Genomic DNA, 50,594 nt, shown 5'->3' with positions numbered 1-50,594 from the left:
GCGAAGAGGTGCCCCGAGTAGACGTCCTCCCCCCACGCCGTGCGCACCAGCGCCATGAGGCCGTCAATCGACTTGCGCATGTCCACCGGCTCCACCGCCAGCACCACGCGCACCGACGCAGGCAGGGCGAACACGGCTTACCGCCCCAGCGCCGCGACGAGCCGGGCCACGTAGCCGACGTCGGTACCGACGGCGAATCGCACCCGCGCTCCGCCCGCGGCCACCACCTCCAGCACGGACTCGGCCGCCTCCGGGGCGCTCGCCACCTGCACCGGCAACAGCCGCACGGCTTCCGCTCGCGATGGCGCGGCCCGACGTGCCCGGTACACCCACGACTGCAACGTGCTCAGCCGCACGCCCCGCGCCAACGCGAACTCCCGCTGCGTCTGCCCGCTCGCGTCAAAGGCCTCCGCGATGCGCGCCCACTCCGGTTTCTCCACCTGCTTCGCCATGCCCGGAAGCGTCCGCCGCGCGCCGCTACCCCGGCAATCCCTCACGGCACGTCGTTGGCCGGACGGTTACCGCGAGACGAAGGCGAAGAGGTGCCCCGAGTAGACGTCCTCGCCCCACGCGCCGCGCACCAGGGCCATGAGGCCATCAATCGACTTGCGCATGTCCACCGGCTCCACCGCCAGCACCACGCGCACCGACGCAGGCAGGGCGAACACGGCTTACCGCCCCAGCGCCGCGACGAGCCGGGCCACGTAGCCGACGTCGGTACCGACGGCGAATCGCACCCGCGCTCCGCCCGCGGCCACCACCTCCAGCACGGACTCGGCCGCCTCCGGGGCGCTCGCCACCTGCACCGGCAACAGCCGCACGGCTTCCGCTCGCGATGGCGCGGCCCGACGTGCCCGGTACACCCACGACTGCAACGTGCTCAGCCGCACGCCCCGCGCCAACGCGAACTCCCGCTGCGTCTGCCCGCTCGCGTCAAAGGCCTCCGCGATGCGCGCCCACTCCGGTTTCTCCACCTGCTTCGCCATGCCCCGAAGCGTCCGCTGCGCGCCGCTACCCCGGCAATCCCTCACCGCACGTCGTTGGCCGGACGGTTACGAGCAATCCCCTCATTTGAAGTTTCTCCTCGGAGAACCCGTGAGCGGCCGAGCAGGCGGGCTCAGAGAGAGAAATGAGAATGAGGGGATGCTTCAGGGACTGGGCTGGAGGGACGACTGCAACGTGCTCAGCCTCAGGCCCCGCGCCAACTCGGACTCCCGTTGCGTCTGCCCACAGGCCTCGAAGTCCTCCGCGATGCGCGCCCACTCCGGATTCTCCGCCTGCTTCGACATAACCAGCAGCGTCCACCGCGCCCAGCTACGTCGACAACCCCTCACGGCACGTCGTTGGCCGGACGGTTACGTCCTGCGGGCGTCAGGCGCCCACCTGCTCCACGTGCGGAAGCGCGTCACTGCCCATGGTGGAAGCTGCGGGACAGACGTGGCGGTGGACGTCTGCATGAAGTGTCGGGGTGTAGCCCTGGAAGCGGAGAAGTTGGCCTGGCGCCAGAAGGCCGCAGAGCCGGCAACTCGCCATGAGCCGCTGCCAGTCGCCGTCGACTTCGAGTACGACAGCCGGCGAAGCCTGAGCCTGTTGCCCAATGTGCGCATTGGCGACGAACCGGCCTGAGTGACCTACCTCCGGAGGATAGGCGTGCATTACGGGTTCATCTGGGAGGATCGGCTGCTCTGTTGACGCCAACCCTCACCCAAACTCTCATTTGGCATCGGCGACATACCCCAAAAACTCCTTATGCGGCGTGCGCACCACATCCCAGCGGCCTTTCATCCCTGACGGTCTCTCACGCGCCGCCACTACAGACAAAACAAGCCTTCGCTTCGCACGGGAGATACCAACAAAAAAAGCAGAACGCTCCTCAACCAGCTTCCCCCAAAACGTCTCCTTCTCAACCCCCAACATGACAACAGAATCAAACTCCAATCCTTTCGATTTATGAATAGTCATCAGGCGCACATTGCCATCTTCTGAAAACCGCGACAGAGCCACGACAACCCCTTGCCCAGCACGCAGCAATTCGCCGATACGCTGAAATGCATTCAAAGTCACCTCATCCAGCCAGCCACCATGTTCGTAGTCTGCCGAAAGAGACCTAAGCACCTGAACACCAACCGACTGCAGAAATCCTGTTGCCAATTCCCTCAGCACATCAGCATCCACTAACTGCAGCGAATTCTGCCGAAAACGTTGGCGAGAATCATCAATAAACAGACGCCAACGCAAGCGCGTTCCATACGCCTCAACTTCGTCTGCATCGACATCCAAAAGCACTTCCATAAGCCTGCGATACGCGTCTGGCTCGTACTCACCCACAACCACCAACAGAAAATCAACAATCAACCTTGCCACGGGCTCAGTTGACAGGTCCTGCAACGAAACTTCGTTGCGATAGGAAATCCCGAGCCGATCAAGCGCAAGCATCAGCCGTGCAGCGTAGTGCTCCACCTGCCTGGAAACGAGGACAGCGATGTCAGAAGGAGCAATATTCTCATTACTGATCCACTTCTGAATCGTGGCCGCCAACGCATCTGCCTCTTTCTGACAATCCGAATAAGAAAGCACCTCAACAGAGCCAGCATCCTGTGCAATCTGTTCATCCGGAACTGCGGCGGCAGGGTCCATCACCTTGACCATGGCATTTTGCATGCGCCTCAATCGCGGCTGAGAACGGAAATTTTGATACAAATTCAAAGAAATGGCCGAAAAATCCGAAGCAAATCTTTGAAAAACTCCGTCCAACGCGCCTGCCCAAGCCATAATGGACTGCTTGACGTCACCAACGGCCGTAACATTGACGTGCGTCCCCTTGAAGGCAGCACAAATTAACTCATACTGAAACCCTGTGCAATCCTGAAACTCATCTAAAAACACATGGCTGTATGTTTGGCGCACAGCATTTCGGGCCATTGGGCTTTTTCGCAAGATATCAATCGCCAACGGAACCATATCCAGAAAACCTATCTGCCGCCGATGGACGCGAGGATCTCCCACGGTGTAGTCAGCATCCAGAGCATCATCTCCCGTAAGGACAGGACGGAAGCGATCTATTAGCCTTTTGGCAAACCCATGAAACGTATAGCTATCAAGCCTTGACGCCAACTCCGGTCCACAGCGACGTCGGACTCGCTCTTTTAGGTTCTTGCTAGCATCAACTTTAAAAGAAATCGCTAGGATACGTTGTGGGTAGCGGCACGTGCCAGTACGCAACAAAAACCCAGCACGCTGCGCCAACATCTCGGTCTTACCAGCTCCAGGCCCTGCGGTAAGAACCAAACTCCGTTCAATTTCAATAGCAGCAGCAAGAGCATTTGGCTCAAGCGCAAGTCCCTCAGATGGCTGCCACTGACTCGGCTTGATCATTCTGACAACTCCGCCAGCTTTGATTTAACTAGTGCGACCAAGCTCGCAATCTCCCTTGGCATGCCAATCCGAATCTCTTCATTATTGAGGCGAGCCATGGCAGAAATGTGAGCTACCGGCTTACTGCCCAGCTTAAACCGGCTATGGTACGCAGAAAAATACAACTGTTGCTCAGCTGTATATTGTCCCACATCGCCATGACTTTTCCCAAGCACTGCCGAAACGAGTTTGGCGTCGGGAGCCTGCAGTTCTTCCTTCCCAACGCCATACGCCGCCGGAAACTGCTTAATCATTGAGAAATCCAAGTCAAGCGGCGACGAGAAATAGACACCACGCGTTTCAAGAAAAGCCAAGGCTTTCCCGGCTCGCTCTGACTTCATCAACTGGTCGTCGCCATTCCACTTCGGCAATCCCTCAATCAACTCCAGTGTCAATCCTGCTTCCGTTCCAAGTTTATGCATTTGCTGCAACGCGTATTTTACGCGCCCCCAGCCCCCCTGGTGCCGAGCAAGGTCCAGGTCCAAAATCGTCACATACGGAATCTGCAAATCATGAAGTAGGCGCCAGAAATGATTCACATGCCGTCCCCCCAACGGCACTATAGAAATTGATGAGTCATCCTCGAAAAGCCCATCAGCTTGAAGCGCTCTAGGCAAGACAATCTCTTCACTGTCCCCCTCCCCCAGAACAACAAGGCGCGAGAAATACAACTCAGGAAATGACTGAATTGCCTCCCTCACAAACTTAAAAGCCTCATCTGCAGCGTCGGGCATCACGATTTGCCGGACGACCGTAACTCGATCATCGCCAAGGCGGAGGTGCCGAATATTCTCAGGCAAAACGCGCTTCAGCAACGATGGAGAATGCGTCGTAATTACGGCCTGCGCATCCCGATTCTTAGAAAACTCACCCAGCGAATTTATTACTCGCCCCAAATAATGAGGCGACAAACTATTCTCCGGCTCCTCCATTGCAACCAGCGAAAAGACCGCTGGCCTCAACTTCCCAACATCGAAATCAGAATTCTCCCCCTCAAGCACTTTTTGACCAATAGCCTGCATCGACAGCACAAGCGAAATATAGAGAATGGACTGCTGGCCATCGCTAAGCCGCGAATAATCTACAAGCAGTTCGCCGTGGCCAGGCGTGAAGCCCACGGTAAGATGTCTCAGCAGGCTTTCGAGTTCATTGCGAGCAAAAGAAAGACGTGGATCCGCATAATAGTCCCCCTTATGAAGACGCCCCCAGTGCGACGACAATTGGGCACCTATCCCAGCAATCGCAGCATGACCCGTTAGGCTTTCGCTTATCGACTTCGTGAGCTGCCCAATCTTCTCGCGTTCGATTTTCCAGTCCGCAGCACGCAAGGCACGCCCAAGGAGCGAACTGGAAGCATAGGAAATGTGATCTGTTGGATCTCTGCGCGCAGGCAGATAGTGAACCTGGATTGTATTGCGTTCGTGCTTTTGAACAGGCGCAGTCTTAACTGGATCGCCTTGCTCATTAGCCTCCAGAACATACTCAAACGACTCTTCGATATCACCATACTCATCCAACTTAGCTGTCAACCTCATTCGTACACATGGGACTCCATCCGCAGTCTCCAGTCGCATGTGAGCAAAATTCCCCGGGACAGCCAAATGTCGAGACTTTTCATCTTGAAGCTCAGCGAACTCAAACTGCGCCTCAATCCACAGAGTGCGCGGATATTCAAGCTCACCTTTTTCCAGCTGCTCCGCAGACACATGGAAATCCGTCTGTCGTATGCGCCTAAGCGACGACTCAAAGCTGAATAACCTTGCCAATGACTGCAGCACCGCAGTCTTCCCCGATCCATTTGGACCTATGACAAATGTCAACGACTCAAACGAAATGCTTGTTGGATTGAAACCGAAAGACTGGAAATTACATATCTTGAGCGATACGAGTTTCATGACCCCTCCGAACAGACGAATCTTCATGCGAAGTAGGCATGAGGATTCCATCTCTATTGCACATCAAGGCCATCTTCTTGTCTAGGCAGGCGGAGAGGTCCTGCTAGACCCAAGCCTGAGTCTTAAAGGATTTGGGAGCCTAATCGCCGATTGAACCATGGAGCCACCTCATGGGTTCGGCACCGGCTCAATCAATGTGACGACGACGCTTACCGATGCCAATCACCCGTGGGCTTCAAGCTGTTCTCCATCCGCGAGGAGTCGTTCTACTCACGGCTGGGGCTGCGCAATGGAGACGTGCTCCAGCGCATCAACGGCCTGGACCTGGACAGCCCCGACAAGGCGCTGGAGGCCTTCACCACACTCCGAGACGCCCGGCGCATCGAGCTGCAAATCGAGCGCGGCGGAGCACCAGTCCGGAAGACCTTCGACGTCCAGTAGGCCCCTTACGCCTGCGCCGCCGCCAGCTTCTCCTGCGCGGCCTCCCACCGGGCATAGAGGTCCTCCAGCTCCTCCTTGCCCGTGCGGTGCGCGTCCATCAGCGGCTTCGCCCGGGCGAAGTCGTTGTAGAGCACCGGGTCCGCCAGCTGCGTCTCGCGCTCCTTCTGTTCGGCCTCCACCTTCGCGATGCGCTCCTCCAGCTTCGCGATCTCCTTCTTGATGGGGCCCTCCACCACGGAGCGCCGCTGGCGGGCCTCCGCCTCCAGGCGCTTGCGGTCCTTCTCCGACACCGGGCCCGCCGCCCCCGCCGCCGCGCCCTTCCCGCTCGGCGCGCTCGTGTCCGCGCCCTCGGCCGCCAGGCGCACCTGCTCCTGGTGGTAGAGGTACTCGTCCAGGTTGCCCGCGTGCGACGTGAGCTTGCCGTCCGCCACCTCCCAGACGTGCGTGCACAGGTTGTTGATGAAGCTGCGGTTGTGGCTCACGAACAGGAGCGTGCCGCCGTACAGCTTCAGCGCTTCAATCAGCATCTCCGACGAGTCCAGGTCCAGGTGGTTCGTCGGCTCGTCCATCAGCAGGAAGTTGGACGGAATCAGGAGCAGCTTCGCCAGCGCCACGCGCGCCCGCTCGCCACCGCTCAGCACGCCAATGGGCTTGTCCACGTCGTCGCCGCTGAAGAGGAACGCGCCCAGCACGCCGCGCACGTAGCTCTCCGGCTTGTCCGCCGCCAGGGGCCGCACCTCTTCAATGATGGTGTTGCGGCGGTCCAGCTTGTCCGCGTGGTGCTGCGCGTAGTAGCCCACCACCACGTTGTGCCCCAGCGTCACCTTGCCGCTGTCCGGCGCCAGCTCCCCCGCCACCATCTTGAGCAGCGTCGTCTTGCCCGCGCCGTTCGCGCCCACCACGGCGATGCGCTGGCCCCGCTCCAGCCGCGCGTTCAGCCCGTCGTAGACGGTGAGCGGGCCGTAGCGCTTGGTGATGTCCTCCATCAACACCACGTCGCGGCCTGAGCGATCCACTTCCGGGAAGCGGAACTTCATCGTCTGGCGCTCTTCCAGGACCTGGACCTTCTCCAGCTTGGCCAGCATCTTCGCGCGGCTCTGCGCCTGCTTCGCCTTGGTGGCCTTCGCGCCGAACCGGTCGATGAAGCCCTGCAGCTCCGCGCGGCGCTGCTCCACCTTCTCCGCCCGCGCCTGCAGGAGCACCATCTCCTCGGCGCGCTGGCGCTTGTAGTCCTCGTAGTTGCCGGCGTACTCGCGCACGCCCTCCATCTCCAGCGACACCACCCGGTTGATCTGCCGGTTGAGGAAGTCGCGGTCGTGGGAGATGAGCACCATCGCCTTATTGGAGCGGCGCAGGAACCCGTCGAACCACGCGAGCGTGGGCACGTCCAGGTGGTTCGTGGGCTCGTCCAACAGCAGCAGGTCCGGGTCCTGGAGGAGCAGGCCCGCGAGCGCCGCGCGCATGCGCCAGCCTCCAGACAGCGCCTGGGTGGGCTTGGACAGGTCCGCGTCCTTGAAGCCCAGGCCCTTGAGGATGCGCTCGGCGTGGTGGCGGCCGTAGCGGTTCTCGAAGTCGTCCAGCTCCGCGTGGAGGTCCGCCAGCGTCTGGGCCAGCTCCAGCTGCTCCTCCTCGTCCGTGCTGGCCGCGAGCGCCGCCTCCGTGTCCTTCAGGCGCGACTCCAGCGAGTCCCGGCCGGGGACGGTGCTCATCACCGCCTCCACGACGGTGCCCTCCGGCAGGCCGGCAATCTCCTGGGGCAGGTACCCCGCCCGGGCCCGGCGGCTGTACTGGACGGTGCCCCCGTCCGGCTGGCTCGCCCCGGCGATGATCTTCATGAGGGACGACTTGCCCGTCCCGTTGGCCCCCACCAGCCCCACCCGGTCCCTGGGACCGAGGGTGAAATTGTCCTCGTCGAAGAGGACCTTCTTTCCGTAGGCGAGGCTGATGTCCTGGGCGATGACGAGGCTCATGGCGGAGGGGGGAGATAACAGCCGGCAGGGCCTTCGGGAACGGTTCTGATGCCTGCCTGACTGCCCAGGGAGCACATCTCCCCGGTTGGGCGGAAGGCGGGGCTTGCCTATACTCCCGGCACCCATGGCCGCTCCCTGCCCCCACTGCGGTAGTACCGAAGGTCAAGATCACCTGTGCGCGGCGCAGAGCCTCCAGCTCCTGGGCCAGGTGCTGGACGGCCGCTACAAGATTGAGAGCGTCCTGGGCCAGGGCGGCATGGGCATGGTGTTCCGGGCCACGCAGACGTCCGTGCAGCGCCCGGTGGCCGTGAAGACGCTCAACCCGTCGCTCGCCGCGGCGCCCCAGTTCTTCGAGCGCTTCCGCCGCGAGGCGGAGATCGCCAGCCGCCTGCGCCACCCGAACGTCATCACCATCTTCGACTTCGGCCGGGCGGCGGACGGCACCTGCTACTACGTGATGGAGCTCCTCAAGGGGGAGAGCCTCAAGGAGCTGGTGAAGCGCGAAGGGCCCATGACGCTGCGCCGCGCGGTGAACCTGCTGGAGCAGGCCACGCTGGGGCTGGCGCATGCGCACGAGGAGGGTTGCGTCCACCGCGACCTGAAGCCGCACAACATCATGGTCCAGGCGCTCGACGGGAAGGACTTCGTCAAGGTGCTGGACTTCGGTCTGGTGAAGGCGCTGGAGCAGGACGAGGAGGAGCAGCTGACCTCCACGGGCCAGGTGCTGGGCACTCCGCAGTACATGCCGCCCGAGCAGGCCGGCGGCGAGTCCGTGGACCAGCGCTCCGACCTCTACTCGATGGCGGGCGTGCTCTACTTCTGCCTCACGGGCAGCTCGCCCTACGGCGCGAACACGGTGCGCAAGGCGCTGACGGCGTCGCTGACGCAGCCCGTGCCCCCGGTGAACAGCAAGCGCCAGGGCGCGCCGGTGCCTGCGGAGCTGGATGCCTTCTTCACCAAGGCGCTCGCGCCGGAGAAGGAGGACCGGTACCAGAACGCGCAGGAGTTCATCGACGCGCTCTTGGACGCGGTGGAGGGCCTGTCCCCGGAGGAACTGGACGCGCACCCCACGGGCGGCACGCCCGGCGCCGAGCGGGGCACGGGCAGCCGCAGCCGCGCGGGTTCGGGAAGCCGTGCGGGTTCAGGGAGCCGGCTGGGTTCCGGCAGCCGCGCGGGCCGTGCGCCGGCCACGGGCAAGACGGGTTCACGTGTGGGCATGGCCCCTCCTCGGGGCGGCACGCCGGCGGGAGCGCAGGCGGCGGCTCCGCGGGCGACGTCCAACGGGAACAGCCCGGCGCCGATGGCCGCGAGCAGGCCGCGTCCCCCTGCCCCTCGCCACGTGGAGCCGGAAGCGGAGCTTCCGCCGCCGCCCAAGGGCATGTCCGGGGGCGTGAAGGCGGCGCTCATCGGCGTGCCGCTGCTGCTCATTGGCGCGGGCGTGGCGGTGGTGATGGCACGCGGGGGTGGCGAGATGGCTCCGCCGCCGCAGGCTCCCGTGGGGATGACGTCTCCGAAGGCACCTGTGGATGCGCCGCCCGCACGGGTGCAGGAGCCGGCGACGCCTCCTCCGGCGGCCTTGCCGCAGGACGTGACGGTGGAGTTCACCTCCTCGCCGTCCGGCGCGGCCATCTTCGATGGTGATGCGCAGATCGGCACCACGCCCACCAAGCTACTCATGCCGCGCTCCAAGGTCACCGAGCTGCGCTTCAAGCTCTCCGGGCATCAGGACCAGGAGAAGACCCTGGACTACAGCCGGCTCGCGGACACGGCGGAGCAGCGCGTGAACGTGCGGTTGGAGCCGGTGCGCGCTGCGCCGACGCCCCGGCCCACGAAGCCCGCGAAGTCCGGCGGCAACGACCCGGGCATCGGCGTGTTCGAGTAGGCAGCGGGTTTGAATTCCGCCGCCTCCATCCCGAGAAGCCCAGCAATCTCAACGGGTTGCTGGGTTTTTCTTTGTCCTCGTTTTCTTCAATCCCCCGCCTGCCTCCACAACGAACTTCCGGCTCAGGCAGATCGAGTGCGCAGCCGGCCTTCGTAATCACGCTTGCCGAGCGGTACACCGCGCGAGCGGAGGATGTCGTAGGCAGTGACGGCGTGGAAATGGAAGTTCGGCAGGGAGAACGAGAGGATGAACGTCTCCGCAGTGAAGGCGAGTCTCCTCGGCCCGATCTGAAGGTCCAGGTCCTTGCCCGCGCACTGGTCGACCTCGTCGGGCGTGAACGCCTCCAGCGCCACTTCCGCTTTGCCCATCATCGCCTGCAGGTCGGCGAAAGGGACCGGTCCGACCAAGGCCGGCGGGGCGAACACACCGGTCTTGAGGGCTTCCACTCCCCACACGGAATGGTGCCATGTGGCTTCGACCTGAAAGTGGAAGGGCGCCATGTCGTCGAAAAGGCGCGCCTTCACGAAGTCGTCGGGATCAACACCTGTCTCGGCGCAGTGCCTGGCCGCACGGTCGAGAAAGCCAGCGACGGCCCTCACGGTCTGCAGGAAGGTGGGCACGCTGAGGTCGTAGAGTGATGTCGCCATCGGCTTTCCCTCACTTTCTGGCGCTAGCGTTTCCGCCTTTTCAGGATGCGCCCGAACGACCACGACAGCAAGAACCGGGGGGACGCCCCCGGCGCCGTTCAAGCTCGACGGCAAGGGCTACACTGGGCAGTTAGAGGCCGCGAAGAAGGTCCTCCGCGCCGGCCAGGGAGCACCGTGAACATGCGCCTGCATCGAGTCCTGCCGCTCGCGCTCGTCCTTCTCCAGGTAGCCTTCCTCACCGCCTGCCAGCCGCCCCTGGACGTGACGCTCGCGTCCAGCCATGAGCGCCTCCCCAGCCCCGCCTTCGTCGTCGACGAGCCCTCCCAGGACGGAGGCCCGCCGCGGTACGACGTCATCCGCGTGGTAACCGAAGAGGGGAAAACGGTGTGGCACGTGCGCGCTGTCTCCTTCGGCGGGACGCGCGGACGTCGCATCGTCTACGGCGAGGTGCCGGACGGCTTCGAGATGGTCGAGCCCGCCCAGCAGCTTCAGTCGGGACGGCTCTACAGCATTGGCGTCTCGGGCGAGGCCTCCGGCGCGCTGCCCTTCGTCACCGGGCAGGACGGCAGCGTGCGACCGGAGAAGGAGTAGCGCACAGAGCGCCCCGCGCGTCTCCCCCAACGGGGCGCACACAGCCGCGCGACTTTGACTTGCCACCTTCCCCGCTCATGGGTTGCATGTGGCACGCCGCCATCAAGAGTGACTGGCAGGGCCGCTTCCTGCTCATGCCCGCGGAGGCCGGCGGCACCGCTACCCGCTATTCGACGCCTTCCACGAGACGTTCCCGGAGGTGGAGCGCACCGCCTCCAACTTCGCGGAGTTCCTGGAGCGGGCGCTGCGCTCTCCGCGCTCATCAATCGCGTACGACGCGCCCGGCAAAACCGCGCCTTTCTTCGCGGCTTTGCGGCTTTGCGCGCGATGCCTTTCACCTTCTCAGCGGAGCGCGCGCCTGGACCTGATCGAGTAATATTGGCACCAAATGAAAGGTGCGCCATGTCTCTGAATGCCTACGATTCATCTGCTGGCCTGTTCATTCGCGGGCTGGCCAACTTGAAAACGTTATTGACGAAGGCCGAAGCCCATATCGCCGCCAACGGCAGCGGTGAAGCCGCTCTGCTGGACGCGCAACTCGCCACAGAAGGTCGCGTGCGCGGCGTTGCAGGTCATCCGAATGACGTGCACATGTACACGCTCGCGGCCCAAGTCCACTGGGCTGCAGAGGGAGCCAGGTTGGCGGTGGCGCACCTGCTGGGTGCGCCATCGGTGCCGGCCGCAAGCGATGAAAAGAGCTTTGCGGATCTGTACCAACGCCTTGATGCGACGATCGCATCTCTCCGAGAGATCGCGCCGAGCGACCTCGAAGCTGGCCTCGAGCGAGCGATCGTGATCAAGAACCGCGGTGGCTCAATGAGCTTCAGCGGCAGCCAGTTTCTGATCGAATTCGCGATTCCCCACTTCTTCTATCACATGACCACCGCCTACGGCATCTTGCGCAACCAAGGCGTGCACCTCACCATGGGAGACTTTTTGGGCGGCAAGGGGTGAACGGTATCTGTTCGGGCTGCTGTGTTACCCCTGTTGGGCCGCATGTGCCCCCAGTGTGCCCCTCCGGCCGCTCCTCACTCACGGCTAATCCTCGACAGGGCGCTCGGGTGTCACCTTCCACAGCTGCCCCGAGTCATTGCAGCCTGCCTTGGCGAGGATGGGGATGTTGTTGGCCCTGCTGTCATTGACGATATCCAGCGACAGCGCGTCGCCCTGCGCCTGGGTCGTCAGCCTGTAGATGCCGTTGGGCTCCGGATTCAGCTTCCATCGCTGCTCCGGAACATCCGCCGATTTGACGAGGAGGGGGCGATTGCCGGCGGTGTTGGCAAGGGACATGCTGGTCCCACGCCACTGGGTCGTCAGACGGTAGAAGCCGTTGGCCTCCGGAGTCAGCTTCCAGAGCTGCCCCGTGTACCTGCCCGTCTTGGCGAGGATGGGGGTGTTGTTGGCCTTGCCGTCCCCGATGATGTCCAGCGACATCCCATCGCCCTGCCACAGGGTCGTCAACCGGTAGTAGCAGCGGGCATCGAAGGGGGCGGACACCGGCGGCGGAGTGGGCGTTGCAGGCAGGGTGGGTGTCGTGGTCGAGGGCAGCTGCCACAGCTGATGGAGCAACGCGAGCATGCCCGGGTCGTGCCTGGCCAGCTCTTCACGTGTGAAGGGATAGAAGTCGTTGCGGCCGAAGAGCGCCTCCGAGGTCTCCGCGAAGTACTCCCCCACGTCTGTCATGGCATAGGCACGCTCGAACGTGTTGGACCGCTCGGGTCCCCACCAGCGCTCCACGCAGTCGAAGCTCTTGCTTGCCATCGCGCGCTCATAGGCAGCCGCGAGGCCGGCGTGCTCCCAGCCGAGCACCTGGTCGTGATAGGCATGGCTGAGTTCGTGGAGCACGAATAGGGGCATCCGCCTGGTTTCCTTCTCGAAGATGAGGACGTTCGAGAACTCGATGCTCTTCCGCATCGCCGGGTTGCGCCCACTCTGGAGCAGCAAGGCATCGCCAGCATGGTACCAAGCCACCTGCGGCTCGTTGGGATAGGGCGGCGACAGCCACAGCGTCACCTTGCGAAGCTGAGCCACAGGGCCCGCGGGGATGATCCGGACGACCTCCTTGAGCTGCGCCGCCAGGAGCACCAGGGCCTTGTCCGTCAGGGGCTTGTTCGCCCCTGCCAGCAGGCGTTCATCAATGCGAACCGTCCAGCCCTCGATGGCCCGGGTCTGGTAGGTGGGAACGGGGCTGGCCGCTGAGGCGACGCAAGCGAATGCCAGGGCGGCCAGGAGGAGCCCTTTGGGAGAGTGCATGCCTCATCATACTCTCCGTGTGGCAGGCAGTGCCCACCCTCTACGCTGCGATGGAAGCGTGGCGGGCCTGTCATCCCCACCCGCACGGTCCTGTACGGCATGGGCACGCTGTTGAATCCTAACAGTGCGAAGGACTCCTGCCTGGGGGGAGCATGTCGAGCCATTTCGGGTTCATTGATCACCGTGACGGTGCGAACATCCGGACGCTCCCAGCGGAGGCGAAGGGGTCCGAATGCCTGACGCGTCAGCCCCTGCCCCCAGGCGCCCGCGTCTCCGTCATCCGTGACCGTGCCCAGACATCCGGATGGTCCTACGTGGCAACACGTGTGGAAGGGTATTTGCTGAAGGGCTACGTGCAGGGCCTGCGCATCACCACTCAGCTGCCAGAACCGGCAGCAACCCTCTACGCAATCCGTCCCGGGGATTGTCTGGAGCGCATCGCCGCGCACATCTACAGACAGGGAATCGCCCCAGGAAAGGATTTGCGTTTCTATGAAAATGTCATCCACCATGTGAACGCGCAGTGCGGGCGCAAGGGTGTCCGGCGCGACGGCGGCGATGTGAAGCTCATGGCGGGAGAGCGCATCTGGCTGGTCAGCCTGGCGTTCGCGGACCAGCTCCAGGGCCTCGTCCCCAGTGGCTCCATCACGGGCGGGGCGCTCGCCCGGGCACGGAAGGCCGCGCGGCACCTGGAGGATGTCATCGCGTCCGTGGAGGAGGCGCCCAAGCACTTCCGCGCGGTTGCCGGGCAGTATCGCGATGCCATCCTCGAACACCTGCCGGAGATCATCGGCATCGTTCTGGCATTCATCGGCGCGGAGTTCCTGTCCACCCTTCTGGCAGCGTCACCGACAGGGGTGGGGCAGCTCGCGGCGGCCATCATCCAATTGGCGCTGGCGGTTTTCGGCGTCCAGGGCCTCGTCGAGGCAACGGGCGAAGCCCTGACGCACGCGAAGCAGTGGCTGGTCCAGGCGTGGCAGGCCCATGGGAACCCAGAGAAGATCGCGGAGGCCAGCAAGTCCTTCTTGCGAATGTTGATCAGCATCGCCATGGCCGCGCTGGCGTTCATGGGCGCGAAGTCCAACCTGCAACGGGGGCTCAAGCTGGCTGAGAGCGTGAAAATCACCCTCCCCCGTGTTGTCATGATGGAGACGGCCGGCGCTGGTGGCTCGGCCGTGGCGGTCCCCATCTTCCAGCCGGGTGCCATCACCGCGGCGCCCACTACCCTGCCATTGAATCCCTGGGGCTGGGGCACGCCCCTGATGTCCCAAGCGGCCAAGGGCGGCTCGGCCTCCAAGCCGCCCCTGACGGACCGGGTGCTGGGGGACGCCGAGTTGGAGAAGCTGCTGGAGAAGCTTCCCAATTGGGACAAGCTCAAGCAGTTCGTCGGGCGTCAGATTCCGAAGGAAGGGACTCCCGCGTTCGACGCCTTCAAGAAGGAACTCCAGGAGGCGGGTTATCGCCTGGAGAAGCTGAGCGACGGGCCGCAGCCGTACCGCCTCCGCCGGCCGAATGGGCAGTCCCTGGGCAACGAGTACGCGGCGCTCACGGTGACCGAGGACGGGCTCATCGTGCTCAAGTCCAGCAAGGCACCGTCACGCATCAGCATCTTCACGCGCTACCGGAAGAACTACCTGGACTGGGTGAAGCAGACCCATGACGAGGCGGCGCGGGCCGCGGCGGAGGCGCGCATCTCCCAAGGCCACCCCCTGCATCACCTCATCCCGGACGCGGAGGCACAGACGAACCAGTTGGTCCGCGAGGCCATGAAGCGTGTCGAGGGGTATACGATTGACCGGGGTTCGAACATCCTCGACATGCCTCCGGGAGCAAACCCGGAATGGGGCTATATCCACTCGGGCAGCCACCCCTCGTACAGCAACCTTGTCAGGAGCATGCTCAATCGTGAACTGGCGAAGCTCATCAAGCTGGGTCCTCCCTCTCGATGGACCCCCAAAGCCATTGACGACGCCATCCGCAAGGTCGAAGACGAACTGCGCCACGCCATCGAATCCAAGGTTCTGGAGGCTCCGGTCATCAAGAAGGTCTACGATGGAGACGTGCTTGTCGGCCAGAAGCTCGCCAGGGTGGAGCTCCCGCTCTCCTCGGAGTCGAACACCGCATGATTCATGAACTGCTGCCGGACGTTACTCACATCACGGAGGATGGGGTCCATGATGCCGAGATCATCGAGTTCGACGGCTTCGAGTACGTGACGTTCCATGAGCCCTCCATCGACTACCAGCGAGAGCAAGGGGCGCCCGAGGTCGTCGAGTTCGTGGGCAACCTGGAGAACGCTGCCTGGCTTGACCATCTGGTCACCACGCCTCTGGGCCTGCTGCTGGTGTCCAAGCGCATGGTGCGCGTGCTCGAATCCGTGGGGCCCTTCCGCCACCGCGCCATTCCCACGGTCATCTACTCGAAGCGCATCAAGCACCTCGTGCGCGACCGCTTCACACGGCAACGGACCTGGTACCCGGTGACGGACCCCACGATGAAGAACGAGGACTTCGTCATCCTCCAGTTGCTGGAAGAAACCCCTTGTCTGGACCGTGAGCGCACCCTCGTGAAGGGAGTGCCATTTCATCAATCCGGTGAATCCGTCCTGGGTCAGGACGAAGCCCTGCCCCTGGTACTCCGCGAGCCGACAGGGGGCTTCCCGCCCGTCTTCTGTGTCCCGGAGCTGACCTTCTACTGCTTCACCGAGGAAGCCCGGCAGGCCTGCGAGGCCGCTGAACTGAAGGGCCTGTGGTGGCGCCCTCAACGCTGACCTCCGTGCCCATTGCGAGGGCACCGGAGGCCCGGCCCTTGACGACACGATGGCCCCCGAAGCCGAAGCGCGGATGGTGTCCCAGTTCGGCACCTGCTCTCACGCGGAGAAACAGGCAAAGTCACCGCCAGTGCAAAGGTTTGCATGTGGCGCTGAACGCTACAATCAAGCAGGCCCTGTGACGTGAATCGACACATCTCCCTTCACGAATCACAATCGCCATGTCCGCGCCTCACTCTGGAATCCCTGGGAACGCTGGACTCCGCGATGACTGGCATGAAGCCTGCTTTGCTTCGTGCCTGCGTCATTGCGACGTAAAACCAACCTCTACCCAGGAAGACAAATGCACATGCGGATCATCGTGGGACTTCTGGCCGGCGGACTGATGCTCGGTTGTGGCGGCGTCGATTCGGAAGCAACGACAGGCGACGAGCGCACGGTCCAGGCACAGGCCGCCATGGCCGACGAGTTCGAGGTGAAGGCCGACGGAGAGGGCGGCGTGTCCTGCAACTCAGAGCAACGGAAGATCGCGGAGGCCCACATGGTCAAGAATCACAGCAGCTTCGCGAAGATGGACAGTTGTGAAATCGTGGCCATCAACTACAAGCTCTACATCCGCTACACCTACTACTTCTGAAGCCTGTCGTTTCGCGATGCATTGGTCCGGCCTGCTTACCCGGCGGGCCGGGCCCTCCATGCTGTGACGGGTGCGGAGTGTGCCAGCCTGCGCGCGAAGGGCAGACCGTGCGCATGCAGCCACTGGCGTGTCGCGTCCCGCAGCCCGGCCTGATCGAGCAGCTCCCCCACGGTGTGCCGTGACAGGTCCTCCAGGACGGCGTGGAGCTCGGCCTTCACCCCCTCGCGCACTTCGGGACGCGCGAGGTTGTGGGCAATCACCTGGGGCGCCATCGAGTCGAGCTGCTCGTGGGGAACCCGGTTCAGCGCCTCCGCGGCGTCGGCCTCTGTCTTCTCCAGGGTGGACAGGAAGACCTTCTTGCGCTGAGCCCCCAGGGACCGGGCGGTCTCTTCGCTGGCGAGCCGCTCGGCGATCCGCCGCTGCACCAGGGCCATGGAGCCGTCGATGACCTCGCGCACGCGGTCCTGCAAGCTGCCGCCCAGGCCTCCCAGGATTCCCTTGCTCGCCGAGGCCGCCGCTCGCGCACCCCAGCTCAGCGCATCCCGCAGCCCGCCGCCACCCACCCCGGGAGCACCCGCGATGACCTTGCTCACCAGGGACGACAAGGTCTCCTGGAGCGTGGTGCGCACGGTCTCCCGCACCTGCTCGGACGCCACCATCTCGTCGATGGCCTTGCGAGGCAGGTGCACCGGCTGGCCCAGGAGCGCCGTCAGGGACGCGGTGGCCTCTGCGGGGAGCCACGCGCCCAGCCGGGTGCGGCTCTTCGCCGCGCGCGCGAGCAGGCGCGTGCGCATGGGGACCACCAACCGTGCGTGCCAGTCCATCACCCGCGCGGGCGTCAACGCGAGGTCGACCGCGGCGAGGACCCGGTCGGGGTCCACCCAGTCCGAGACGCGGGAGGCACAGAGCGCGTCGAAGGTCAGGTCCAGCAGTTCCAGGAGCGCGGCGTCGTCGAGTTCGGACATCGGAGCGTTCCTACTACGGACCGGAGCCGGAAGAGCGGGGTTCACGGCCTCCCATGGCGCCCCGTGGACACATCCGAGCCCCGCATTCGTGATGGGGCCTTCCCTAGAAGTTGGCCTGGAAGCAGAGGAAGTTGCCGCCCGTGAAGTAGAAGCCGCCTGAAACGGTGGTGCTTGCCGCCTCGACGCAGAGGCTCACGACGAACTCCGCACGCTCCCGGTTCTCGCCCGACACGGTGTAGGTGTTTCCCGGGAACAGGGTCGATTGGCCGTCCCGCGTGGACCCATCCACCATCACCCGGAAGAAGCCACCCAGCTCCGACTTGAGGATCGGGAAGGGCCTGCTGGCATACGCGGAGAGGGCGACATCCACGCGCTTGGGGGTCGCGCTCCCGCAGAGCGCCGCGTCGGTCCTGACGCTCACCTAGCGAGCGTCGTAGAGGATGGGGCCGGTGGTGCCCAGCCGGTCCTTGTTCGGGAAGTTCTCGTAGTTGAGGCAGGTGGGTTCCCAGAGCGCCGCGCACACGTTCGAGCTGCAGAAGTGCGTGCCGTAGTCGCAGTTCGACTGCCCCGCTCCCGTGCAGGGGGCCCCGCTGTCACCGCGCACCTTGCACTGCCCCGTGGTGGTATCGCAGCGCAGCCCCTCGGTGCATTCCGCATCCGCCGTGCACTTCGGCGTGCAAACGGCATCCTGGATCGAGCACACCCGGTCGAAGGTGCTGCGCCCTTCGTTGCACAGCACATCCGTGGAGCACTTGCAGACCCGCTGCGAATCGGTGGGGCTCAGCACGTCGCAGATCTTCGCCGAGTCCGGACAGTCCGCGGCACTCATGCAGGTCTGGACACAGACCTCCGCCGTGGGATGGCAGAGCTCCGAAGCAAGACAGTCCGCGGAGGTCGTGCACCGCAAGGTCCGGGGCACGCACGCACCGGTCGCGTGCTCGCACCGCTGCTCCAGGTCACAGTCCGCATCCTGCGTGCATGTGCCCGCATCGGCGCCCCCGTCAGTGCCCGCATTGGCGCCGGCGTCAGTGCCCGCGTCGAAGCCTCCGTCAGTGCCCGCGTCGACGCCTTCGCCAGCGCCCGCATCGAGGCCCCCGTCAGTGCCCGCGTCGACAACGACGTTCACGCCGCCATCCGCGTCACTGTCGATATCGCGAGTAGAGCAGCCCCCCATCACCACGCTGATGACAACGAACATCCAAAGCTTCAAGCCGCTTTCCCCCTGGGCCATGTGCATGGCGATTGTATCCGAGGACGGTGCCCCCTTCTCCTGTTCCTACGGCCTGGCTGCGCCAGCAGGTCCGTGCCGTGTTTGCGGAGCTCCTGGCCGCCCATTCCTGACCGGGCAAAAAGCAGCCCCTGGGGACAGTCGTCCCCAGGGGCCGCTCGTTCCGGAGGCGAGCGCGTTGACTACGGGCTGAGGGAGAAGCTTCCCGACCAGGCGCCGTAGGACAACGTGGTGATGCCGTTGCGCGTGGTGCCCGTGTAGCTGGACTGCCCTGGCTGGATGGTGACGGACACGTTGCCACCCGAAGCCGGAATCACCCCCGCGTGCACCGCGGCCGCGCAGGCGTTCGAGTCATCGGTGTAGAGGTCCGTCCCCCACACCGTGCCGCCGCTCACCGGACCGCAGCTGCACCGGATGCTCGTGCCGTTCTGGCCGCGATAGGACGTGAAGCTGTAGCTGGAGCAGGTGTTCAGCGGAGGCGTCGTGCCGCTGACGGAGAAGCTCCCCGACCAGGCGCCGTAGGAGTACGTGGTGACGCCGTTGCGCGTGGTGCCCGCGTAGCTGGACTGCCCCGGCTGGATGGTGACCACCACCGTCCCACCCGCCGTGCCGATCGCGCCGGCATGCACCGCGGCCACGCAGACGTTCGAGTCGTCGGTGTAGAGGTCCGTCCCCCACACGGCGCCGCCGCCCACCGCGCCGCAGCCGCAGCGGATCTGCGTCCCGTTCTGCCCGCGATAGGAGGTGATGTTGTAGTTCGAGCAGCTCTGGACCGCACCGCCCGAATAGAGGGCCGACAGCGCGGTGATGTCCGAGCCGGTCCACTCCCCCGTCTCGGTCGACCGGAAGCACGAGTTCATGACCGAGCCGCCCACGGTGGCCGTGGTGGGCGTGTTGGGGATGTGGATGGCCCCCACGCCCGCCTCGCCCTCGTCGCCACCGATGCCGCAGCTGATGCTGCGGTTGTAGTAGTCCGAGTGACGGAAGCCGATGGCGTGACCCAGCTCGTGGGTGATGACGTGCTCGTTCACGTCCGCGCTGTAGCTGTCCAGGCCAGTGCCAATATAGAAGACGCCATAGGGCATCCCGTTCGACGGGAAGCCCGCCTGGCCGCCAGTGCCGGTCGTGGTCTCCGCGGAGATGTTCGCCGTACAGCCCGTGGTCGGTCCGCGAGCGAAGGTGAGCCGCAGCCCCTGCTCGTTGTAGTTGGCGATGGCCAGGTCCAGGCCCTGGCTCAGGTTGGAATAGCTGTTGAACGCGGCGGTGGGGTTGACGCAGATCTTCGTCACGCCCGTGCCGACCTGGTTCGTCGTGCGGTACTGCTCGGCACTCCCCTCCTCCAGGGGCTGGAGCAGCTCGCGGGACGCCTCGAGGGTCACGTGAGCGTCGCGGCCCACGTACACGTTTCCGTCGAAGACCTGGATGTCATTGGCCGGAAAGCCGGCCTCGATCAGGTTGGAGATGATCTCCCGGTTCTCCACTTCCGGGTCGCCTCCGCAACCGGCAATGGAGACACCAACGAGCAGCGCCATGGAAAGTCTACGCATGCAAACCTCCTGTTCGAGGAAAGGACAGCGCGCGACCGCGCGTCCCCATCCATGCATGCTCCAAAGCCAATCCAATAACCGCAAAACGCGTAAATGCAAACTGCACGACATTTGCGGCTGGACGCGCCATGAGTGCTCCGCGAACGTCAGGCCGGCCTCCAGCCGCTCACTCCCTACAAACCATGCCCCTCCACCGTCCTCGCTCCGTCCTCGCCGGATTGCTGCTGCTCGCCCTCATGGCCTGTAGCGCTCAGCCCGTCGGCTCCGTCCAACTCGCCGGCTCCGTCCAGCAAGCCCTCTCCCTGAGTGATGTCAGCCGCGTCCAGGTGACCCCATCACCGCCAACCAGACCACCGCCGTGTTCCTCAGCCTCCAGGAGCTTCCGGCCCTCGCGCCCTATGACAATGAAGCGCCCGTCATTGACTCACTGACCGCCTCCAGCAATGCGCTTCAGCCAGGCGCCTCCCTCGCGCTGTCCGCCACGGTTCATGACCCCAACCCCGGAGACACGCTCACCCTGGCCTGGACCACCTCCGGTGGCACCTTCTCAAACACCACCTCCGCGGCCTCCTCGTGGACGGCGCCTGCCTTCCCCGGCGTGCAGACCCTCACCCTCACCGTGACGGACTCCCAGGGCTCCGCTGTCTCCGTCTCCCTCTCCGTCAACGTCGTCCCGGACCTCGTCACCGGCGACGCCACCCTCGACATCTCCTTCAACCGCTGGCCTGTCGTCACCAGGGTCTCCGCTTCCCTCAACCGCCTCGACGCGGGACAGTCCACCGCCGTCACCGCGCTTGCGTCCGATGCGGATGCGGATGCCCTCTCCTACCAGTGGACCGCTTCCTGTCCCGGCACCTGGGCGGATGCGACGTCCAGCACCGCCTCGTTCATCCCCTCCTCCAGGCCGGCCGGCGCATGCAACAACTGCCGCCTCACCGTCGCGGTGCAAGACGGCCGGGGTGGACAGACCACGGGCTCGCTCAACCTCTGTGTCGCCGACACCGCTCCCGTGCGCTTTGCTCCGACTTTCACGAGCTTCTACCAGTCCGCCACGTCCACCTCGCCTGAGCAGACGGTGGCCTTTGACGTCACCGCCCTGGACCCGCAGGCCAGCCCCCTGACCTTTGCCTGGACCGCCAGCACAGGCGCACTGGCCACGGCGCAGGACACCGCCAACACCAGCCATGTCGTGTGGACGGCGCCTGCCTTCACGGCAGCGGGCATCCTCCCCACCATCACCGTCGTCGTGACCAATGCCCACGGCCTCTCGGCCTCGAAGTCCTTCACTGTCTCGGGGCTGCCGGCAGCCATCGACCCCACCAGCGCGCTCACGAGCGGAGGATTGACCTGGGTGAGGCCGGGGGCGGCCACCGTGACCTGGATGGATGGAATGACGTACTGCTCGAACACGGCCATCGCGGGTCAAACCGGGTGGCGCATGCCCACCGTCGAAGAACTGACCGATTTGTGGGTCGACAAAGGCACGAACCAGCTCGCGGCGGCAGGCTGGCCGCTCGATTGGATCTGGGCCATGACACCCATCTCCAATGGCCATCGGGTGACGAACATGGCGACCGGCGGCTCCAGCTACTCCCTGGATTCCGACAAGCAATTCCTGACGTGTGTTCGTGGGACGGGGGAATACCCCGCCACCGTCTCCCATGCAGGACGGACCTGGATGCGGCCGGACGCGTCCCTGCGAACGTACGCGAACGCGGAGACCTATTGCTCCAGCAGGACGACCGCCAACCACACGGGGTGGCGGTTGCCGACCTCGTCGGAGCTGGAGGCACTGCACGTCGAGAAAGGCGGTCGTTTCCTCGCGAACGCGGGATGGACTCTTGAGTGGATCTGGAGCTCGACCCCCTACGCCAGCGGTCTCATCGTCGTGCGCGGCGGTGGCACCTGGAGCCTGGGCGATCGCAGTGCCAGCACGTTCAATGTGACCTGCGTCTACCCCTGATCCCAGGGGGGCGCCCAGAGGCCTCCGGACTCAACGGCATCCGGAGGCTTCGCCGACCAGCTCCGTCACGGCGTCCGGGTGGCTGATCATCGCGACGTGGGAGCTCTCGATTTCGACGGCCTGGGAGCCAGCGCGCTGGGCCATGACTCGCTGGGCCTCGGGCGGAATGGTGTGGTCGTCGCTGGCAATCAGATACCAGGACGGAAGGTCCTTCCACGCAGGCGGGCCGGAGGGGCTCTGGAAGATGGAGGCGGCGGCCGGGCGTTGGCTCGCGGCGAGCACCGCCGCGTCCTCCTCGGAGAGGTCGCCCGCGAAGAGTTCGTGGAAGAAGGCGGGGTCGATGTAGCCGTCAGCATCCTCCGTCCCGGCTCCAGGGAAGGGGCGCAAGACAAGGTGGTTGCCAAGCTCGGATTGGCCACCGCCGAGCGTGTTGGCGGCCAGGAGCGTCTCTCCCTCGTCGAGTGCATACGCGGCGACGTACACGAGCGCCTTCACGTTTGGGTTACCGGTGGCCGCGTTCGTCATGACCGCTCCGCCATAGGAGTGGCCGACCAGGACGATGGGGCCCGTGAGGGTGCTCAAGAAGGACCGCAGGTACTCCGCGTCCCCGGCGATGCTGCGCAAGGGGTTGGCGAACGCGTAGACCGTGTAGCCCTGTTGCTGAAGCGGCGCGATGACTCCGGCCCAACCGGATGCATCGGCGAAGGCCCCGTGGACGAGGACGACCGTGGGCTTTTCACAAGCGTCGGCCGGCTGCTCGTCGCTGACGGGACCAACGTTGGATGCAGGCGAGCAGGCAACCAGCAGTGCCCCGAGGGCCCAGAGCAGGCCCCACCGGCGCAGGTTCTGTTCCGTGAAGCACTGAGTGTTCATGGCCCCCCCAAGGACTCGAGTCGCCTGCGTGCGAATGGCGCAGGCCGACCTGAGGGTGGAGGGCGCCCGTGGACGTGCCAACGCGGACCGCGGTCCAAGCCCCGGCAGGCCAACCGCGTGTCCTCGACTGCTCAAAGAAAGGCACGCGGACTCTCATGGGAATAGACTCACCGCCCATGATCAAGCTCCACCAGTTCCACCCCTCCGGGAATTGCTACAAGGTCCGTCTGCTGCTGCATCAGCTCTCGATTCCGTTTGAGACGCGGGAGGTGGACCTCTCCGCGGGAGAGACGCGCACGCCGGAGTTCAAGGCGATGAACCCCATTGCCCGGACCCCCACCGTGGAGCTGGAGCCCGGGGTCTTCCTCGCCGAGTCCAACGCCATCCTCTGGTACTTCGCCGAGGGCACGCCCTTCATTCCCACCGACCGGCTGGAGCGGGCGCGGATGCTCCAGTGGATGTTCTTCGAGCAGTACAGCCACGAGCCCTACATCGCCGTGGCCCGGGCGTGGCACACCTTCTTCGGCATCCCATCCGGCAAGGAGAAGGAGCTGGAGGAGCGCACCCAGAAGGGCTACGCCGCGCTCGACATCATGGAGGGGGAGCTGCGCAAGCGGCCCTTCTTCGCGGGCGAGCACTACAGCCTCGCGGACATCGCGCTGTATGCGTACACGCACGTGGCGGAAGAGGGCCGGTTCGACCTGGGCCGCTATCCCGCCATCCGCGCCTGGTTCGAGCGGGTGCAGGCCCAGCCCCGCCACCTGCGCATCACCGACGTCCTCAACGCGCCGTAGGCCCTGGAGGAGGTGTAGCCTTGGGGCATGCTTCATCCCGACCACTACACCCGAGCCGCCATGGATGCCGAGTTCCACGTCCAGGTTGAGATTGACCGCGTGGTGCTTCCCTCGGAAGTGCAAGGCGTGGCAGTCGTTGAAGGACGCGTCGCTCGTGTCTTCCGAGGGGACCCGGCGCTGCTCACCTCGAACATCTCCTTCGAGGTGAGCGCCATCCGCGAAGGAGCCAGAATGCCTCCCAGTGGGGTTCGCTGGCTGATTGCCGAAAAGCTGGAGCGGGCCGTGGCGATCGAGGCCTACCTCAACCGCAACGGCTACGGTGGCTACGAGGTCGCCAGATGGCAGGCCTTCCTCATCGATGCGGTGACGGACACTCCAGCGCGGCCCTTCACCGAGCAGGACCTGGTGTTCCGCTGAGGCAAGCAGCCCTCTGCGTTCCCCTCGGCGATACGGCCGTCACCGGGGAAGGGACTCCAGGGCGTGGATGGCCTCGAAGAGGACCGCGCGGAACTCGTGGTCCTCGTCCTCTTCGTCGCAGGCCTCTCGGTGCCCCAGCAGCAGCGGGAGCAACGAGACGTCCTCCAGCGCCTGGGCCGCCTCCACGTCCAGCGTGGTGACCACGGGCCCCTCCAGCGCGCGCCGCAGCGGTTCCAGGACGCGCGCGTCCTTGCGCAGGGCCAATCCCAGGAGGGCTTCCCCGCGAATCTTGACGTGCGTCTCTGAGAGCCGGTCCACCAGCGCCTCGCGCAGCTCCGGCGTGTCCACTTCGCGTGCCTGGGAGCCGAGCGTGAACGTGGCCCACTCGCGCACGACTTCGTCAGCGTCGCGTGAGAGGTGGATCAACGCCTGGAGCGCCTGGGGGTCCCGGTGGCTCGCCAGCCCCATGACGACGCCGAAGCGGACGTGGGCGTCCGGGTGCTCCTTCAGGGGAAGGAGCGCGGGCACCGCACGGGGATCCCCCAGGTGGCCCAGCGCGGCGGCCATCGCCTCCAGCACTGCGGCGTCCTGCTCCTTCGCGAGCGCCGGCAGGAGCGCGTCCGTGAAGCGGGCGATGCGCTCCGGGGAGCGGTGCCGGAAATCCAACTGCGCCAGGACGTTCGCGCCGCGTCCCCGCTCCTTCGGTGAGGAGGACTGGAGCCAGGCCGCGGCCCGCTGGAAGACCTCTTCCCCGCCGCGGTGGTGCAGCTGCCAGATGGCCCGCCACGCGCCCTCGTCCTCCTCGCCACCCTGGAGGGTGCGGGAGAACAGTTCATCGGTGGAGAGGTCTGCTTCGGGCGGGGAATCCATGCCGGGCAGCCTAGCGCCGGACGCCCCTGCTCCACAGGCCCGGCGCCGTTGCACCGGGCCTGCGTGCGTTCACTTCAGCGCACGGTGAATACAGCTCCGTGAACGGCCCGCTGGCCGTCGCGCAGCCCACGGCCAGCACCTCGCCGGAAGGCAGCGGGGTGAGCGGATGGCCCGCGCGCGTGACGAACTGGGTACGCGGCACCCCATCGCCTCAGGCGAACCGCTCGCGGAAGGCCCGCAGGTTGGGCCCATCCCCTCCCCGCTCCCACACCGCGAACACCACGCGCTCGAAGACGCCGGGGAACGCATCCAGGGCGCGAGCAAAGGCATCCGCCGCGTCGTGCGGATTGTTGCGGAAGGCACCGCAGCCCCACGCGCCCAGCACCAGCGTGCGGTGCCCGTGGTGCGCCGCCACCTGGAGCACCTTGATGGCCCGCGCGTGCAATTCCTCTCGCATGCGGGGCAACAGGTGCGGCGCATTCCGCTCGGCAGAGCCGGCGTTGGGCGCGGGCGCGGTGATGAGGGAGACCTGGAAGGGCTTCTCCAGCAGCGTGAGCCCCTCATCGCGGAAGAAGGGCACCTGGGGCGAATAGATGACGTGGTCCGTGTACAGCGGCGAGCGGTCGGCGCGGTTGGCGTCGTAGTAGTCGCGCTGCGTGAGCAGACATGGATAGAGCGCCGAGCAGCGCGCCAGGTCCTCTTCCTGCGCCTTCGCTCCGCCCAGGAAGCCGCCGCCGGGATTCCTCGCGGACGCGAAGTTGAGCGCGACGACGTCCGCCACGCCCTCCACCTCCACGCAGCGGCGCGACGCGGCGCCGGTCTTCTCTGGAGTGACCTCGATACGAAGCGCGGAGCCTCCCGCGCGTGGCTCGGGCCGGGGCAGCCGCGCGAAGTCTCCAGGCCGGTAGAGCACCGTCCCTCGCAGGGCGCCTTCCACCTGCTCCCGGAACAGCACGGGCCGCCCGGACGGCGCCACGTACTCCCCCCGCTCCACGATTCCCACCGTCTCCTGCGCAATCCCCTTCAGCGACATGTCCCTCTCCCGAAAGTCTTCGTGTACTAAAAACACGAAGATGGGCGCCTGGTCCTGACAGGCGAGCGGAGTCTGGGTATTTCGGAGAGAATGATGTCTTCACGCTGAGCCTCGCCAGCGTCGGCTTCGCGCCCGCGGCGGGTCGGGGCCTGATGTCTGGAGCCATCAGGCCCCCGACTCCAGTCACCAGGGCCGCGACCCTCGCTTCGACGTAACCCCCTGGAATCAGACGTGGCGTGTGGCCCCAGGGGCCGTGAAACGGTGGGCACGCGGGGTGCAGTAGGGGTGGTCCGTCGCTGCACTCCACTCCCGAGGCCCTCCCATGAAGCTGCGCTCCTCTTCGTTCTCCAAGCCCTCTTCGTCGTTCGGCTCCACCTCCACCTCCCGCCCCCGCAGCGGCAGCGTGCCGGCGAAGCCCGAGACCGCGAAGCCGAAGCCGGTGGCGACGCCCGCGGAGCTGCAGGCGGGCAAGAACAACCTCAAGCCCACCGACTACGGCGTGGTGGACCCCAAGCTCCAGGGCATCCGGACCCGCCGTGACAGCGGCCAGTCCGGCGCGCAGTTCGCGGACTTCACGCAGGACGTGCGCAACTCCACCAACCGCCTCACGAGCAAGCCCGTGGGCAACCAGATGCTGAACGACATCAACGGCCGCACCCAGGCCGTGAACCCCGGCGCCACGGGCACGCTGCGCCAGCCGCTGACGTCGATGGACATCTACTCGGGCCGCAACTCGGCGATGCCCAACTCGCATGTGCCGCGCAACGACGGCACCCTGTCGTCCACCCGCCCGGCGTACCGCTTCGACGGGCAGCCCGGCGCCGGCACCGCCAGCGACATCAAGTACAACGAGAACGGCGGCGGCCAGCGCTTCAACAGCCTGGGCCACGAGTCGGTCCACGCCTGGCGCGCGTCCAACGGCCTCCAGGTGAGCCCCCTGGCCGCCAGCAAGCACAGCAACGCGGACGTCTTCAAGCAGCACCCGGCGCACTCGGACAACATGAAGGCCACCGTCGACAACCGCCTCCGCCTCTCCGAGGAGTTCGAGACCATTGGCCTGCGCCCCACGCCGCACACGAAGAACAACTGGGCCCCGTCCGAGAACGCCATCCGCGCCGAGCACGGCCTGCCCTCCCGCCAGGACTACTCGGGCCTGAAGCCCGACGGGAAGAACAGCAACGACCAGGCCTTCAAGAACTACGACGAGGGCACCGACGCCCGGAACTTCTTCCAGAAGCTGTCCGGCCAGCCGTCGCCCTTCCAGAAGATCGTCGGCGACCTGGAGAAGTGATGCACCGGGCGTTCAGGTCCGCAGGTCCGCCAGCCACCGCAGGGCGCGCAAGCCGGGCATGAAGCCGTACTCGCCTCCGCGGGTGACCACGAACCGCGACAGGCCCTTGAGACACCGGGGGATGGGCCGCCTGGGATAGGCGAACTCCCCGGTTCCGTCGTGGGCGCCCACGAGCGGATCCTTCGCCTCCCCCAACCCCAGGAACTCACCGCCGTTGAGCCACTCGGATTGCACGAACTCGAACTGCCGTCCGAGGTGCGAGCCGATGAAGGCGAACATCAACCCCCGGTCGGCGCCGTCATCCTCGAGGACGCCTTCGGGGAGCTCGGACCCGTAGGCGGTTCCGCGCCGGATCATCCGGTGGAGCCTCACCACTCCCGCGACGGACGCGTCACGGGGGTTCGCGCGCCGGGCGTGCGACCCGGGCGGTGTCTTGTAACCGGTCGGATCATCCGCGTAGTGGAAGTCATTGTTGCGCCGGGGGTCGGCGCCCAGGGAGGCATCGTCATGGTGCGGGCACAGCGCCAGGGGCGCGCCGCTGCGCCACCTCCCCATCATCTTCGCCGCCAGCAGCTCCTCGTCCTCGGGCCTGCTCGCGCTCTCTTTCAGGTACTGCCGGAACGCGGCCACCCGCTGATGGAGCTTGCGGAAGACGATGTACGTCCCATTGCGGCCCAGGACGTCGGGCTGGGGCATGGGTGGCAGGTTGCCTGTCTCGTCGGGGTAGCCCAGGACGAACTCACCTGCCTTGAGCGGCACCTCATGGGGGTTGCTACCGGGGATGCCGCTCCCCTCGACGGCCGGGTGGCTGATGCCATCCCTGAACCCGAACGGCTCCCGCTCCGTGCTGAGCGCGTGGCAGTCCTGACGCCAGAGGGCCTGGACGCCGCCCAGCTCCCGCAGGGCCCCGCCCGCGCGCTCCAGCGCGGCATCGCGCCGGGCCCGGTCCGGAGAGAGCACCGTCAGCACGACGTGGACGTCTGGGGTTCCCAGGGGTGATTCCCAATGCTCGGGGCTGCTCTCCCCTTCGTCCCCCAGTGCCTTCGCCCGGGCCGCCATCCCCTGCCGGAACTCCCACGCGAAGCTGTCCAGGGAGTCCCCTGGCACGCCCAGCGCTACGAGCCCGGAATACGTGAGCGAGACGCTGACCCAGCATTCGGCGGCCGGGCGCTCCGGATGCGCGGACGAGGACACCACCGGAACGAGCCGGCGCATCAGCTCCCGCCCTGCCCTCCGGTCGTCGATGCGCAGGAGGATGTAGGTCGCGACATAGGGCGTGGGCCGGGGCCGAAGCACTCCGCTCTGGATGTCGTCCAGTTCGAGCATGTCAGTGGTCGGTGGCCAGGTTCTTCCAGAAGCGCTCGAGGCTCTCGTCCGCCCCGAACAGGGTGCTGAAGATGGTGGAGTCCGCCACCAGCACGTCGCCGGCCCTGCCGTCGCCAGGCGGCATCCACACCAGGGCGTTGAACTCGGTGTTCCCCGCGTTCGTGAAGGGATGGGGCCGGGTCAGGTCAATGGGCTGTGTCGCCAGGACGCGAACCGAACGGGCGTCGTCCGTCGTGACCGCGTAGTGCGGCAGGTGCATGTGGAAGTTGAAGTTCTGGACCCCGCTGAGCCAGCCGCGGGTGTCCAGGTCCTCGCGCACCGTCAGGGGGACGCTGCGGTTCGTTCCCTCGACGACGGCGGGGCGGAGGCCCCAGCGGTTCTCGACGGGGATTCCCAGGCCCTGCATCAACGAGCGCGCATAATTGCCAAAGCGCTGCTGGCGGGGCACCAGCGCGTCGCCGTGGTGGGCGTGTTCGAGGGCGCGCTCCTGGAGGTCTTCCGAGTGCCCGACGTCATGGTGGGGGCCTATCACCAGGCAGGTGCCTTCGCGCGCGAGGAACGCGCGGACCGCTTCAATCTCCTCTGGAGCAGCCACCTGCTCGGTGACGTTGTGGTCCAGACTGAAGACGAGCAGCGTGTCCGCGTCGGCGAGGACCCGCTCGTCGAGCGGCAGGGTGAAGCCCGCCTGATCCACCCGCTGGAACATGGGGACCGCGTACCCGGTGGCCTCCGCGACGAGCTTCTGGAACCGCACCCAGGCCCAGAAGAAGAGCTCCAGCGAGCCGGAGATGCCCTGCTGGAACCTCCGCGGATCCGCCCACTGCGGGGACTCATACGTGGGCCAGAGCACCCGGCGGACCTCGGTCATCGTCGAGAACCGGTTGTCCATTTCGGTCGGATCCCGATTGGCCTCTCCGGGGTAGCTCCATGACGTGTAGACGCTGACGCGCCGATGCCCCTTCGCATATCGCCGGGGCGCGTGGTCCTGGTTGTACGTCCGTGCGGGCTGGGGGCTCATGACAGGCCTTCTCGCTGCGGTCCTATTGCATCTGCTCGAGCATCTCGGTGAACGCGGCCTTGAGCTTCAAGGCCTTCTTGATCTCATCGCTCGAGAAGTACGGGTACTCGCCGTACTCCAGGAAGCTGGTGCACTGGTGGTCCCGGAGGAACCGGATGAACCCCTGGGTGTTGGTCTTCCAGTCCATGGGAAAACCCTCGAGGTTCTCGAAGGCCGTGTTGATGCCGGAGCGCGTGAAGATGACGACCGCGTCCTCGGTGTATTTGTCGAAATCGGTGTCGAAGATGCCCTGATACATGAACCGGGTGTCGTTATCGAAGAGCACCCAGCGCAGGTAGTGGAGCTTGAGCGGCGCCAGCAGGTGGGGGTCGGCCTTGAGGGACTCGGCCAATCGCTGACCGTAGCCGCGCAGCGTATCGGCGCGCCCTGGTTTGACGTTGGCCACGATGGTGAAGCCGTAACAGGCGGGAGTCTTCGGGAAGATGGGGCCGTACTTCCCCTTCTCGAGGTGCTCGGTCGATTTGGGGATGGCGACTGCTTGAGGTGTGAGTTCCATCGCGAAGCTCCTCTGACGCTCATGGTTCAAGCTCGGGACGGGGCCCGGCGCATGCAAGGGCCGCCGGCCTCCAGCGGCCAGGCTGCGTTTCAAGCGCCAGACCTCTTGAGGCTGGGGACAGACGCATCAAGGACTCACCCCGTGAGGCACCTGACATGTTGTGAGCAGGACCGGCAGCAGCGGCTAACATGCCCGCCCCCGAACACGCCCATGTCGGAAAAGAGGGGCCGCGTGGCATCCGTTGAAGGCATCAACCCGAAGTCGCAGGCCCTGGAGCTCGAGGCTCCCCTGACAGGCGTGCTGGATGCCCTGGCAGCGCTCCCCCCCACCCAGAAGGCCCGCCGCTTCCGGAGCCGCGTGGGGCACCGGCTCGCCTCCCTGGCAAGGATAGGGGTCTTCCTCCTGGTCATCTGGGTCGCTGGCACCGAGGACGGCCCCCTGTCCGTCGTGGCGGGAGTCCTGTCGGTCGTGCTGGGCCTCGTGCTGTGGTTTCGCAGCCTGCTGCCCCGGCGCTTCCACGCGGAGGGCCATCCGGGTGATGCGGTGGAGCGCCGGCCGGAGCTGGTCCGCCGGGTGCTCCTGCGCCTCAGGGAGGACGTCGCACCCGGGACGCCCGTGCGCCTGCGGCTTCGTCCCGACCCGCGTCCCGAAGGGCCGGGTTCGAGCTTCTATGACCTGAAGCTCCTTTCGAAGGCCGGGACGGATGTGCTGGATCCGTGGCTCACGCTGGAGACACGGCTGGCGGATGGCTCGCACCTGCGGCTGAGCGCGGTGGAGCGCCGCAGGAACAAGCTCTGCGTCCCTGGCCCCAACGCGACCCGGCGTCGCAAGAAGTCCAAGGAGTACGACACCCTGTTCCTGGAGGCCCGGCTGCGCGTGAAGGCGAAGCGCCACCCGGACCTCGCGGCGCTGTCACCCGACAGGGCCCAAGAGGCGGTGCGCCTTCCGACCGGTGCGAAGCTCCAGCGGCTGCGCATCACCGGGGAGCACCTCCGGATCCGGATCCGGCTGGAGGAGTCCTGGCTCCCCCATGTCCCGAAGGACGCGGCGGCTGAAGCCTCCCCTGCCCCGGACGCGTCCCGCGCGGTGACGATGATGCTGCTGAGCCTCTACCAGATGCTCCACCTCGCCCGGACGCCCGAGGCCACCAGGCGCCGCCGCTCCGGTTGAGCCTTCAGAACGAGGCGCTCCACGGGAGCGCGGCCCCGCCTGGAGCGAGATTGAACTGTGGTCACCCGCGGCCGGCGGCGTCGCTCCCGGATAGGTCCGCTTGTATGACTCGGCGCCGCCATGGAGCGCGCCGGTGAAGCTGGCATTGTTCTCGGCATGGCCCCACCCCGCACGCGGGATGGATTTGTTTGCTGGTGAAAGGAACCAATCCTTCACAAAACGCATCCAGCGGGAGGGGGGAATGGGTGTCATCCCCGCGGCCTTCGCTGGCCCGCCGGGCTGTGTTGTTCCGGCGGGCCGCCATCCCCACGTTCGGAAAGCCGGCGGGGGTCGCGAATGGTGCTGTTCCTCATGGATGGGCAGTGCGCACCCGCGAGGGTGGTACGCCACTCGACCGCGGCGCGCAGGCTGCGCCTGGAGGTCCCCGGACTGCAGTGGAACACCTTCCTCTGCAAGCGAATCGAGCGAACCTTCGCCACCTGGCCCGGCGTCGTGGACGTGAGCGCGGAGCCCCGCACCGGGCGGCTGCTGGTGCGCTACGCACCGGAGGCCCCGCTGCTGGCCCGGCTGAGCCAGGAGCCCGACGCCCCACCCACTCGCGGCCCCACGCCGCCCAAGGCCCGCCCGGCGCAAGGCGCGCAACGCGGACCTCGGGAGCCGTGGCACGCGATGAGCGTGGACGCGGTGCTGGCCCGGCTGGACGGGACGGATCAGGGCCTTACCTCCGAGGAGGCGGCCCGGCGGCTCAAGCGCTTGGGTCCCAACATCGTGCAAGAGGAGGCACCGCGCTCGCGCCTGGCCATGCTGGGCTCGCAGCTGGCCACCGTGCCCACGATGCTGCTGCTGGGTTCGGCGGGGGCTTCGGCGCTCGCGGGAGACGGGCTGGAGGCGACCGCCATCCTCACGGTGGTGGGGCTCAACGCGGGCATCGGCTACCGCATCGAGCGCCGCAACCAGGAGCTGCTCGCGTCGTGGCAGAAGCTGGAGGCGGGCATGGCGCAGGTGCTGCGCGGCGGCGTCCTGCGCACGGTGCCCGCGGCGGAGCTCGTGCCCGGGGACGTGGTGCTGCTGAGCGCTGGTGACGTGCTGCCCGCGGACATGCGCGTGCTGGAGGCGCACCGGCTCTGCGCGGACGAGGCGCCCCTCACCGGCGAGAGCGAGCCGCAATCCAAGCGGGCCGCGCCGGTGGATGCGCGGGCGCCGCTGGCCGAGCGGACGTCGCTGTTGTTCGCGGGGACCTCGGTGGCGGCGGGACGTGGGCGCGCCCTGGTGGTGGCCACGGGCGCGGACACGGAGATGGCGCGCGTGCGGGAGCTGGTGGCGCAGGAGTCCGCGCCGTCCACGCCGCTGACGCGCAAGATGGGCCAACTGGACCAGCGCGTGGCGGCGGCCTCCGTGGGCGCGGCGACGCTGTCCGCCCTGGCGGGCCTGGCCCACGGCCGCTCCGGGCCCCAGGTGCTGCGCGGCGCGGTGGCGCTGGGCGTGGCGGCGCTTCCCGAGGGCCTGCCCCTGGTGGCGACCGCGGCGCTGCTGCGCGCCATGCAGCGGCTGCACACGCGCGGCATGGTGGTGCGGCGCGTGGTGGCCGCCGAAGCGCTCGGAGGCGTCACCGTCATCTGCACGGACAAGACGGGCACCCTCACGCGCAACGAGATGCGGCTGGAGGTGCTGGACCTGGGGGATGGCCCCCTGGAGCTGTCCTCGCTGCGTGCGCGCCCCCAGGCCGTGCTGGAGGATCCACCCACGCTGGCGCTGGCGTTGGGAATGCTCAACAGCGACGTGGACATCAACCGCCGCGGCAAGACGCTGGAGGTGTCCGGCAGCTCCACGGAGAAGGCGCTGGTGGCCGCCGCGCACGCCGCGGGGCTGGACGGGGCCGCGCTGCGCCGCGCCTTTCCCCGCCGCCACCTCCTTGAGCGCTCCGAGGCCATCCACTACGTGCTGAGCGTCCACCATGCACCCGGCGATGGCACGGTGGCCTTCCTCAAGGGAGCTCCCGAGCAGGTGCTGGACATGTGCGAACGGGACTCGAAAGGGCCGCTGGACGCGCGGGAGCGGAAGCGGCTGGCGGGGCGCAACGACGCGATGGCGGGGGACGGGCTGCGCGTGCTGGCGCTGGCCTGGCGGCGGCTCGCCGGGGACGCAGGCCCCGCACCGACGGAGGGGTACACCTTCATCGGCTTCGTGGGGCTGAGGGACCCGCTGCGCGAGGGCGCGGCGGAGTCGGTGCGCCAGGCGCGAGGCGCGGGCATCCGGACGGTGGTGTTGACGGGAGACCAGCCCCGCACGGCCGAGGCCGTCGCCCGGCAGGTGGGATTGGAGGGGGACACCCTCACCCCGCATGAGCTGGCGGAGCTGCTCGAGCTGTCGGGCGAGGCGCTTTCGGACGGGCTCGCCCGCACCGCGGTGCTGGCGCGTGTGACCCCGGACGACAAGCGGAAGCTGGTGAAGGCCCTGCGCGCGCAGGGAGCCATCGTCGCCATGGCGGGAGACGGCATCAACGACGCCCCGGCGCTCCGGGCCGCGGACGTGGGCGTGGCGGTGGGCGTGCGCTCCAGCGACATGGCGCGCGCGGTGGCGGACGTGGTGATGGCCAACGAGGACCTGCGCAGCATCATGTCCGCGGTGGGCGAAGGCCGCATCGTCCAGGACAACCTGCGCCGGGCGCTGCGCTTCCTCTTCGCGACCAACCTCTCGGAGATGACGCTGGTGTTGGGCGCGAACCTGCTGGGGCTGCGGGAGCCGCTCTCGCCGCTGCAGCTGCTGTGGATCAACCTCCTCACGGACACGCTGCCGGGAATCGCCCTGGCGCTGGAGCCGGGAGACCCGGCCATCCTCGACCGGCCTCCGGCGCCACCGGGGATGCCGCTGCTCACGAGGCAGGCGATGCGGCGGGTGGCGCGGGACGGCGCGCTGATGGCGGGCTTTGGAGCCCTGGGGATGGCAGCGGGGGGCCCGCCGCTGGCGTTCGGGATGCTCACCGCGGTGCAGCTCGGCTATTCGGCCGTGTGCCGCGCGCCCCGGGCGGCACGGCGGCATCTCCCCGCGGACGGCGAGTGGCGCATCTACGCCTTCGTCGGCGGCGCCACGGCCCTGCACGCGGCGGCGCTCACCCTCCCGCCGCTGCGGCGGGTTCTACGCCTTCCAGCGCCCACGCCGCTGACGTTCGGCGGGCTGGTCGCGGGACTGCTCCTCCCGGCCCTGGTGGGCGCGACGCCCGCGTGGGGCGCGCAGGTGGTGCGCCGGGCGCGGCGGATGACTGACACACCCTCTTTCCTGGAGACACCTTCATGAAGTTCGACCTTCCCTCCTTTCTCCTGGGCTACGGCGCGGGCGCGGGCACCGTGCTGGTGACCAAGCATCTGCGGCCGCTCCTCGTGGAGGTGGCCACCTCGGCCTACCACTTCGTCGACATGGTGATGGCGCGCGCCGCGATGAAGCACGAGGACCTCGAGGATCTGATGGCGGAGGCGAAAGCGAGGGCTCGCGGAGGCCACCGCACGCGGCCCACGGACGAAGCCCGGGTCTAGGGAGGAGCGCACATGGTGAAGAGCATCCACGTCATCCACTCGTCGCCGGGTCGCACGCGTCTGCGGCTGCCATGGTTGCGGCGCGCCGGGAAGGAGGCCGCGTCGCTGGCGGACGACCTGCTGCTGCTGGAGGGCATCAGCGAAGTGGAGGTGCGGCCCTTCACCGGCAGCGTGCTGTGCAGGCACGACCCCGAGGAAGTGGACGTCGAGCGCCTGCTGGAGGAGGTGCGCCGGATCACCGGCGCGGACACGGTGGTGCGCCCTGGAGAAGAACTGCCCGACGGGGAGCCCCTGCTGCGGTCCCTCGAACAGGGCAGCGGCCTGGCGCGAGCGGCCACCTCGTTCATCAAGGAGCTCAACGCGGATCTGCTCCGCGCCACCGAGGGCCACGTGGACCTGGGCTCGCTGACGGCGCTGGGCTTCGCGGCGGCGGGCGTGATGAACGTGGCCATCAAAGGAAAGATCGAATCCCCGCCGTGGTTCAGCCTGGGCTGGTGGGCCTTCCGCACCTTCGCCACCATGGAGGAGTTGGCCATCCGGAACACTCCGACCCAGGTGCGCCACGACAACGGCGACGCGCACCCGCCTGGCATGAGCCCCCCCGGCGCCGCCCACTGATGTCGGTCCGCGGTGAGGGCCTTTTGCAAGGCACCAGACAGCGCGGCGGTTGAACCGGTGAGCCTTTGAGCCCCACGGCCCTGTCCCCAACGTCCCGGGGACAGGAGGGGTTCATGACAGAAACAGGTAGCAGTGCGAGGTTGAGGAAGAGGTGGTGCGGGCCCCTGCTCGCCCTGCTCCTGGGAGCGGCGCCCCTGCTCGCGGGCGCACAGCAGGAGCAGGCAACCGCCGAGCGCACCGGGTCCAATGCGAAGATCGACCCCCAGGCCCAGCGCATCCTGCGCCAGATGGGCGACTTCCTGGCCGAGCAGCGTGAGTTCTCCGTCCGCACCGAGGGGACGCTCGATGAAGTGCTCGACTCCGGGCAGAAGGTTCAGTTGCAGCGCGCGGGCGACGTGCGCCTGCAGCGGCCCAACCGGCTGCGCGTGGACCGCGCCGGAGACCTGGCCAGACTGCACCTCTTCTATGACGGCCAGCGGCTCACGGTCCACGGCGAGCAGGCCAACGCCTATGCGACGACGCCCGCCCCCTCCACCCTGGATGCCACGTTGGACATGGCCTCGCAGAAGCTCGGATTGGATGCGCCCGGCGGTGACCTGCTCGTCAGCAATCCCTACACAGCCCTCACCGAGGACGTGCGCTCCGGGAAATACCTCGGCCGCGCCAAGGTGAATGGCGTGCCCGTGCACCACCTGGCGTTCCGCAACCGCGACGGCGTGGATTGGGAGTTGTGGGTGGAGGACGGCCTGCGGCCCCTGCCCCTCAAGTACGTCATCACCTCGCGGGACCTGCCGGGAGCGCCGCAGTACTCGGTGACTTTGTCCGGGTGGAACCTGTCGCCCCAGCTCACCCCGGATCAGTTCCAGTTCACGCCCCCACGCGATGCCACGCGCGTGTCGTTCCTCGCACCGGACTCGCAGGGCGGAGCGCAGCAGCAAGGAGGCTCGAAATGACGACGCACTCGCGCAAGCCCCGCCAGCGGGTGGCGGCGATGTTGCTGGGGCTCTTCTTCCTGGGAGAGGTGCTCCCGGAGGTGGCCCTGGCGTACTACGGCACGTCGCGCCGGGTGGCGCGGCGCACCTCGAGACGCACGGCCACCCGTCAGGATGCCTACTACGGCAACAACACGACCGTGGAGGCGGCCCCCGTGGGCGCGGCCACCGTCACGACGCTCCCCGCGGGCTGCGCGGCCACGACGGTGGGCGGCGTCGCCTATCAGCAGTGCGGCGGCGTCCGCTACCGCCCCTTCTACCAGGGGGACACCCTCGTGTACGTCGCCGAGTAGTCCCTGGCGCTCCGGTGTTCACCCCCGGAGCGCCGCGTCTGGCTGGGACAGGAGTTCCACGTACCCGTCCGTCCCATGCACGCGGATCCGCTGCCCGTCCCGGATCAAACGGGTGGCCTGCTCCACGCCCACGACGGCCGGCAAGCCGTACTCCCGTGCGATGACGGCGCCGTGGGTCATCAGGCCGCCGACCTCCGTCACCAGGCCCTTGATGGACACGAACAAGGGCGTCCAGCTCGGGTCCGTGAAGGAGGTGACCAGGATGTCGCCTGCTTCGAGCCTGGCCTCCGCCATGTCCAGGATGACGCGGGCCCGCCCCTCGATGGTCCCTGCGGAAACCGCCAGGCCGACCAGCGCGCCAGCCGGCAGATCGTCTCGCCGGTAGGCCCCGGCGATGACCTCGCCCTCCGACGTGAACACCCGGGGCGGTGTGAGCGCTTGATACGACCGGAACGCGTCCTTGCGCTGACGGATGAGCAGCTCATCCACCTGGTTCGTGCGCACGACGTCGTGGAGCTCCTGGAGCGTGAGATAGAAGCTGTCTTCCTTCTCACGCAGCACGTGGGCCTGCACGAGGCGCGCGGCTTCTTCCAGCAGGGCCTGCTTGTAGACGAAGTATCGGTTGACGATGCCGTACTTCGGATACTCCCGGTACCCCATGAAGGTCCGGACCCGGTCGATCATCCGCTTCGTCTCCGCGGCCTTCCCCTCCCCGTCCGGCAAGGTTCGCAGGCGCGCCAGCAGCTCCTGTTCCTTCTTCCAGGCCTCCTGACGTCCCTGCTCGAAGCGCCGCGCGCCGGCACCCGGTTCGAAGTTCTGGATGTTGCCCAGGAGGATGGGCACGAGCGTGGTGGGCCGTTCGCTCCAACGCGGCTTCGTGATGTCGATCTCGCCGACGCAGCGCATGCCGTACTTGTCGAGATAGGCGCGGATGGCGTCTCGCGCTTCCCTTCCGCCCGAGAGCGTGTCCATCTGCTCCAGGAAGCCGTCGTCCTCGACCTGCCGCAGGAAGGCCACCACCTCTGGATGCGGGCGGATCACGTCCGCGACCTCCAACAGCGCCAGCCCCATCTCCGACGTGACGTTGTTTGGGACGGACTGCGTGAGCGTGTCGGCTGCGTTCTTCTCGCCCAGCCACGCCTGCAGCTGCTCATTGAGCCACCAGGTGGCCTCCATCCCGGCCATGATCACCTGATGACTTCGCGGCTCGAACAGCAGCCGCTTCAGCTCCTGGATGTCCGTCAGGATGAAGTCGAACAGCGCTGGCCCTGACTTCGTCTGGATGTCGCGCTTCAAGGCGGCGATGGAGGCCTGACTGCGGCCAATCAGTTCGTCGACGATGGCCGGATCGGTTTCGATTGGGGCGGGTGCTCCGCCAGCTGGCGGCCTGCCGGGACTCGCGTCCGGGAGTGGCCGGATGAAGTCGCCGCGGCCAATGAGGGTCTGCAGCGCGTCCCGGATCAGCGGATCGGATTTCCCCAGGCCATCCACCAGGACCGCACGGCCTGACGGCGACGCCAGGAGCTGGGTGATGTCGACGAACAGCCTCCCGCCGGCCTCGAGCATCGGCCGCAACGCCGTCAGCTGGAACAGGGAGAGCCCCAGGGGCTTCATGGCGTCGGTCATCATCTGCTGATGACCGACGGAGACGTAGACGTGGTTCTCCAGGTCGCTGGCCTCGGGGATGGGGAACAGCGTGGTGATGGGACGGCTCTGGACGAAGAAGAACGCGTCGTCGACGAGGCACCATTCGATGTCCTGGGGGCGGCCGAAGTGCGCTTCGATTTGCCGGCCCAGCCGCGCGAGCCGCACGACCTGCGCATCCGTCAGCGCGGGCTGCTGCTGCCGCTCCGGCGCGATCTCCTGTTCCTGCGTCCCGCCCGCCGGCAAGGCGTGGATGGCCCGCTGCTTGGTGCCGATGGCCTTGGAGATGACCTCGCCGTCCCGAACCTTGTAGGAGTCCGCGTTCACCAGTCCGGAGACCAGGGCCTCGCCGAGGCCGAAGCTGGCCTCCACGGAAGTGACCTTCCGGTGGGAGGTGATGGGGTCGGCCGTGAACAGGATCCCGGCTGCCTGCGGGAAGACCAGCTGTTGCACGACCACCGCCATGCGGACCTTCCGGTGATCGAAGCCGTTGCGCAGGCGGTAGATGACAGCCCGCTCGGTGAAGAGCGAGGCCCAGCACCGGCGGATGTGCTGGAGGATCGCCGCTGTCCCCACGACGTTCAGGTACGTGTCCTGCTGGCCCGCGAAGGAGGCCGTGGGCAGGTCCTCCGCCGTCGCGCTCGAACGGACGGCGTAGGCGGCGTGCTCGCCGAGCCGGGCGAGCGCGTGGGTGATCGCCGCGGCCACATCGTCAGGGATGGCGGTCCCTTCGAGGGTCCGGCGGAGCTCGGCGCTGTGCGCGCGGAGCTGCTCGCGGTCGTCCGGCTTCCGGCGCGACAGCCGCTGGAGCTGCGCGTCGATTGACGGCGCCTCCGCCATGAGCCGCTGGAACGCATGCGTCGTCACGCAGAAGCCGGCCGGCACGCGGATGCCGTCGATTCGCGAAAGCTCCCCCAGGTGCGCGCCCTTGCCGCCCACGAGCGCGACCTGCGTCTGGTCGATCTCCTGGAGACCCAACACGTAGCAGCCCATGCGCGCTCCTCCCTCTGGGGAAATGGCGGCACTGTACCTCCTTGATGCCCCCTGGAGGCCCGAACGGCGGCGTGAAATTCTCAAGCGGAAGACACTGACGTCGGAATCAGGGAGGCAGGAGAGATGGACTTTGGAAGTCGGTCCGCGCTGGGTTCGGTGTTCATCATGTTCCTGGGCGCGAGCGTTCCGGCGGTCAGCGCCGAGCCCGCGGCGCAGGGGGAGCTCAAGCGCTTCAAGGCGAGCGAGACGACCGGGGCGATGTACGTCCTGCGCTCGACGGGCTGCCACAAGGCAGGCGACGCCTGCCAGTTGGAGCTTGAGTTGAGCGAAGGGACAGGTGGGAAACAAAAGGCGAAGTTGCCCGCCGGAATGGCGTACGGGATTCAAGCCGCGTCCTCCGAGAGCTGGTCCTCCGGCGAGGAGGAACAGAACGTCACGACCTCCGTCCAGCCGGTGCGGCTGGAGGCCGGAGCGTGGGGCCTCCTCGTCACCCAGGAAGGCGGATTCGAACACGTCCATCGCCATCACCGCCTCTACGTGGTCAAGGACGGCGGGGTGACGGAGGCCTGGAACGGGGATGAGAACTTCGCGGGTCCGGAGAGTTCCCACGTCGGCCCGTATCCGCTGACGCCGGGCTCACCGGTCGAGGGCTTCTACCGGGAGTATTCGTTTCTTTCGGTTGAGCCCGACCAGTGGAAGCTCGACGCCTACCGCTGGGATGCCGCTGGCCGCAAAGTGGTGAAGGAGCTCCGGAACCGGCCCGCGCGCTACGCGGCCATCATCGGAAGCTTCAAGACGGTCCAGGAGGCCATCGCCTCCCGCGACAGCGCGCAGCTGGATCACGGCTGCGCAAGCGGCTTCCTGGTCCTCGAAACCACGCCGCACAAGCGCCTGACGCCGGGGCTGTTCATCGTGACGAGCATCCACCCGGAGAAGAAGGCGGCCGAAACCGCGCTGAAGAAGGTCGGCGCCTGCAATCCGAAAGTCTCTGGTTACGTGAAGGCGCTCTGAGCAGACTCACCGGAGGTCCAGCCTCACCCAACGCTCCAGGACACTGCGCGACGAAACCAGACCCCTCTCCCCGGGTTCTTCGTTCGCCTTGATGCGCCTTCATACAGTTGAAGCTCACACACGCCGCGACTTCAGGTCAGGGGTGGGAGATGGGCCAACCAACAGGAAGCTTTGAAGTCTCCGAGGAATTGCTTCGATTGGGCTCCAAGGGGTCCGCGGTGGCCAACCTCCAGAATCACCTCCGGATGGCTGGATTCTACAAGAACTCAATCGATGGCCGCTTTGGGGCGGACACAGAACATGCCGTCAGACAGTTCCAGTTCGCCAGGAAACTGGGTGCGGACGGGATCGTGGGCCCCTCGACCTGGACGGCCCTGAACACCCTCACCGCTCCTGCCTCGACGGTTGGCAACATCAACAGCCCCAAGGGCTTTCCATTCGAGATGGGGCGAGGGGTCTACAGTGTTGGCCGGGTGTCCAACGGCGACGGCGTGAACCTTCGAGCGCAGCCCCACCTCACCGGCACGTTCAAGAAGAAGCTCTCATTCAACACTCGCGTCTTCGTCAGCCGTGAGCTCTCGGGCGACTGGTATTTCGTGACGCTCGCGGATGGAGATTCCGGCTTCGTCTACAAAAAATACATCAACACCAATCTGCCCGACCCCGGGGCAGTCCTTCATAAAATCAAGAAGAACGAAGGCGCACTGGCCATCGTCAAGCAGCACTACAAGGGATCCACCATCCGATGGGGCCAGGACGAGCGCTATTATGCCAATGTCCTTGTCGAGGCGAACCGGGGTCCAGGGCTGCGCGGCATCTACAAGCCGACCGAGGACGCGGCCTGGGACACGACCCAGACACGTGAAGGCTACCTCATCTGGATTCCGAGCGTGGAGTTCGCCAGGAGCCTGCGTGGCAAGGTGGGCTCGGGCTCCATCACCTATGAACTGTGGCAGGACGTCAAAGCTGCCGCCACGCACGTTGGGAACGCCTACCTGGGGAAACTGGCCTTCTCCGCGGGCCTGATTCACGGCGCGCTCGAATCCGTCTGGGATCTGCTCACAGGGCTCATTGATCTGCTGGAGCTGGCGTGGAAGCTCGTCTACAGCTTGCTGAGCGGCGAGATCGTATCGGACTTGAAGGGCCTGTGGGATCTGGCTGCATCGTTGAACCTGAAGACGCTGACCGAGGCCGGCATCCAGGCTCTCGCCAAACGCTGGAACGATCCAAATCTCCTTCGCCGCGAGCACTTCCGGGGCTGGCTGATCGGGTACGTCATCGTCGAGATCGTGCTGGCGGTTGCCTCTGGGGGAGCCACCATCGTGAAGTGGGCAGGCAAGGCTGGAAAGCTTGGCAAGCTCCTCGCGAAGTTTCCCCGGTTCGTGAAGCTCGCGGAGAAGGCGAAAGGCATCACGAGGCCCCTGGCGATGCAGTTGAACACGCGCGCGGGCTCGAAGCGCGGGCTCTCGCCCGCGCGTGACCTGGCCAAGGCCGATCCACCCAAGAAGACAGTCGCTCTAGAGAAGCAACCGAAAGCCCACACGAAGCAGCCCGGAGTGCCAGGGGTCCCCAAAGGGTGGGAGAAGTTCGCTCGGGAACTGGACGGAAGCTTCAAGAAACGACTCCAGCAGTTCCGCGGAGCCGCGGACCTCAAGCCCACCAAAGGACTTGCCGGCTCCGAGGGGCAGCTCTTCCTGTCGGAGAAGTGGCCCGGCAAAACACTGAAGCGGTGGTTCAAGAGCCGACTCTCAGTCATGGATGAGTCTATCAAGAAGCTAAAAGAGGCGATGACCGCCGTAGAGGCCAATTCCAAACTCAAAGCCGATATCAAAGTCGTGAAAATCAGCGAACAAGGCCCTGATTGGGTGATACGTGATTTTGATTCCAGCTCGATGGAGTTAAGCAGGGCCATGAGCAACTCCATGACTTCGGCCGCCTACCGGCGCGTGGTCACCGAGTTGCAGAGAATGAAGTCCGTGGGGCAACTGCCTCCGGTGCTCGAGGATCTGCTAAAGAAGCTGACCAGGGCCAAGGGGCCTTCGAATAACATTCACTGGTCCCCGGACATCAACAAACTCGTCGTTATTGACATGATGTGAGACTCCATGCGTGACTTCGCCACCCTCCACCGTGAACTCAAGCTGAAGCCGTTCCTGGAGAGCCCGCTGGGAGCCCTGTACCTCTCTCGGGAGGTGCCAGGAACATCCAGACTCATCGTGCGGCACTTCGACGGGAGCCTGCCGAGCACGATGGTGGGCCCCTTCGTCGCGCTGCTGCGCTCGGCGCAACAATGGCTCGAGCGCAATCCCGAACTGGAACGCCTGGTGTCCATTGAGCAGCCGGTCGAGGTGGGCAGCGACTTCGTCGCGCGAAAGCACCACCTCTACGGAGTGAACCTCGCTTCTTACACCGAATGGGATGATCCCCCAGCACCACCTCCGCAACTTGCCCGCATGCAGAAGGCTTTTCGTGGGAGCCTGGGCAAGTCGACCGACCCCAGGGATACGTTCCTGGAGAAAGTGTTGGCCCGGAGCCTGATGGAGGCCACGGCGAAGACGTACTTCGATGATGACGAGGAGCGCTTCATCGTGGTTGACCTCAAGCCCACTGCGGACGAAGTCAAGCGCTGGGCGGCGCTGTCAGCGCCCGGCACCCGGTGACGAGGACTGCCCCATGAGTGATGTCCACTTTGTCTCCATTGGCGGCGGTGCGATCTCGCTGACACATCGACCCAAGCTCAAGGACTTCTCCACCCTGCGTGCCAAAGGGGTGACGCATGTCGTCACCCTGCTTGGGGAGACCGAGGGCGCGCGCCAGCTTGGCGAGGCCGCGACCCGCGCGGGCCTCGGTTGGATTTGGGTTCCGTTTCACGGCGGAGCGGTCCCCGCCCCCGAGCGGACCCAGGAACTCAGGCAGGTGTTGCGCCAACTGAGCGCCATCATTGAGGGTGGCGGCAAGCTGCTCATCCACTGCTCGGCGGGGATTCACCGCACGGGCATGTTCGGCTACGCGCTCTTGAGACAACTCGGACTGAGCGCCGAGGCTGCGCGCGCCAGGCTCGCAGAGTTGCGTCAGGTCACCGCGGAGGGCGTAGGCCCAGACCGCCTGGCCTGGGGGGATGCGCTGGTAGAGCCCTGGTCCTGCACTTCTGGGTGAGGTCAGCCTCGAGGAGGTGGACGAGCCGGTCACAACGCGGGTGGACCACCTCTCCCTCACAGGTGGGGGAAGCGCGCCACGGTGCGCCCGCCCAACAACACGGGAAGCTTCAGGCTCAGGACGACCGCCCCTTCGAAGCCATACCGGGGCCGGGGGTCCTCCGCGGCGGACAGAGGGATGCCCAGGCGTAGGCCCACCGAGCCGTAGATGAAGGAGAAGTAGGGCGTGACCTGGAGCCCCGTCGTGGCCACGTGCGCCCGGGATTCCGTTTCGTGCATCACGCCCAGCTCCAGCCCCAACAGCAGGAGGCTGGCCTGGACGCCTGCGCTCAGCCGGGTATGCGAGTCCTCCATCCGCTGCGCCTGGCCGAACACGCCGAAGGCATGGATGTCATCCGCGATATTGAGGGACGCCTCCAGGCCCACTCCCGTCCCTCGCGCCGAACTGCTGAACAGGGGACCCACCATGAGCCAGGTCTCGTCCCGAGGCATCGAAGGCGTTTCAGCGTGGACCACGGACGCAGTGAGCACGCAGAGAAGAAGCAGGAGGCGCTTGGACATACCGCACATGTTAGCAATCTGCATGCCTGCGGCCGTGTCCTCTGGGAGCCATGGCGTTGCGTGTGCAGCGGGCTGCACGGTGCGCACCGGCTGGCACGGATGCGGACGTCAGCCCGGCTTCAGGTCGCGTCGTTGTCGCGCAGCATGGCCAGGTACTCCGCGAACTGCGGGAGCGTCTTCACCTGGGGCAACTCCAGGTAGTACCGCCGCTCGTAGTCCTCGATGATGTCTGGGGTGAGCGGCGCATCATGGATATCCCACGTGAGGTTGTAGAGGGCGTGGAGCTTCTCCATGTCAAAGGGCTCCTTGCCAGACGTGGCCCGAGCCTCCGCCACCTGCTCCCGCTCGGTGGCCTTGCGCTGCTGGAGCGCGGCGCGGAGTTGCTTCAGGGTGTCTTCGGCGGAGGTCGGCATACAGGTTCCTCTCAGCTACGCAATGGCATCCCGGCGGAGACTGTCTCCAATCGCAAGCGTCCCTCCCGGAAGTCCACGTCGCGCAGGTCCGCGCCGTCGAAGCGGTTCGACGACAACTCCGCGCCCTCGAAGCGGGCGCCCCGGAGGTTCGCACCGGAGAAGACGGTCCGGTAGCAGCGGGCCTTGCTGAAGTTCGCCTCGCGCAGGTCCGTTGAACTCGCCGGGGACGTTGAAGGGAGTGGCGCCGAAAACGCGTCGAGCGGTCATGAAGCAACTGCATACACAACCGGGACCCTCGCGGAAAGTGAACCCATGCCCTCACCCGCGGAGCCCCTCGTCTCAGGTCGTGCCCTGCTTCAACGCGGACGCGGAGCGCAGCAGGCCCGCGCCGCTCACGATGAGGATCCCGGTGAGGACCAGCACCGCGCCCACCGCGAAGGACAGGTCCGCCTGTTCATTCAGCACGAGGATGCCCGCGCTGATGCCGAACAGGGGCGTCATGAACGAGAAGACCGACAGGTTGGAGGCGAGATAGTGGCGCAGCAGCCAGAACCACACGAGGTAGGTGGCGAAGCAGACGATGACGCACTGGAAGAACAGGCTCGCCCAGGCCACGGGGGTCATGGTGATGGGGCCGGCCTGTCCCGTGAGCAGGGCCACGGGGAGCAGCAGCGCGGCGCCCCCCACCAGCTGATACAGCAGGGTCTGCGTGGGCGGTGCGTCTGACAGCGAGGAGGTGCGGATCACCACCGTGGTGGCCCCCCAGGCCAGGCCCGCGAGCAGCCCCATCGCATCTCCGCGGAGCACGCTCGGGCTGAGGCCGCCTCGCAGCCAGCCGCCGCCAAACGCCAGCGCGATGCCCGCGAAGGCCACGCCAATCCCCAGCCACTGCGTCCGCTTCAGCCGCTCGGAGGGCACGAGCCAGTGCAGCCCCAGCGCGGAGAAGACGGGCGCGGTGTAGAGGAAGACGCCCATGTGCGAGGCGTTCGTGTGTCGCAGCCCCTCCGCCACGAAGAGGAACTCCAGGGAGAAGAGCACGCCCACGAGCAGGCCGGCGCGCCACGGCCCGCGGCGCAAGAGCCCCCGCTCGCCCCGCACCCAGCACAGCAGCGCCACGAGCAGCGCGGCCACGCCCGAGCGCAGCGCCATCTGCATCAGGTTGGGAACGTAGGGAGCGGCCATCTTGACGGCCACCTGCTGGAAGCCCCAGATGGCGCACAGCACGACCATGGTCGCGAGCGCGAAGCCATCCGCGGGTTTTCGTTGGGAGCTCATGACTTCATCCTGCGGCTGACGGGGTGGATGGATATAGCGAGATTCCGACAACCCATCCCGAGAAGCCGCCATGGCGAAGCAGCTGCAAGTTCCCTTCACCTCAAAGCTTCCACACCCCGTGTATTTCCGCGCGGCGAACCTGCCCGCGGCGGCGGCCTATCCGCGTCACCGACATCCCTGGGGTGAGTTCGTCTACGCCTACAGCGGGGTGATGGAGCTCAAGCTGGCGGACAGCCACTACCTCGCTCCTCCGCAGTACGGCATCTGGCTGCCGCCCGACCTTGAACACCGGGGCATGAACCGCTTCGAGGCGAGCCACAGCTCGCTCTACCTGGACCCCGCGTGGTGCCGGGGACTGCCCAGGACGGCGTGCGCGATGGCGGTCAGCCCGCTGATGAAGTCCCTGATGGAGCACCTGCGCACCCATGAACTGGCGCAGCCACGCACCAGCGCCGAGCGCAGGTTGTTCCGGGTGCTCATCGACCAGTTGGCGCTGGCCCCCGCCCATGGGAGCTACCTGCCCATGTCCGATGATCCGCTCCTCCAGCCGGTCCTCACGGCGCTGGAGCAACACCCGGAGGATGAGCGCTCCCTGGCTGAATGGGCCAAGGTGCTGCACACCACGGAGCGCACGCTGGAGCGGCGCTGTCAGCAGCACCTGGGCCTGTCGTTCAGCGAATGGCGCCAGCGGCTGCGCGTGGTGAAGGCGCTCGCGATGCTGGAGCAGGGACACGCGGTGGAGGCCATCGCGCTCGACTTGGGCTACAGCAGCGCCTCCGCCTTCATCGCGATGTTCCGGCGGATGACGGGCACCACGCCGGACAAGGTCCGCGGCCACGGCTTCGTGGCGTCGTGAGGGAACGGTGCGCTTGCGTCGCGGGACCGGAAGCGCACCCGGCGCTGACCTGGGGCTCAGGGCACCGCGCTCACGTCCACGTCGACGACGCGGGGCTCCTCGGTGCTCGTCGTGCCGGTGATCGCGGGCATCCTGGCGGACACCTTGAGCGTCAGCGCCCATTCGCCCGTGCTGAGCTGGGAGGGCACGTACTTCCAGGAGAGGCGCACGGGCCCCGTGGTCTCTCCCTCGGCCTGGAGCGCCGTGCGCGCCCGCTCCTCGATCTGCGCCGTCGTCAGCCGCGTCCGGAGCAGGTGTCCCGTCCGGGCCAGGGCCGGCCAGCTGATGAGCGCGCGCTGGAAGCTGCCATCCGGCCCGTGGGAGACCACCGCGCGGTGGCCCTCCACGCGAATGCCATTGATGGCACGCATCACGAAGGTCTTGTGGCGGTGGAGCGAGGGCGCTTCGAGGGCCCCATCGTCCTCGCCCTGGCTGAACGACTTCACCTGTCGCACCAGGCCCAGCTCCGCGGTGGGGATGCCCCAGCGCTGCAGGCGGGCCAGGGCGGTGCGCTGCAACACCGCGGGCTCCTGCGGCGTCTCCGGGCCACTGGGGACCTTGTTCAGCACCAGCACCTGGCCTTCGGACGGGTCGCGCTCCAGCGTCCAGGACTGGGACTCCAGATCCGCGCGGGCCCCCACCGTCTCCGTCTGGGTGAAGGGCTCGGTCGTTCCCACCAGGGAGCCCTGCAGCGCGGCGGCATCAAACGCCGTGCGGGGAAGCAGCGTGGTGGGGATTCCTCCCGTGGGCGGCGTGGCGATGGCCGTGGAGTCGAAGATGAAGCCGAGGGTCGCCTGGGCGGACTGGGTGGTGATTTCGGCGGGCTCCATGAGCGCGCCGCTGTCACAGCCAGACGCGGCGGCGAGCGGCAGGACGGTCAGGAATCGGATGAGCAGATGGCTTTTCATGGCGGTTCGTTCTTTCTGTTCGAGGTCGATGACGGGAGGAGTCACTCGGGCAGCTTCTGCCCGCCGGAGGGCTCGCAGCCCCCCACGTAGAAGATGTGGGAGGCGACCTTGCGCCCCGTGGACTTGCGGTCCCGCCAGCCGCCGTTCTCGTACATCGCGATGCGCTGCGCCTTGGTTTCACCGAAGACGATGGACACCGGGCAGTCGTCGTTGTTCGCGCCCTCGTCGACGTCGTAGGCCGCGTCGATCCAGTTCTCGCCCGCGCCATCGCGCCGCGAATTGGCCGCGTAGCCCTTCACGTAGGTCTTCACGAAGTTGCCGCACGACGAGTTGCCGTGAAAGGCATTCCACATGGTGAAGCCGCTGGTGGGCGTCACGAGCGCCCGCCGGTACCCACCCTGCTTCCAGACCTGGTAGTCGCCAGACTGGCAGGCCTTCACGACGGCGATGTTCAGCTTGCCGTTGCCCAGGCTCATGTGGGTGTCGGTGACGGCCGAGCACGCATCCGCGTTGGTCCCCATCACGAGCCAGCTGCGCAGGTTGGCCTCGTTGTGGCCGCCGTGGGTGTGCACGAAGAGGACGTCCGCGTCGTCCACGCCGAAGTTGGCCTGGGTGTCCTTCGCGTCGGCCGGGACCTTCGAGGCGTCGGTCCAGAAGTCCGCGCGCGCACTCGAGTTGTTGATGGTGCGGACGTCCGACCAGAGGCCGGTGCTCATGAGTGAGTTGAAGTAGTTGGCGAACTCCGCCGCCGTAGCCGTATGCACGGAGTGCGATTCGGCATTGCACTGCCCCGGGCCTCCGAAGTTGGCGATGCCGTAGACATGGGTTTCGTTCGCCAGCGCCGCCGCGGGCAGGAGCAGCGCGAGCGCCGCGCCCGTCCACAGGTGTGTCTGCATCCGGAGTTTCATGGTCCGTCCTTCCCCCGTCTGGGGTTTGGGTGATGGCCCATCAACGAAATCCGGGCGGAATTTCCCTCACCCCCTTCGCGAGAAAGTCGGGGGACTGAACGGAGGGCCAGGGGGTGTTAGGGTGGAAGGTCCCGTGAACGAACTGCCCCTGCCCAAAGAGTCCCACCTCAAACCCTTTCCATTCGTCGCGCCCCACCGGGTCGTCGCATGGGCGGTCTGGATCGGCATCTTCCTCGTTGCCTACAACTTCTTCGCTGTCAGCCGCGGCGAGGAGGCGGCTCGGGATGCCCTGGGGTCGCGGTTCTACGTCCCGCTGCTCGTCACGGTCTTCCTGACGCTGTTCGCCTTCTTCTACTGGCGGATCCGCCGCTGGGCGGGGGCGTACCACCAGGGAGTCTCCTTCTTCAGCGCGGGGGACGAACAGGAAGCGTCCCGCCGCTTCGAGGAGGCCGCCCGCCGCGCCACGCAGGGGCCACAGCGGGCGGTGTCGGTCGCCATGATGGGTCAATGCCAGTTGGCACAGGGGAACACCGGGCGCGCGCTGGAGCTCTTCGGTTCGGCGGAGCGCTCCGGCAAGCTCCGGAGCTCCGTCCCGGCGATGCACCGGTGGATGCCGGGCCTGATCTCCATGGCGCGCCTCGCAGAGGGGGACCTTGCTTCCGCGCGCGCCTGGCTGGCGGAGGGACGCAAGCGCAACGGCGACCTGCCTCCCATCTATGCGCTGCTGCCGGAGGTCGCGCTCCTCTGCCGCGAAGGCAACCCCGCCGCCGCCGTGTCCGCGCTGGATGCGCGGGCGGGCGAAGCGGATGCGCTGGTGGGGCGGGACGCCCGCCGGCTCAAGCTCCTCCGGGCCTTCGCCCTGGACGCAATGGATCCGGCGAGCCACACGGCGGCCATCGATGCCGCGCTCGCGTCCCTGCGGCCCACGCGCCCCGGCGACTTCGAGCTCCTCTCCGCCCGGTGGCCCGAGCTGCAAGCCTTCCTGGAGCGGCGGGGGCTTTCCCACGCGGCGTAAGGAGGGACGGATGCCACGCAAGAAGCAGGAGTACGGTCTCAATCACGCGGACCGCGTCGCTGAAATCGAACGGAAGTTCGGACGCGACCAGGTGGAACCCGTGCTCGCGCAGCTGAGTCAGGTTTCGCATCCCACGGAGAAGTTGCTGGGCGCCATTGTCTTCCTCGCCAGGAAGGGCCACGTCAAAGACATCGCCCTCACGGTGGCGGCCGCCAACAAGAACCCTTCCGAGGTCATGAATGCTGCGACCGTCAAGGAAGAGCGAGGGTAACGGGTCGTGCGCCGGGCTCGGAGCCGCCCGGGCTCGCCCAGGGCAGCGACGTGAGGGCCTCGCAGGCTGTTGCTGAACTGCTCCTTGCTGCGCCGCCAGCACAGCGTCCGCTATGTCCTTCACTCTGCGCAGCGGATGATCCGCCGGGACCCGGCCCCGGCGTCCTCAAGCGGAACAGCGTCGTCTGCTGCTGGGCCGTCCGCGCATCGCGGCCTCCGATGCGCGAAGGGCACCACGTCACGGTACGCGGCGTCGGTCCCTCAGAGGGATTTCCTCAGGTCGCAGTTTGTCCTGAGTCAGGGCCTACACAGAACAGGGCAGCTAACTTGAGACTGGCCGGGCCACGAGGCCAGTGGATAACGTGGACCACCAGACACACCGTCGTTCTTGGCAGAGGAAAGTGTCCACGGACTTTCCTTCTCCAGGAAGCCCGTCTAACCCCCTTCAGGGAAGTTGGGTAAGGGACCGGCGGTTGCTCCATGGAGGGGGCGCTTCCATGGCGTGGCAGCCGAGGCATTGGACGGCCCAGCAACTGGAGGAGCGGCGGCTTGCGGCCGGACG

53 protein-coding genes are annotated in these 50,594 nt (G+C 66.6%); 25 read left to right on the top strand and 28 right to left on the bottom strand.

Translation table 11 applies throughout. The features are described 5' to 3' along the window. The 5 genes from tnpB (D7V80_RS43920) to D7V80_RS41790 form a co-directional block, all read right to left on the bottom strand. The coding region (gene tnpB / locus D7V80_RS43920; RefSeq protein WP_370452494.1) for an IS66 family insertion sequence element accessory protein TnpB at positions 1–104 on the bottom strand (104 nt) is incomplete at its 3' end. A gap of 33 nt (positions 105–137) precedes the next feature. Then, on the bottom strand, positions 138–452 hold the full coding sequence (locus D7V80_RS15015) for a hypothetical protein (protein WP_120588813.1): 315 nt from the start codon (positions 450–452) through the stop codon (positions 138–140). Between the two features lie 66 nt (positions 453–518). Next, positions 519–668 carry an IS66 family insertion sequence element accessory protein TnpB gene (gene tnpB / locus D7V80_RS15010; protein ID WP_120588814.1) on the bottom strand — a complete coding sequence of 50 codons (150 nt, stop codon included), beginning with the start codon at positions 666–668 and terminating at the stop codon, positions 519–521. A 3-nt stretch (positions 669–671) separates the two neighbouring features. After that, positions 672–986: a hypothetical protein gene (locus D7V80_RS15005; protein ID WP_120588813.1), complete on the bottom strand. Its 315-nt coding sequence runs from the start codon at positions 984–986 to the stop codon at positions 672–674. Positions 987–1,148: 162 nt separating this feature from the next. Further along, positions 1,149–1,289 carry a hypothetical protein gene (locus D7V80_RS41790; protein WP_158616634.1) on the bottom strand — a complete coding sequence of 47 codons (141 nt, stop codon included), beginning with the start codon at positions 1,287–1,289 and terminating at the stop codon, positions 1,149–1,151. A gap of 148 nt (positions 1,290–1,437) precedes the next feature. Here D7V80_RS41790 and D7V80_RS15000 point away from each other — a divergent pair, with 148 nt between their 5' ends. Further along, positions 1,438–1,626: a hypothetical protein gene (locus D7V80_RS15000; protein ID WP_120588812.1), complete on the top strand. Its 189-nt coding sequence runs from the start codon at positions 1,438–1,440 to the stop codon at positions 1,624–1,626. An 87-nt stretch (positions 1,627–1,713) separates the two neighbouring features. Here the strand turns inward: D7V80_RS15000 and D7V80_RS14995 are convergent, their stop codons facing one another. Together D7V80_RS14995 and D7V80_RS14990 are read right to left on the bottom strand one after the other, a co-directional pair. Further along, positions 1,714–3,375, bottom strand: coding sequence for a UvrD-helicase domain-containing protein (locus tag D7V80_RS14995; RefSeq protein ID WP_120588811.1), 1,662 nt, complete (start codon positions 3,373–3,375; stop codon positions 1,714–1,716). Continuing rightward, entirely contained in the window at positions 3,372–5,336 is a 1,965-nt protein-coding gene (locus D7V80_RS14990) for an ATP-dependent endonuclease (protein WP_199738648.1), read from the bottom strand. Before D7V80_RS14990 ends, D7V80_RS14995 begins: the two co-directional genes overlap by 4 nt. Before the next feature lie 201 nt (positions 5,337–5,537). On the opposite strand from D7V80_RS14990, the gene D7V80_RS14985 reads away from it, so the two are divergent. After that, positions 5,538–5,750 carry a hypothetical protein gene (locus tag D7V80_RS14985; protein ID WP_120588809.1) on the top strand — a complete coding sequence of 71 codons (213 nt, stop codon included), beginning with the start codon at positions 5,538–5,540 and terminating at the stop codon, positions 5,748–5,750. Between the two features lie 5 nt (positions 5,751–5,755). On the opposite strand, the gene D7V80_RS14980 is transcribed toward D7V80_RS14985, so the two are convergent. Continuing rightward, positions 5,756–7,720 carry an ABC-F family ATP-binding cassette domain-containing protein gene (locus D7V80_RS14980; protein ID WP_120588808.1) on the bottom strand — a complete coding sequence of 655 codons (1,965 nt, stop codon included), beginning with the start codon at positions 7,718–7,720 and terminating at the stop codon, positions 5,756–5,758. A 124-nt stretch (positions 7,721–7,844) separates the two neighbouring features. Between D7V80_RS14980 and D7V80_RS14975 the strand changes: the two genes are divergently transcribed. Beyond that, positions 7,845–9,602: a serine/threonine-protein kinase gene (locus D7V80_RS14975; protein ID WP_120588807.1), complete on the top strand. Its 1,758-nt coding sequence runs from the start codon at positions 7,845–7,847 to the stop codon at positions 9,600–9,602. Between the two features lie 122 nt (positions 9,603–9,724). On the opposite strand, the gene D7V80_RS14970 is transcribed toward D7V80_RS14975, so the two are convergent. Then, the gene (locus D7V80_RS14970) at positions 9,725–10,249 is read right to left on the bottom strand and encodes a DUF1993 family protein (RefSeq protein ID WP_120588806.1); all 525 of its coding nucleotides are present in this window, start codon (positions 10,247–10,249) and stop codon (positions 9,725–9,727) included. A 180-nt stretch (positions 10,250–10,429) separates the two neighbouring features. Between D7V80_RS14970 and D7V80_RS14965 the strand changes: the two genes are divergently transcribed. Next, positions 10,430–10,840, top strand: a complete 411-nt coding sequence (locus D7V80_RS14965; protein ID WP_120588805.1) for a hypothetical protein — start codon at positions 10,430–10,432, stop codon at positions 10,838–10,840. Positions 10,841–11,242: 402 nt separating this feature from the next. Further along, a complete protein-coding gene (locus D7V80_RS14955) occupies positions 11,243–11,794 on the top strand; it encodes a DUF1993 family protein (RefSeq protein ID WP_120588804.1) in 552 nt (183 codons plus the stop codon). Positions 11,795–11,878: 84 nt separating this feature from the next. Here the strand turns inward: D7V80_RS14955 and D7V80_RS14950 are convergent, their stop codons facing one another. Then, positions 11,879–13,093: an RICIN domain-containing protein gene (locus D7V80_RS14950; protein ID WP_120588803.1), complete on the bottom strand. Its 1,215-nt coding sequence runs from the start codon at positions 13,091–13,093 to the stop codon at positions 11,879–11,881. A gap of 338 nt (positions 13,094–13,431) precedes the next feature. Between D7V80_RS14950 and D7V80_RS14945 the strand changes: the two genes are divergently transcribed. The 3 genes from D7V80_RS14945 to D7V80_RS14935 all read left to right on the top strand — a co-directional run bounded on the left by D7V80_RS14945 (position 13,432) and on the right by D7V80_RS14935 (position 16,500). Then, entirely contained in the window at positions 13,432–15,219 is a 1,788-nt protein-coding gene (locus D7V80_RS14945; RefSeq protein ID WP_199738646.1) for an AHH domain-containing protein, read from the top strand. Continuing rightward, positions 15,216–15,863, top strand: coding sequence for a hypothetical protein (locus D7V80_RS42245; RefSeq protein ID WP_199738645.1), 648 nt, complete (start codon positions 15,216–15,218; stop codon positions 15,861–15,863). The genes D7V80_RS14945 and D7V80_RS42245 overlap by 4 nt, the downstream gene beginning before the upstream one ends. 349 nt (positions 15,864–16,212) lie before the next feature. Beyond that, the gene (locus D7V80_RS14935) at positions 16,213–16,500 is read left to right on the top strand and encodes a hypothetical protein (RefSeq protein WP_147447109.1); all 288 of its coding nucleotides are present in this window, start codon (positions 16,213–16,215) and stop codon (positions 16,498–16,500) included. A gap of 35 nt (positions 16,501–16,535) precedes the next feature. On the opposite strand, the gene D7V80_RS14930 is transcribed toward D7V80_RS14935, so the two are convergent. The 4 genes from D7V80_RS14930 to D7V80_RS43645 form a co-directional block, all read right to left on the bottom strand. After that, complete coding sequence (locus D7V80_RS14930) at positions 16,536–17,465, bottom strand: hypothetical protein (RefSeq protein WP_120588800.1); 930 nt, start codon at positions 17,463–17,465, stop codon at positions 16,536–16,538. A gap of 103 nt (positions 17,466–17,568) precedes the next feature. Continuing rightward, complete coding sequence (locus D7V80_RS14925; protein ID WP_120588799.1) at positions 17,569–17,886, bottom strand: hypothetical protein; 318 nt, start codon at positions 17,884–17,886, stop codon at positions 17,569–17,571. After that, positions 17,887–18,663: a hypothetical protein gene (locus D7V80_RS14920; protein ID WP_147447108.1), complete on the bottom strand. Its 777-nt coding sequence runs from the start codon at positions 18,661–18,663 to the stop codon at positions 17,887–17,889. A 212-nt stretch (positions 18,664–18,875) separates the two neighbouring features. Beyond that, positions 18,876–20,240: a M57 family metalloprotease gene (locus D7V80_RS43645; RefSeq protein WP_120588797.1), complete on the bottom strand. Its 1,365-nt coding sequence runs from the start codon at positions 20,238–20,240 to the stop codon at positions 18,876–18,878. Positions 20,241–20,598: 358 nt separating this feature from the next. On the opposite strand from D7V80_RS43645, the gene D7V80_RS14910 reads away from it, so the two are divergent. Then, on the top strand, positions 20,599–22,203 hold the full coding sequence (locus tag D7V80_RS14910) for an Ig-like domain-containing protein (protein WP_371807713.1): 1,605 nt from the start codon (positions 20,599–20,601) through the stop codon (positions 22,201–22,203). A gap of 30 nt (positions 22,204–22,233) precedes the next feature. Here D7V80_RS14910 and D7V80_RS14905 read toward each other — a convergent pair whose 3' ends face one another. Continuing rightward, the gene (locus D7V80_RS14905) at positions 22,234–23,076 is read right to left on the bottom strand and encodes an alpha/beta fold hydrolase (RefSeq protein WP_120588796.1); all 843 of its coding nucleotides are present in this window, start codon (positions 23,074–23,076) and stop codon (positions 22,234–22,236) included. Positions 23,077–23,252: 176 nt separating this feature from the next. Between D7V80_RS14905 and D7V80_RS14900 the strand changes: the two genes are divergently transcribed. After that, positions 23,253–23,870 carry a glutathione S-transferase family protein gene (locus D7V80_RS14900; protein WP_120588795.1) on the top strand — a complete coding sequence of 206 codons (618 nt, stop codon included), beginning with the start codon at positions 23,253–23,255 and terminating at the stop codon, positions 23,868–23,870. Between the two features lie 27 nt (positions 23,871–23,897). Continuing rightward, on the top strand, positions 23,898–24,287 hold the full coding sequence (locus D7V80_RS14895; protein WP_120588794.1) for a hypothetical protein: 390 nt from the start codon (positions 23,898–23,900) through the stop codon (positions 24,285–24,287). 39 nt (positions 24,288–24,326) lie between these two features. Here D7V80_RS14895 and D7V80_RS14890 read toward each other — a convergent pair whose 3' ends face one another. Genes D7V80_RS14890 through D7V80_RS14885 form a run of 3 tightly spaced genes read right to left on the bottom strand, consistent with a single transcriptional unit; the run spans position 24,327 to position 26,190 of the window. Then, positions 24,327–25,157: a HEAT repeat domain-containing protein gene (locus D7V80_RS14890; protein WP_120588793.1), complete on the bottom strand. Its 831-nt coding sequence runs from the start codon at positions 25,155–25,157 to the stop codon at positions 24,327–24,329. Between the two features lie 10 nt (positions 25,158–25,167). Further along, complete coding sequence (locus D7V80_RS41430; protein ID WP_147447107.1) at positions 25,168–25,359, bottom strand: hypothetical protein; 192 nt, start codon at positions 25,357–25,359, stop codon at positions 25,168–25,170. Between the two features lie 9 nt (positions 25,360–25,368). Beyond that, positions 25,369–26,190: a TIGR02452 family protein gene (locus D7V80_RS14885; RefSeq protein ID WP_120588792.1), complete on the bottom strand. Its 822-nt coding sequence runs from the start codon at positions 26,188–26,190 to the stop codon at positions 25,369–25,371. A 322-nt stretch (positions 26,191–26,512) separates the two neighbouring features. Here D7V80_RS14885 and D7V80_RS14880 point away from each other — a divergent pair, with 322 nt between their 5' ends. Continuing rightward, complete coding sequence (locus D7V80_RS14880) at positions 26,513–27,481, top strand: M91 family zinc metallopeptidase (RefSeq protein WP_120588791.1); 969 nt, start codon at positions 26,513–26,515, stop codon at positions 27,479–27,481. Between the two features lie 12 nt (positions 27,482–27,493). Here D7V80_RS14880 and D7V80_RS14875 read toward each other — a convergent pair whose 3' ends face one another. From D7V80_RS14875 to D7V80_RS14865, 3 genes are read right to left on the bottom strand one after another with little or no spacing between them, the layout of a single operon-like run. Then, entirely contained in the window at positions 27,494–28,807 is a 1,314-nt protein-coding gene (locus tag D7V80_RS14875) for a peroxidase (RefSeq protein ID WP_120588790.1), read from the bottom strand. A gap of 1 nt (position 28,808) precedes the next feature. Then, on the bottom strand, positions 28,809–29,825 hold the full coding sequence (locus tag D7V80_RS14870; protein ID WP_233585367.1) for a hypothetical protein: 1,017 nt from the start codon (positions 29,823–29,825) through the stop codon (positions 28,809–28,811). A gap of 22 nt (positions 29,826–29,847) precedes the next feature. Beyond that, positions 29,848–30,381, bottom strand: coding sequence for a hypothetical protein (locus tag D7V80_RS14865; RefSeq protein ID WP_120588788.1), 534 nt, complete (start codon positions 30,379–30,381; stop codon positions 29,848–29,850). A gap of 231 nt (positions 30,382–30,612) precedes the next feature. Between D7V80_RS14865 and D7V80_RS14860 the strand changes: the two genes are divergently transcribed. The 6 genes from D7V80_RS14860 (at position 30,613) to D7V80_RS14835 (ending at position 36,984) form a co-directional block, all read left to right on the top strand. Next, entirely contained in the window at positions 30,613–31,551 is a 939-nt protein-coding gene (locus tag D7V80_RS14860) for a hypothetical protein (RefSeq protein WP_120588787.1), read from the top strand. Between the two features lie 336 nt (positions 31,552–31,887). Beyond that, the gene (locus D7V80_RS14855; protein ID WP_120588786.1) at positions 31,888–34,845 is read left to right on the top strand and encodes an HAD-IC family P-type ATPase; all 2,958 of its coding nucleotides are present in this window, start codon (positions 31,888–31,890) and stop codon (positions 34,843–34,845) included. After that, positions 34,842–35,081 (top strand): hypothetical protein, encoded by a 240-nt coding sequence (locus tag D7V80_RS14850; RefSeq protein ID WP_120588785.1) that lies wholly within the window; start codon positions 34,842–34,844, stop codon positions 35,079–35,081. The genes D7V80_RS14855 and D7V80_RS14850 overlap by 4 nt, the downstream gene beginning before the upstream one ends. 12 nt (positions 35,082–35,093) lie before the next feature. Continuing rightward, positions 35,094–35,699: an HMA2 domain-containing protein gene (locus tag D7V80_RS14845; protein ID WP_120588784.1), complete on the top strand. Its 606-nt coding sequence runs from the start codon at positions 35,094–35,096 to the stop codon at positions 35,697–35,699. Positions 35,700–35,839: 140 nt separating this feature from the next. Continuing rightward, positions 35,840–36,652, top strand: coding sequence for a DUF2092 domain-containing protein (locus D7V80_RS14840; protein WP_158616633.1), 813 nt, complete (start codon positions 35,840–35,842; stop codon positions 36,650–36,652). After that, on the top strand, positions 36,649–36,984 hold the full coding sequence (locus tag D7V80_RS14835; protein ID WP_120588782.1) for a hypothetical protein: 336 nt from the start codon (positions 36,649–36,651) through the stop codon (positions 36,982–36,984). The genes D7V80_RS14840 and D7V80_RS14835 overlap by 4 nt, the downstream gene beginning before the upstream one ends. A gap of 18 nt (positions 36,985–37,002) precedes the next feature. Here the strand turns inward: D7V80_RS14835 and rph are convergent, their stop codons facing one another. Continuing rightward, on the bottom strand, positions 37,003–39,621 hold the full coding sequence (rph, locus tag D7V80_RS14830; protein ID WP_120588781.1) for a rifamycin-inactivating phosphotransferase: 2,619 nt from the start codon (positions 39,619–39,621) through the stop codon (positions 37,003–37,005). Positions 39,622–39,786: 165 nt separating this feature from the next. On the opposite strand from rph, the gene D7V80_RS14825 reads away from it, so the two are divergent. From D7V80_RS14825 to D7V80_RS14810, 4 genes are all read left to right on the top strand, one after another. Then, positions 39,787–40,632 (top strand): hypothetical protein, encoded by an 846-nt coding sequence (locus D7V80_RS14825; RefSeq protein WP_147447106.1) that lies wholly within the window; start codon positions 39,787–39,789, stop codon positions 40,630–40,632. A gap of 149 nt (positions 40,633–40,781) precedes the next feature. After that, positions 40,782–42,731 (top strand): peptidoglycan-binding protein, encoded by a 1,950-nt coding sequence (locus tag D7V80_RS14820; protein ID WP_120588779.1) that lies wholly within the window; start codon positions 40,782–40,784, stop codon positions 42,729–42,731. Positions 42,732–42,737: 6 nt separating this feature from the next. Further along, positions 42,738–43,292 carry a DUF4604 domain-containing protein gene (locus D7V80_RS14815; protein ID WP_120588778.1) on the top strand — a complete coding sequence of 185 codons (555 nt, stop codon included), beginning with the start codon at positions 42,738–42,740 and terminating at the stop codon, positions 43,290–43,292. A gap of 13 nt (positions 43,293–43,305) precedes the next feature. Then, positions 43,306–43,788, top strand: a complete 483-nt coding sequence (locus D7V80_RS14810; protein ID WP_120588777.1) for a tyrosine-protein phosphatase — start codon at positions 43,306–43,308, stop codon at positions 43,786–43,788. Between the two features lie 56 nt (positions 43,789–43,844). Here D7V80_RS14810 and D7V80_RS14805 read toward each other — a convergent pair whose 3' ends face one another. From D7V80_RS14805 to D7V80_RS14790, 4 genes are all read right to left on the bottom strand, one after another. Further along, positions 43,845–44,255, bottom strand: coding sequence for a hypothetical protein (locus D7V80_RS14805; RefSeq protein WP_147447105.1), 411 nt, complete (start codon positions 44,253–44,255; stop codon positions 43,845–43,847). Between the two features lie 212 nt (positions 44,256–44,467). Continuing rightward, complete coding sequence (locus D7V80_RS14800; protein WP_120588775.1) at positions 44,468–44,761, bottom strand: hypothetical protein; 294 nt, start codon at positions 44,759–44,761, stop codon at positions 44,468–44,470. Between the two features lie 11 nt (positions 44,762–44,772). Continuing rightward, positions 44,773–44,967 (bottom strand): pentapeptide repeat-containing protein, encoded by a 195-nt coding sequence (locus tag D7V80_RS14795; protein WP_120588774.1) that lies wholly within the window; start codon positions 44,965–44,967, stop codon positions 44,773–44,775. Positions 44,968–45,100: 133 nt separating this feature from the next. Next, complete coding sequence (locus D7V80_RS14790; RefSeq protein WP_014395976.1) at positions 45,101–46,036, bottom strand: DMT family transporter; 936 nt, start codon at positions 46,034–46,036, stop codon at positions 45,101–45,103. A gap of 70 nt (positions 46,037–46,106) precedes the next feature. Between D7V80_RS14790 and D7V80_RS14785 the strand changes: the two genes are divergently transcribed. Continuing rightward, a complete protein-coding gene (locus tag D7V80_RS14785) occupies positions 46,107–46,892 on the top strand; it encodes a helix-turn-helix transcriptional regulator (protein ID WP_120588773.1) in 786 nt (261 codons plus the stop codon). A gap of 56 nt (positions 46,893–46,948) precedes the next feature. Here D7V80_RS14785 and D7V80_RS14780 read toward each other — a convergent pair whose 3' ends face one another. Then, positions 46,949–47,839, bottom strand: coding sequence for a hypothetical protein (locus D7V80_RS14780; RefSeq protein WP_120588772.1), 891 nt, complete (start codon positions 47,837–47,839; stop codon positions 46,949–46,951). Positions 47,840–47,880: 41 nt separating this feature from the next. Further along, the gene (locus D7V80_RS41785; protein ID WP_158616631.1) at positions 47,881–48,747 is read right to left on the bottom strand and encodes a hypothetical protein; all 867 of its coding nucleotides are present in this window, start codon (positions 48,745–48,747) and stop codon (positions 47,881–47,883) included. A 133-nt stretch (positions 48,748–48,880) separates the two neighbouring features. On the opposite strand from D7V80_RS41785, the gene D7V80_RS14770 reads away from it, so the two are divergent. Together D7V80_RS14770 and D7V80_RS14765 are read left to right on the top strand one after the other, a co-directional pair. Next, positions 48,881–49,762 (top strand): hypothetical protein, encoded by an 882-nt coding sequence (locus tag D7V80_RS14770; protein WP_120588771.1) that lies wholly within the window; start codon positions 48,881–48,883, stop codon positions 49,760–49,762. Between the two features lie 10 nt (positions 49,763–49,772). Next, entirely contained in the window at positions 49,773–50,033 is a 261-nt protein-coding gene (locus tag D7V80_RS14765) for a hypothetical protein (RefSeq protein WP_120588770.1), read from the top strand. Positions 50,034–50,594 lie beyond the last annotated feature (561 nt).

Origin of the sequence: Corallococcus sp. CA054B, from assembly GCF_003611625.1 — a bacterium.
Classification (GTDB): Bacteria; Myxococcota; Myxococcia; order Myxococcales; family Myxococcaceae; genus Corallococcus; species Corallococcus coralloides.
Note: the sequence above shows the minus strand (reverse complement) of the source record. Positions and strands in the feature narration are given on the sequence as shown.

Bases quoted from the DNA above. Each gene is read 5' to 3' on its own strand.
- D7V80_RS14865 (WP_120588788.1), bottom strand. From the start codon at position 30,381: ATGGAACTCACACCTCAAGCAGTCGCCATCCCCAAATCGACCGAGCAC.
- D7V80_RS14800 (WP_120588775.1), bottom strand. From the start codon at position 44,761: ATGCCGACCTCCGCCGAAGACACCCTGAAGCAACTCCGCGCCGCGCTC.
- D7V80_RS14855 (WP_120588786.1), top strand. From the start codon at position 31,888: ATGGTGCTGTTCCTCATGGATGGGCAGTGCGCACCCGCGAGGGTGGTA.
- D7V80_RS14955 (WP_120588804.1), top strand. From the start codon at position 11,243: ATGTCTCTGAATGCCTACGATTCATCTGCTGGCCTGTTCATTCGCGGG.
- D7V80_RS14875 (WP_120588790.1), bottom strand. From the start codon at position 28,807: ATGCTCGAACTGGACGACATCCAGAGCGGAGTGCTTCGGCCCCGGCCC.
- D7V80_RS41790 (WP_158616634.1), bottom strand. From the start codon at position 1,289: ATGTCGAAGCAGGCGGAGAATCCGGAGTGGGCGCGCATCGCGGAGGAC.
- D7V80_RS14780 (WP_120588772.1), bottom strand. From the start codon at position 47,839: ATGAAAAGCCATCTGCTCATCCGATTCCTGACCGTCCTGCCGCTCGCC.
- D7V80_RS14820 (WP_120588779.1), top strand. From the start codon at position 40,782: ATGGGCCAACCAACAGGAAGCTTTGAAGTCTCCGAGGAATTGCTTCGA.
- D7V80_RS14845 (WP_120588784.1), top strand. From the start codon at position 35,094: ATGGTGAAGAGCATCCACGTCATCCACTCGTCGCCGGGTCGCACGCGT.
- D7V80_RS14895 (WP_120588794.1), top strand. From the start codon at position 23,898: ATGCTTCATCCCGACCACTACACCCGAGCCGCCATGGATGCCGAGTTC.
- D7V80_RS14935 (WP_147447109.1), top strand. From the start codon at position 16,213: ATGCGGATCATCGTGGGACTTCTGGCCGGCGGACTGATGCTCGGTTGT.
- D7V80_RS15015 (WP_120588813.1), bottom strand. From the start codon at position 452: ATGGCGAAGCAGGTGGAGAAACCGGAGTGGGCGCGCATCGCGGAGGCC.
- D7V80_RS14870 (WP_233585367.1), bottom strand. From the start codon at position 29,825: ATGAGCCCCCAGCCCGCACGGACGTACAACCAGGACCACGCGCCCCGG.
- D7V80_RS42245 (WP_199738645.1), top strand. From the start codon at position 15,216: ATGATTCATGAACTGCTGCCGGACGTTACTCACATCACGGAGGATGGG.
- D7V80_RS14815 (WP_120588778.1), top strand. From the start codon at position 42,738: ATGCGTGACTTCGCCACCCTCCACCGTGAACTCAAGCTGAAGCCGTTC.
- D7V80_RS14810 (WP_120588777.1), top strand. From the start codon at position 43,306: ATGAGTGATGTCCACTTTGTCTCCATTGGCGGCGGTGCGATCTCGCTG.
- D7V80_RS14975 (WP_120588807.1), top strand. From the start codon at position 7,845: ATGGCCGCTCCCTGCCCCCACTGCGGTAGTACCGAAGGTCAAGATCAC.
- D7V80_RS14905 (WP_120588796.1), bottom strand. From the start codon at position 23,076: ATGAACACTCAGTGCTTCACGGAACAGAACCTGCGCCGGTGGGGCCTG.
- D7V80_RS43645 (WP_120588797.1), bottom strand. From the start codon at position 20,240: ATGCGTAGACTTTCCATGGCGCTGCTCGTTGGTGTCTCCATTGCCGGT.
- D7V80_RS14970 (WP_120588806.1), bottom strand. From the start codon at position 10,249: ATGGCGACATCACTCTACGACCTCAGCGTGCCCACCTTCCTGCAGACC.
- D7V80_RS14930 (WP_120588800.1), bottom strand. From the start codon at position 17,465: ATGTCCGAACTCGACGACGCCGCGCTCCTGGAACTGCTGGACCTGACC.
- D7V80_RS15005 (WP_120588813.1), bottom strand. From the start codon at position 986: ATGGCGAAGCAGGTGGAGAAACCGGAGTGGGCGCGCATCGCGGAGGCC.
- D7V80_RS14785 (WP_120588773.1), top strand. From the start codon at position 46,107: ATGGCGAAGCAGCTGCAAGTTCCCTTCACCTCAAAGCTTCCACACCCC.
- D7V80_RS14825 (WP_147447106.1), top strand. From the start codon at position 39,787: ATGTTCCTGGGCGCGAGCGTTCCGGCGGTCAGCGCCGAGCCCGCGGCG.
- D7V80_RS14850 (WP_120588785.1), top strand. From the start codon at position 34,842: ATGAAGTTCGACCTTCCCTCCTTTCTCCTGGGCTACGGCGCGGGCGCG.
- D7V80_RS14835 (WP_120588782.1), top strand. From the start codon at position 36,649: ATGACGACGCACTCGCGCAAGCCCCGCCAGCGGGTGGCGGCGATGTTG.
- D7V80_RS41785 (WP_158616631.1), bottom strand. From the start codon at position 48,747: ATGAAACTCCGGATGCAGACACACCTGTGGACGGGCGCGGCGCTCGCG.
- D7V80_RS14880 (WP_120588791.1), top strand. From the start codon at position 26,513: ATGAAGCTGCGCTCCTCTTCGTTCTCCAAGCCCTCTTCGTCGTTCGGC.
- D7V80_RS14790 (WP_014395976.1), bottom strand. From the start codon at position 46,036: ATGAGCTCCCAACGAAAACCCGCGGATGGCTTCGCGCTCGCGACCATG.
- D7V80_RS14885 (WP_120588792.1), bottom strand. From the start codon at position 26,190: ATGTCGCTGAAGGGGATTGCGCAGGAGACGGTGGGAATCGTGGAGCGG.
- D7V80_RS14980 (WP_120588808.1), bottom strand. From the start codon at position 7,720: ATGAGCCTCGTCATCGCCCAGGACATCAGCCTCGCCTACGGAAAGAAG.
- D7V80_RS14995 (WP_120588811.1), bottom strand. From the start codon at position 3,375: ATGATCAAGCCGAGTCAGTGGCAGCCATCTGAGGGACTTGCGCTTGAG.
- D7V80_RS14920 (WP_147447108.1), bottom strand. From the start codon at position 18,663: ATGTTCGTTGTCATCAGCGTGGTGATGGGGGGCTGCTCTACTCGCGAT.
- D7V80_RS14805 (WP_147447105.1), bottom strand. From the start codon at position 44,255: ATGGTGGGTCCCCTGTTCAGCAGTTCGGCGCGAGGGACGGGAGTGGGC.
- D7V80_RS14765 (WP_120588770.1), top strand. From the start codon at position 49,773: ATGCCACGCAAGAAGCAGGAGTACGGTCTCAATCACGCGGACCGCGTC.
- D7V80_RS14950 (WP_120588803.1), bottom strand. From the start codon at position 13,093: ATGCACTCTCCCAAAGGGCTCCTCCTGGCCGCCCTGGCATTCGCTTGC.
- D7V80_RS14965 (WP_120588805.1), top strand. From the start codon at position 10,430: ATGCGCCTGCATCGAGTCCTGCCGCTCGCGCTCGTCCTTCTCCAGGTA.
- rph (WP_120588781.1), bottom strand. From the start codon at position 39,621: ATGGGCTGCTACGTGTTGGGTCTCCAGGAGATCGACCAGACGCAGGTC.
- D7V80_RS14900 (WP_120588795.1), top strand. From the start codon at position 23,253: ATGATCAAGCTCCACCAGTTCCACCCCTCCGGGAATTGCTACAAGGTC.
- D7V80_RS14890 (WP_120588793.1), bottom strand. From the start codon at position 25,157: ATGGATTCCCCGCCCGAAGCAGACCTCTCCACCGATGAACTGTTCTCC.
- D7V80_RS14990 (WP_199738648.1), bottom strand. From the start codon at position 5,336: ATGAAGATTCGTCTGTTCGGAGGGGTCATGAAACTCGTATCGCTCAAG.